Source organism: Nostoc sp. JL31, assembly GCF_017114965.1.
In the GTDB taxonomy this organism is placed as follows: domain Bacteria; phylum Cyanobacteriota; class Cyanobacteriia; order Cyanobacteriales; family Nostocaceae; genus Nostoc; species Nostoc punctiforme_A.
This window is the reverse complement of the sequence record NZ_JABXKO010000014.1, coordinates 1-55991: the sequence shown is the minus strand read 5'-3', so window position 1 is coordinate 55991 and position 55991 is coordinate 1. Positions and strand designations below refer to the sequence as shown.

Sequence of the window (55991 nt, the reverse complement as noted above, 5' to 3'; positions counted from 1 at the left end):
GGCACCAAATCTGCCTTCCTTGTATATGGGTATGTACCATCTACCAGATGAAAAGTCTGTTCTAGTGCCACACTATGAGGTGCAATTGCTGTACTAAATATTCTTCTATCAGCAGGGGTTAGCTCACTGACAACCATGTAGTATTTCCAGTTTTGCTGTAATACATAAGCAATAGCTTTAATCATAGCTGCTTCAAATAAAGGCTGATAACGCCTATCTGGACGATTTGAAGTTTTGAGAGAAACTGCTGCTTTAACTTCTTCTATATGTAGTTTTCCCTTCAAAAAATTATAGAGTACTAAACTATCTGGATTTATTGCCTGTTGCTGTAAAAGTGAGTTTATTCTGGGCATAATTACCTTATTTTCAATAACAACTATAATGTAGTCTGGACTGAGGCATAAAAATTTTGTCTTTAAATGGTTGAATTTTTGATAAAGAATTATTTATATTAGCAAAATTATCTTTGGTAAATAAGTTTAAAAAATTTGAATATGCTTCATCGATTCCTTCTAATTGTAATTTTGAATTAGGCATAGAAAAAGCCGCAATACACATACCAGTTTCTTTATTAAGATCAAAGATAATTTCAGACAATAAGCTAGTTGCTATTAACTCGTTCCATCCTCCTATCGCCTTGTTGAGAGCGCCGACTTGGGGATTCTGTGAGTACTTTTCTCTAAAAGCTTTAATTGTTTCGTTTTTGATCCAGTCTAAAATCTCACTAACCGATAAGTTTTGAGCTAATTTAGTCACTATCTCAGAAGATAAATTTCTGTAGATAGCTCTGCTGTTGATGCGAAATTTGCCATTTGATATTTCTGTAAACCATACCGTGTCATTAAGCATTTTCTTGTTTTTCGGATAATTAAGGGAAAATTTTTTGGCAAATAAATATTCTTGCCAAGAAGATTTTACCTTCCTAACCTTATTACTACTTAATGTCAACTTAAATACTTGTAGTAATTGCGGGATATCTGTAAAGCTGATATTCAAGACAACTCAGCAGATTGTTTTCAGGATAAACTCGTAATAAATGTGGTTTAATATATATATAAGAAATGTTTTAATTTTTTATAAAGTTTAATAATCAATCACTGGCAGAAGACACGATGGCAGCAGACTATCCAGACATTGATATTGCGCCATTCATCGATCACTCCCTGTTAATGCCAACGGCTACTCCAGAGCAGGTTGAGCAATGGTGTGAAGAAGCATATAGATTCAACTTTGCGGCGGTTTGTCTGTTCCCCGCGAATGTTAAGCAAGCAGTAGAACTCCTCCACGGTAAAAACCCCAAAGTCTGTACGGTGATTGGTTTTCCTTCTGGTGCAACGACTTCAGCCGTGAAATTGTACGAAGCTCAAGAAGCGGCGGATAGTGGGGCCACTGAGTTGGATGTAGTCATGAACTTGGGGTGGTTGAAAGCTGGCAAAACTGAAGAAGTCCACCGGGAAATTGCCGAAATTTGTGAAGAGACTGGGCAAACGGTCAAGGTGATTTTGGAAACTAACCTGTTGACAGATGCAGAGAAAAAAATAGCTGCTGAAATCGCTATGGAGGCGGGAGCAGCATTCTTAAAAACCAGTACTGGTTGGAATGGTGGTGCCACAGTGGCAGATGTACGACTTTTGCAGGAATTGGCAAAAGAAAGGGTGGGAATTAAGGCTTCAGGTGGTATCCACACTATCAATCAAGCCCTAGACTTAATCGTAGCGGGTGCTACTAGATTAGGCACATCTCGCGGTATGGATTTGATCCGTCAGCGCGATAACCTGGGAAAGGGTGAATAGTCATTTGTCCTACCCTGCGGGAAGCCGCAGAAGCGTCTATGTCATTTGTCCTACCCTGCGGGAAGCCGCAGAAGTGTCTATGTCATTTGTCCTATTCTAATGACCCTTGACCAATGACTAATGACTAAATAACTACTAATGACTAGTGACTAATGAGTAGAACCTACAAAGCAACTGGTATTAATCTTAAAACCCAGGCGCTAGGAGAATCGGATAAAATAGTGACGATTTTGACACGAGAATTCGGTCTAATTCGAGCCGTGGCTCCAGGGTCACGTAAGCACAACTCCAGCCTGGGCGGTAGGAGTGGAATGTTCGTTGTGAATGAACTATTGATTGCCAAAGGGCGATCGCTTGATAAAATTACTCAAGCACAGACATTAAAAACTTATCCTGGTTTAGCTAAAGATTTGGGAAAACTGGCTGCCAGTCAATATTTAGCAGAAATAGTTCTGTGTGAAGCTTTGAGCGAACAACCCCAAGAAGAACTTTATGATTTGTTCAATGAACATCTCCATCGCTTAGAGGCGGTGTCTAGTGCAAATCCATCTGGTGTTTTAGCTCATCTGGCTCATGGTGTATTTCACCTTTTAGCCTTAGCAGGGCTGACGCCACAAGTGCAAATCTGTTGTCTATCTCAACGTTCCCTGAAGCCAGACTTCACAGACCCCAACTGGCAGGTAGGATTTAGCATCCCTGCGGGTGGAACGGTTTCCTTAGAAGCTAGGGAACGTTTACGAAAACAGGAAAAGGAGATGAGGGCAGAGGCGCAGAGGAGCAGAGGAGCAGAGGAGCAGGGGGAGATTAATGACCAATTCCCTGTGCCCCATGCCCCATTCCCAATAGCGCCAGTTGCTTCAACGGATAGCGCAGCGTTAGCGAGTACTCGCTCGTCGGGAACCTCCGCAACGCACTGGCTCCCCAATGCCCAAACAGTTGTTGTGCATCGGCAAGAAATACCTGTGATTTCTTGCCGTCTAAGTGCTATGGAACTGACTTTGCTTCAACATCTGTCACAACCAGAGATAATGCAAATTGATGGTGCTAGAGATCATGACTGGTTATCTGTTGAGCAGATTTTGCGCCAGTATGCTCAGTATCAATTAGGTCGCCCTATTCGCTCTGCTACCTTGATCGACTCTTATTTTGCTGCCAACCATGATGCAACCGTCTGATTTGGATAAAAAAATCCTGCCTTTGTCACCTAGCCTCGCCAAAAAACAGAATAGGGTATCAGATCCTATAGTCAGGAATCACTTGAGTGCTGTTCCCAAGTGTACACCTAGTCAAATAAATGGCCAAGAAATGTCCCCAAAAGACGTTTCTCAAAACGATCAAAGTTGGACAGAGGAGATCCCAAAAACTGATCTTCCAAGCCAATCAGAAACACAATCAGAGGATAAATTAACCACTACTGAGGTAGATAGCAATGGCGCTTGCAATGGGCATAATTTGCCAGTAGCCACTATTCCAGAAAAAGAATTACCAAAATTAGATGGGTCTGGTTCAGGTGGAGAAGCTATTGCAGGGAATGTAAAACAGCTAGGATTTTTACCTGTATTAAAAAATCCTAATTTCTTGGCTCTTTGGGGCGGTCAAGTTTTCTCTCAACTAGCAGATAAAGTTTATTTGGTCTTGATGATTGCCTTGATTAATACTCAGTTTCAAGGAAGTAATCAGAGTATTAGTGGTTGGGTATCAGTCTTGATGATGGCTTTTACTATTCCAGCCGTATTGTTTGGTTCCGTTGCTGGTGTGTTTGTCGATCGCTGGTCGAAAAAGGCTGTACTGGTAGCAACGAATATTTGGCGCGGCATCCTAGTTTTGTCAATTCCCTTCCTGCTGTGGTTGACTCATGATTGGAAACCCATAGGATTGCTGCCAGTGGGTTTTGTAATCATCTTGGGTGTGACTTTTTTGGTTTCGACTTTGACACAGTTTTTTGCTCCGGCAGAACAGGCGGCAATTCCCTTAGTAGTCGAAGAACAGCATTTACTCTCGGCCAATTCGCTGTACACAACAACGATGATGGCATCGGTGATTGTTGGGTTTGCCGTTGGAGAACCCTTGTTAGCGATCGCAGATGGACTTTGGTCGCAAATTGGTGGTAGCGGTAGTTTAGGCAAAGAACTTTTAGTAGGTGGTAGTTATGCGATCGCTGGACTAGTTTTGTTCCTTCTGGCAACTAAGGAAAAACACCACCATCCCGATACAGAATTCCCTCACGTATTTTCTGACTTACGAGACGGTTTTGCCTATCTCAAAGCAAATCATCGCGTCCGCAATGCTTTGCTTCAGCTAATTATCTTGTTTTCTGTCTTTGCAGCATTAACTGTTCTAGCCGTTCGGATGGCAGAAATAATTCCCAACATGAAAGCTTCCCAGTTCGGCTTTTTACTAGCAGCTGGTGGTGTTGGCATCGCTGGTGGGGCAACAATTCTCGGTCAATTTGGTCAACGCTTCTCCTATACTCAGCTAAGTCTGTGTGGTTGTATGGGTATGGCAGCATCCCTAATTGGTCTATCAGTATTTACAACTCAACTGTGGCTAGTCTTGTTACTGGTGGCGCTATTAGGTATCTTTGGGGCGCTAGTGGGAATTCCTATGCAAACAGCAATCCAAACAGAAACACCTCCAGAAATGCGTGGTAAAGTTTTTGGCTTGCAGAACAATGTAATTAATATTGCCCTCTCCTTACCTTTAGCATTAGCTGGTGTCGCAGAAACCTTTCTGGGATTACAGGTAGTTTTTTTAGGATTAGCTGCGATCGTCTTTTCAGGAGGTATATTAACCTGGTATAACTCGCACAAGTAGTTATCAGCTAACAGGAGTTATTATTCATTACCTTGAGGTAATTAATATTTACTTAAAGCTTTTGCGTTCATGGTAAACTGTGGTCAGTGAAAATTTATCACATACTTGCCGGATATGAATCTGACATTAGTCGGAATAAGTTGTTGAAATATCAGAAATTAACAACTTATAACTAAAATAAATAAAGCCATCAATCCACTGGTTTAATCAGCTGACAATAAGCTTTTTAAACTAGTAGAAAGTCTTGGAAATTTTTAATAAATAAAAAACCCAGCAAGTATAGCTAGATAAAAGGAAAATCACCAAGGACACCAAGTAATAGATTAAACCCGCTTTTCTTACAGCTAAATAAAGAATGCGTATAGCCTGGATTGGAAAAAAATCACCCTTTTGCGGCAATGTTACCTACAGTCGAGAAATTACAAATGCCTTGCTAGATAGGGGACATCAAGTTAGCTTTCTTCACTTCGCCCAGGAAGAGTCTGAACCTGATAATTGGCCAAATCTTCGAGAGGTTTCTCTACCTTTCATTTACAAGTCGCAGGTTTACACAATTCCCACTTTTAAAGCCACCAAAGTTTTAACCGATTCACTGCGGGAAATCAAACCAGATGTAGTCCATGCTTCCTTGACTTTATCTCCTCTAGACTTTTTTCTACCGGAAATCTGTGAGGAACTGAGGTTGCCCCTAGTTGCCACTTTTCACACACCGTTTGCTGGCAAGGGGGCAAAGCTGGTATCGGGAACACAACTTTTGGCTTATCAGCTCTACGCGCCTTTTTTAGTTAACTACGATCGCGTGATTGTATTTTCCCAAATTCAGCGAGAATTATTGGCAGGGATGGGTGTAAGGGAAGAAAATATTGCCGTAATTCCCAACGGTGTTGATACAGTTAAGTATTCTCCAGGATTTTCTCAAGTCAAAACAGAATTTAAAGCCGAACGCTTGTTTGTCTATCAGGGTCGAATAGCACCAGAGAAAAATGTCGAAGCCCTCCTCCGGGCTTGGAAGCAGTCGGCAATGGGGCCAGGTACTAAGTTGCTAATTGTTGGCGATGGCCCTTTGAAGTCTTCCTTAGAGCCGTTTTATGGTTCAGAATATGGCATTATCTGGTTGGGATTTGTCGCTGATGAAGACCGACGCATCGAAATTTTGCGCGGCGCAGATGTATTCGTCTTGCCTTCATTGGTAGAGGGTTTGTCCTTATCTCTGTTAGAAGGAATGTCATGTGGGTTGGCTTGTTTAGCAACAGATGTGGGTGCAGATGGAGAAGTATTGGAAAAGGGCGCAGGTGTAGTTATTAGTACCAAAACAGCGCGATCGCAATTAAAAACCCTCTTACCAGTGTTGCAAGACCATCCAGAGTTAACAACCCTACTAGGGCAAAAAGCTAGACAGCGTGTATTAGACCGCTATACCCTTAGTAAAAATATTAGTCTGTTGGAAGAACTTTATAAAGGAGTTTTAGCACAGCGACCTCTACCACTAAGTCGTAGAGCGTAAGGAAAGGGAATAAAGTGCGATCGCACTGTAAATCTTAAGATGGCAATAAGTGCGATCGGGTAAAATACAAATACCTAACTAACAATTCTCTTACCAGTTTTACAAGGCTATCTAGAGTTAACGAAATGAAGTATCACGCAAGTCAGATAAAGGTGAGAAATATCCCTGACTTAGAGCAGCTAGAAGATGGTAAGTGCTGTCGAACATACGTTTATTGCTTCACAAATCCATTGCCTGAACAAAACGTTATTGACCAAATTGCAAATAGTTTAGAGAAGAGATTCACCTTTTCCAAGGAAGTATATGAGATTCCTGAAGATGTTGAAATTTGTGCATTTATTTGCATAGAGCGTTTACAAGATAACGAAGCCAGAGTTCGTGTTTTGACAAATCAACCAGAAGAAGTTTGCGTTTACATCTTTGGGACACATACTCTGCCACGCAAAATTGAGGAAAGGTTTGGAATTGTACAGTCGATTCAGGGGGAACAGCGAGAGACTTGGATTGACTGACTGACGGTAGGGTAGAACTTTTGGTTGGTTACTCTTTTAGGAGTCGCTGGATCTCTTCTGACTTAACTTATCAGTGCTGTGTATGTTTTTTCTGGGCAATTATCGGCAAAAATTAATAAATTAGTTAACATGAAATAATAAATAATAGTAAATTAAAGCTAAAAAATCAAAAAATGACTGCAATCATCGATATAAAAACATTATATGAATCCAATTACCTGCAATGGTTAGAGGAGACTATTAAATGTCTCAAAAATCGACAATTAGCAGACGTTGACTATGAAAACTTAATAGAAGAATTGGAAGATTTGGCTAAAAATGAAAAAAGGCGAATAAGAAGTTTATTAGAACAGATTATTAGACATTTATTACTTTATCAATATTGGGATTTAGAAAAGCCAAGAAATGCTAATCATTGGGCAGCAGAAATTATTAGTTTTCGTAATCAAATAAATGAAGATTTAAGCACCAGTATACGCAAACATTTAGAGGATAATTTCAGCAGAATTTATAGCAATGCCTTAGATTATGTTAAGGCTAAAACAAAGCTAACCAACTTACCTGAATCATGTCCTTATACCTTAGAGCAAATTTTGGATAAAAATTGGTTGCCTTAATCTTAAATTTTGATTTTTTACACAAACAAAATATATTTATATTTTAACTCAGCAACACCATAAAATTAAGTCGCTGAATTATCCACTAAAGACCATCCTAAAGTAGTTGGCTGTTCATAAACCCGCTTTAGAGTATTTACATCTCTGGGAGAAATAGGCGGCGGGTTACGAACTTGAGAAAAATATAGCGCATCAGTTTGTAGCGGACTATGACCCCAAATTCCCAACGCATGACCGAATTCGTGGCGGGCTGCTGCAATGAGATACTCACCTGTTTGACTGGGACTTAACAAGATGGTGAAACGGTGGGATAAAACTTTGTTGCTGGTGTATAACTCGTAAGTAGTTTGTGCCGATCGCGCACGGGGTATATTACTACCAGGGGAAATTTGTAGAGGTGGCGCTTTTCGCGCGATCGTAATATCAGCAATTTCTGGCTGTTCGACTACTGTTAAAGGTAAATAAGTACTCCACTCCTGTACACCCTGCAAGACTCCATTAACCCATGCTTTAGCTTGTTCTTTGCTGATGGCTTTTGGTGGTTCTACGTAAACTCGAATAGGAAATTGTGACCAGACTAAATAACCAACTTGGGTTGTTGTAATTTGGGAAAAGTAGTCACCACTGTTAGTGTTATCTTGCCACTGTGCGAGTGTGGTTGGTAAGGGATGGGGTTTTAGGGGAGATGATGGAGGGAGAGAGATTATTAAGTCTGAATATACAGATTTTGGTATTCTTATAAACCCATCACTCGACTGAAGATTAGTAAAAATGATTAATAGCCCTGTGCCAATAAAAAAGGCAAGAGCTGTAATTAACCGTCGTGAAATTAAATTTATTAAGGTGTTAAGTATGGGATATTGGCTTCTTCTCCCCATTTACCTATCCTTATTTAGGCAGCCAACCAGCACTTAAAACTACTGTTAAACCAAGAAAAACTACTGTCAATGCCCAGGTAATTCGGTTTAAGGTGTTTTCTGCACTTTTGGTGCTGCTAAATAATTGGGCTTGTCCGCCAATAGCACCAACGCCATCACCTTTAGGGCTATGCAGTAAAACTAAGATAATCAAACCAGTGGCGGAAAATGCCCAAATGCCCTGCACGATATTACTAACTGTCATGGTAGGAATCTCATTTATAAAAAGTTTCAAAAAACAGAATTCAGAATTCAGAAGTTAGGAGTTTACTAAAACTCCTAACTCAGCAATCTTTTACAGCCCTACTTGCACGGGAGTGCGAGTACGTTGTAGCTCATATTCTGCTGTTTTCAGCAGCGATCGCCCGGTCATTTCTGGTGGCTGAGGCAGCTGTAAAATCTCTAGAATTGTGGGGGCAATGTCGGATAGCTTACCATCGCTTCGCAGTTCGACATTTGTACCATATCCAGGGATTTTGACTTTCTCGCCTTCTACCAAAATTAAGGGGACTGGGTTAGTAGTATGAGCTGTCCAGGGATTACCCCCTTCATCTAGCATATACTCAGCGTTGCCGTGATCGGCAGTAATAATTGTAGTACCACCGGCTTTGATAACGCTTTCTAGTAGGCGTCCCAAACAGCGATCAACTGTTTCAATTGCTGTAATGGTAGCGTCGATTTGACCAGTATGCCCTACCATGTCTGGGTTAGCATAGTTAATCACAACTAGGGAATATATACCCTTTTGAATCGCTGCGATCGCAACATCTGTAACTGCTACTGCTGACATCGCTGGGGCATGATCGTAAGTCGCTACCATTGGGCTGCTTACCAGTTCCCGATCTTCTCCGGCAAAAGGTTCCTCCAGACCCCCATTAAAGAAATAGGTGACGTGGGCGTATTTTTCTGTTTCGGCGGTGCGGAACTGATTCAGACTGTGATTAGCTATTACTTCTCCCAGAATGTTACTGAGGTTCTGAGGCTCAAAGGCTACAGCCACAGGTAAGTCTGAATCATACTGCGTAAAGGTGACAAAGGACAGGGGTGTGATTTGCTGCCTTGCAAAACCGTTAAATGTGGGACTGACCAAAGCTTGAGTCAGTTGTCTGGAGCGATCGGGGCGGAAGTTGAAAAATATCACCCCATCCCCTGGTTCTATTGCGCCGGGAGCAATTCGGATGGGGTTGACAAATTCATCTTTTACCCCTTCGGCGTAAGATGCTTGCAAGACTTCTACAGCCGTGCAATCGCTACCCACACCATCTTGGGTCATCACGTCATAGGCGCGTTTAACCCGATCCCAGCGGTGATCGCGATCCATCGCGTAGTAGCGACCGCTGAGAGTGACTATGCGCCCAATTCCTGCGCGGTCTATATAATCTTGTAGCAGGGCGATCGCTTTTACCCCTTCTGTTGGGGCGGTGTCACGACCATCAGTGATAGCGTGGATACAAACTTCTGGAATTTGCTGGTCTTTGGCTAAGTCAAGTAGTCCGAATAGATGGGTGATATGCGAATGTACCCCTCCCTCAGAACAAAGCCCTACTAGATGCAGCTTGCTATTCCGAGAGCGAACTTCCTGGCAAATTTTGACGAGTGCTGGATTTAAGGCAATAGAACCGTCTTCGACCGCATCAGAGATGCGTACAAGTTCTTGCGGTACCACTCGTCCAGCACCAATGTTCAAATGACCAACTTCCGAGTTGCCCATTTGACCCTCTGGCAACCCTACGGCTTTTCCTGATGTGTGGATGAGGGTATGCGGGTAAGCGGCCCATAAACTGTCCACGATGGGAGTTTTAGCAGCAGTAATGGCGTTTCCTCGCGTTTCTTCGCAGTAGCCCCATCCGTCTAAAATGACTAGCACCACAGGAGCAACAGGTGCTTTGGTCATAGTAAAATTGCCCTTTACTTTTTGTAATACCCGAATGATACCACTGCTAATCCACGCCGCAAGTGAATTTTTGCTTATTAACTTCTTTTACGAAGGACTTGCAGTTTTTTGAAATAGTTTTTAACTTTTAGTAGTTTTTCTGTAATTTTTTTGAATGCTAATAAGGAGTGATTACTTAGTAGTAGAGTTTTAGCACTACTACTAAGGTGTTATCCAATCCTTTATTTCCTTTTTGTGGAAGCTTTTGCAGCTTTCTTAGCCGCTTTTTGGGCTTCTATTGCAGCTAACTTTGCTTGTTCTTTTTCTTCGGCAATTTTCTGGAGATAGTAATGATAGTCTCCTAAGTAGACGCGGAATTCACCATCACGAATTTCGACGATTTTGTTAGCTACTTGAGAAATAAAGTAGCGGTCATGAGAGACTACAATTGCCGTACCATCATAATTTTTGAGCGCTTCTTCCAGCATTTCCTTCGCTGGAATATCTAGGTGGTTTGTCGGCTCATCTAGAATTAGTAAGTTTGCGGGACGTAGGAGCATTTTTGCCAACGCCAAACGAGCTTTTTCTCCTCCACTTAATGCGCCAACTGCCTTAAATACGGTATCACCTGTAAATAAGAAGCGTCCCAAAAGCGTGCGGACTTCTTGATTATCCCAGTCTGGAACTTCATCATGGATAGTTTCCATGACAGTTTTATTCAAGTCCAAGGCTTCAGCTTGGTTTTGCTCAAAGTAACCGGGAATAACATTATGATCGCCTAATTGAACACTACCTTCTGTGGGTGGTTCCATCCCCATAATTACACGCAGAAGGGTGGATTTTCCAGCACCGTTGGGGCCAAGAAAAGCAATGCGATCGCCCCTTTCAATTAATAGATTTGCTGCCAAAAACAAGATTTTATCACCATAAAGATGAGTTAAATCTTTAATGTCCACGACTTCGCGTCCACTGCGGGGTGCAGGGGGAAAACGGAAATGTAGAGTTCTTACCCCTGCAATGGGTGCTTCAATGCGCTCGATTTTGTCGAGTTGCTTTTCCCGGCTTTTTGCCTGGGTACTGCGGGTAGCACTGGCGCGGAATCTATCAACAAAGGTTTGCTGTTTCTCTAATTCTTTCTGTTGGCGTTCGTAAGCACTAAGTTGTGCTGATTGACTTTCGGCTTTTTGTTCTAAATATGCCGAGTAGTTACCAAGGTAGGTACTGGAAACGCCACGTTCTGTTTCCACAATTTGGGTGCAGAGGCGGTCAAGGAACTCCCGGTCATGGGAGACTATTACCATCGGCGTAATCAGCCCTCTGAGGTAATTTTCCAACCACTCAATGGTTTCTAAATCTAGGTGGTTAGTCGGTTCATCCAGCAGCAACAAGTCGGGTTTTTGCAGCAGAATTTTTCCTAAACTCATCCGCATTTGCCAACCACCACTGAAAGCACTGACGAGGCGATCGCCATCTTCTAGCCCAAACCCCATCTCTGGTAAAATTTTCCCGATGCGTGCATCTAAGTTGTAGCCATCCAAGGCTTCAAATTTGCGCTGCAACCGATCCAACTTGTCGATCAGTCGATCCAATTCCTCTGGGCTAGCCGTTTCCATCTCTTGTGGTATGTGCGCCAGAGATAACTGTACTTCGTTGGCTTCTTTGAAGACAGTCCAAAATTCTTCTCTAACGGTGCGGGTGGGGTCTACTTCAAACTCTTGGTTGAGGTAAGCTATGTGTAAGCTATTAGGACGGATAATTTCGCCTGCGGTGGGTTCAATTTCCCCGGAGATGATTTTGAGTTGGGTAGATTTTCCAGCACCGTTGACACCGACTAAGCCAATGCGATCGCCTGGTTTAACTTCCCAGTTGATATCTTTGAGAACTTCGCCTGTGGGATAAATTTTACTTATATGTTCTAGTCGCAGCATTAAGTTTCTCTCAGGTAGGGAGTGGGTGGTTGAGGACGAAGTACTAACACCGCCTCTAATATTAACAAAAATTAACTATAAATTCGTCGTGAGAAAGTCTGGAAGCCGCAAACCAAATTTGGCTTGAGCCACGGATAAAATTTACCACATCTATCTTAAGGCTGGCTTTGTGCTACTTGTCTGACTTCTTCGACACTGAAACTAAATGCCTCTGCCACTTGTTCCACAGTCACCCCCAATTTTAATAAGGTGGGTATTAATTGTAATTTGGCTCTACGCTCCCCTATTTGGATGCCATCATGATAGAGTTTCGCGTTTTGAGCTTGGTTTATAGTTAAACCTAATCCCTCCGCAACTTGCTCAATAGTTAACGCTAAGTCTAATAGACGAGGTACTGATTGCCGTAAACCTTCCAAACGCCCTTCTTCAAATGCTTCTTGATAAACTTTTGTATCTTTGAAACTCATAGTTCCTATGTTGTAGTCCACCAATTCCTCTACTCCTTGATCAGAAGAATCCTACTGCGCGGCTTGTCTGACTTGTTCGACACTCAAATCTAGCGCCTGTGCTACTTGTTCTACAGTCAACCCGGCTGCCAACATTGCTGGTACTGCTCTGAGTTTACCTTGCTCAATGCCTTGAACCTTACCTTGTTCAATGCCTTGCTCGATGCCTTGAACCTTACCTTGTTCAACACCTTCCTGAAAGGCTTCCTGATAAAATCTGGTTTGCTTTAACTCGCTTAAACCAAACATTTCCTCCATCTCCTTCCTACTCATTGTGGGAAACTTGTAAGCCAAAATAGTCTCTATAAATTGTAATAATTGCTGCTGTTTTGGTGGTGAATTTATCTCGGACTTGCTTCTGTCTATCAACTCCCTTGCTTGTGCGATCGCTATATCATCGGTTGCAATTACTAATTTAGCAGTTGCAATGCCAATTGGAAGCAATGCACCTTCACCTAATTCATCCAAATAAATGCGTCTGACACGCCCACTTGTGAAAAACTCACGGTAATGTTTAATATCTCCTGTATCTACATTCCTGTTTGGGTATAAAACCACAGCACCCCAGTCATTTGATGGTTGATTCTGACGGAGGTATAAACATATTTCTGCAATTAGCCGTGAATAAATTTCACCATCCGTTTGAAATTGCACTTCAACAAAGTAAATCTGGTTCTCGCTTACTTGTGTAGGCAAAAACACACCATCGATTCTGAAGGCTGTTTGTTTGATTTCAACTGATGAAAATTGATAAAGGCTAGCTTCTTCTGGAGAATTACCAATAATTTCAAAGAAGATATCAGGAAATTCTTGAAACAGCCGATAAAAGATGATGTCTGTTTTCACAACTTTATATCATTTGAAAATTTTGATTTGCTGTTCATGTGTTACTTAATTCTTCAGAACCATCTCGCACTTTCAGCAATTGCTCTTTTGCCATCCCTAATATACGTGAAAGAGGCGCTAACAAACTATCATCAAATGCTTGTCCAGCATAAATATTATTCAGTTCGGTAGGGGATAATTTAAAAGTGTCGCAGAATTTAGCAAATTCCTGGTTACTCAAGTCAAGCTCTTTTTGCCGATCGCTAAGTAAAACTGCGATCGCTCTAGTTCCATGCTTCGGACGCTCACTAGTTTTTACATATTTTTCCATTAAATAATTGACTTTTCTAGTATCGCCGCCGATTTTTTTAATTAAATCAGTACAAGCCATTTTCAGCGCTTTTTTTAAAACTTCTTCTTCATTTAAAATTTTAATAATTTCATTGGCATATTCTGGTTTAAAAAAACCTACCAAATTGCCTTGATGATAAACTGGTATATAAGGATTATTCGTTTCAAGTTGCCAATCTAAAGGCTCATTGCGTAGCGACATAGCTGCACCCCTAAATATTTTAAGATTGCACTGTTTTAAAACCATTTATTCCTTAACTGCCAGTAAAATACCCTAGCCCTGGTGATTAGAAATCGCAGCTATACAGACAAAACCCACCTCCGTGGGTTTCAACTTGTTGGAGTCCACGTAGATGGACTTAGTTTGTGTAGCCGTTATGTATTTTTACCAGAACCTCTAACTCAGCCAAAATTAGCGATCGCCTTGCTCATCACCAAATGGCTAAAGTCTTACCAGAGAAGGGGTTGGTAGTGTTATGAGGCTGTTGTTAGATATTTAACCATAATGGGCATACTGTAAATATCAAGTAAGTAAGCATCGAAACAGGATAAACAGTATGTTGACGATAACATGGCAAGAAAAGATTGCATCCTTGAAACAAAATTTGAACAAGGAAATAAATAAAAATTCACGTAATTCTGATATTAATGTTCGTAATCATATTTACATAAATAACCTGAAATCAAAGTTAGAGCGATTAGATGAAATAGAAAAAATTCTTAGTATAGATAAATATAAGATTGCTTTTATAGGTACTATTGGTCAAGGAAAAACAACGGCTATATGCCACCTTTTTAACTTAATAGGCGACTTCAGTGTTTCCAAAACTATTGCTAATAAGCCTCGGAATGTAATCGAAACCAAAGAGTTACTATCAACTGGAGCAGGTAAAACTACTATATGTGAAGTAATTATCAAAGCTGCGGAAAAAACTTATATAGAGATAGAGCCTTATACAGTTGATGAAATGGAAAATATTATTTTTGAATTCTGCGACTATATTGCAGACAAAGATAATGCTAACCCAGATAAGAAGATAATTATTTCTCAAGAAATTGAAAGGGCTATTAGAAATGTTACAGAAATGAAGTTACGCTATCCAACAATTAATAATGAGGTAACAAAAGTTGATCTAGCTAAGGAAGAATTTGATAAGTTAGGATTAGATGAGTTTAAAAAACTTGCCTTGAATAATTCACAGCTTGAATCTAGAAATAATAATAAGATTGAATTTGATAATCAAAAAAACGAGCAAGTATGGATAAAAAATACCTTTGCTGCCATTAATAATGTTGAGTTAAAAGAGTTTGCTATTCCAAGAAAAATATATCTTTATGTGAGCTATGATGTTTTATCAGGCTCAAACTTGTCTCAGTTCGACTCAGTTGTAGATACTAAAGGACTTGATGAAAATCCAATTCGTAAAGACTTGCAGAAATATATTGAGAATCAGGATACCATCTGTCTCTTTGTAACTCCCTTTAATGCTGCTCCTGAAGCTAATATTAGTAAATTAATAGGCTATCATCTTACATCTAAATCAAAAGATTTTCATCATAGATTTGTAACTTTGGTATTACCTCATAAAAATGAACCGGAACAAGTTCATGGATGTGATGGCGATTATGATACAGGAATTCAAATCAGAAAAGAAGAGATTCAAGCTACATTCAGGCATTTGAACCTAGATTTTTTCCTGGAAAATATTTTGTTCTATGATGCTTTGAGATACTATCGTAATGATATCGTAAAACTAAATACTGATATTTATAGTGAAGAAGATGTACAGGCAGATAAAGATAATTTTCTCAATGCTTTAGCCAGTAATGAAGATGAAATGTTGAAGAAGTTTACAAAAGAAGCAAAACAAGAATTAGAAAATATCCTTAATGAGCTTACATCTGCTAATGAATCTTTAAAAACATTTATCCCTGAATTAGTCATACAATTTAACTCCTTTTATGACAATTTTATAAGTGAAGTAGGTGTAGAAATTCAATATGAAGCTATAAGAAAATTATCACCTCAAAGCGAAGATTCTGATTTCTGGATAGCTTTAATTAATGAAAAAGGCAGGGAAAGACCTCAAGGTGAAAAATATGGAGATAATGTATGTCAGACATTGAAGCACGAACTTGAAACTGAGCAAAGCCTAAATACATTTTTAGAGATTAAAGCAGGACAGTATTGGGCAGAATTAGTTACTAAAATATTAAGCTTTTTCGGAGAAAAATAGACAAAAAGCAATTTTAAATTGCATGAGAAATAATAAGGGATGCAATATTATTGCATCCCTAGAACCAGTTTATAAACCAACCTGACTATCTATGACTAGCTTAAGTGAAGAAATATCTAGAAAACTAAATATATATAAGAGAAACTATGCAGAATATACAAAGTGTTTGATTAAAGGCAGGGAAATTGTTCTAGATGGACGACCAGAAGAAAAAGTTAGGCAATTGTTTATCTACTTTTTGGTAAATGAAAGTGGATTATTTCCAAGCAGAATTGATATTAAAGTTGAATCTGATTATCATGATATAGAATTATATAAAACTGTACAAAATGAATATTTTAAACCATATTCTCCTTCTCTAATGATTGTGGAAGTGAAGCGAGAAGAAGAAAACTTGCGGAATCATGAGAAGCAGATTCAAAGATACCTAAAAAAATCTTGTTCAGAAATTGGTATTTTATATAATTATCATGAAATTATTGCATATACCAAAAAAGACGCAGTATTTACGAGTAATAAGCTCAATAGTATTGAAGATATACCACCTTTAATCTTGCAAAGTTCTAATAAATTAGATAAAAATCTACTAGAATTTGAAAAAGCTGTAAATGGAAGTTTTGATAGCTTTATTTATCTTGTTAATCAATATGGAAAATATAAACTTAACAGAATAGTTTTCAGACTTAAAGGTGAGCAGTTACCCATAGTAGGATCTTTCTTCAAATTTCAAGACAACAAGCTGTACTACAATATATATGTTCAAGATATTCAAAAACAGCAAAGCTGCGATTTCCAAGATTTTGAAAAAATAGTTTCTATTACTTATTGACAAATATAATGTGTCTATTAATAACAAATGAACCTAAGAAAAATGGTAGAAATTATCCTTCCCAGTCTTGACGAGTATCGCACAGAAAATTGTCTGCGATCGCATCATCAAATAAATACGGGCAATGCTCTGGAAAAGTTCGTAATGGTAAGTTAGTTTCTCGTAGTGCCAAATCTACTCCCGCTTCAAAGCCATCTAACAAGGCTTCTTCTATTCGAGACTTTAAGCTAGGATTCTGTCGCAAATGTCTGTAGATGGCGCGACGCTGTTCTCGAATTGTTAAAAACCAACTGCGAGAACGTTGTTCGGGTTGATACTCCCACTTCAAGAGATGACCAAGTAATACACTCAGACGACTCACGAGTTCCCGATACTCCTGTCTCCCTAAAGCTTGAATTTCCTCTTGCAGGTGTTGCCAGTCTAGTTCCATAACTAGCCTCTGCTCTAACGCTTTAGCCTGCTGCTGTGTCCAGCCATAGAAATCTTGGTCATACAAAAAAGGTTTGTCCATAGAGTTGAACCTTGACAGCAAGAAACCACGAGCTAGTTAAAAAAACTTAATTACGAATTACGAATTACGAATTATTTTAATATTCAACTAGCCTTCGCTTCATCCCCGGATGCTTCAGCCACAGCCGCCAATCTATCTGCCGCAGCTTGGACAATTTGAGCCACTTGTGCCAAAGGCATGTGCTGGATTTGTCTAAGAATCAGACTCAAATCTGAGGTTTCTGGAATTGGCTTGCCATCAATGCAGCTGATTAACTCTTCCATTGTGTAGCCTGCTTTCGATGCGATTCGAGCCAAATTTTCTGTATCTGGAACCTTCACACCTTTTTCCCACATCTGAACGGCAGTAGCAGATACTCCCAAAAGCTTACCAAAGGCTCGCTGACTCATTGAACCGCGAGCTAGTTTAATGATTTCAATCAGTTTTTGTTTGCTTTCGATCTTCACTGCTTATATAGCTAGCCAACTTTATTTACAAGTCTACTTTCAATATTACAAGTTTACTTTTATATTGACAGCCTTGTGTTTTAGTACTAAACTATATCTCTGGTTGTAAATCGGCAACTACAGGCATCAAGCTAGTAGAATAACCCATCTATCTTTAATCAACCCAAAAAACTTAGTTTGCTACGGCGGTTGCGCTAGTAGCTAGACTTTGCTGCGAAGAAATAATATCGAAGGTGCATCATGTTTCGCAAGCCACGCAAAATTAATCAATATCGCCGCAAAGGTAAAAACTTTATAGCCACTAATAAAATTAAACCAGAACAGTGGAACATTTCTGACGCAGAAACCAAAGAAGCTTTAAAAGTTAAAGGCTACAATGTTAAGCAAATCAAAAAAATCCACCTTCTGAAACATCAAGTGTGTATTTCCTACTGGGATGTAAAAGGCAATATATGCAGCAGCTTTTTTAGCTACCGGATTTTTGCACGTTGGCAAAAAGAAATAGAAAAGTTAATTTATGCCTGTCAAACCCTGAAGGAATGGGCGAAGCTAAATTACGTTATGAAGTACGAATTTGCTTATTACCATTATCCCAGTGAAATAGAAGATATACTCCACGCAATATTAGAAAACCACCTGTCTGTGTTAAAAGCAACAGTACAACAAGTGGTTTTACAAGTTTAGAATGAGCAACAAAACCCTCATGTAGAGACGCGATTTATCGCGTCTTCAAATACCAATAACCTTAACCCAAGCGTATTGGGATATTTAACAAAAAAATTAGTTAGCGGCAGAAGTCGCTAACTCCGCCAGACGTTCTTGCTGGTCTAGAGATATACAAGACTGGATCAGTGTCTCTAAATCACCATCCAAAACAGGGGTAAGAGAATAATTCTGACCTAACCGATGATCGGTAGCGCGGTTATCTTTATAATTATAGGTGCGAATTTTTTCCGATCGCGATCCAGTACCAACCTGCGATCGCCGCATGGAAGTAACAGCTGCTTGTTGTTCGCCTAACTTGATGTCATACAACTTCGCCCGCAGAATTTGCATCGCCCGTTCTTTGTTTTGCAACTGGCTGCGTTCTTCTGTACAGAAAATGCGTATTCCCGTCGGTTTGTGCATCAAGTCAACGGCTGTTTCCACCTTGTTGACGTTTTGTCCACCAGCACCACCAGAACGGGCTGTAGTCATTTCAATATCTTTCGGGTCAATATGAATTTCCACATCATCGACCTCTGGCATAATCGCCACCGTAGCTGTGGAAGTATGAACCCGTCCTCCAGATTCAGTTGCCGGCACGCGCTGCACACGATGCACTCCAGCTTCAAACTTTAACTGGCTGTAAACGTCATTACCTTTAATTTCGAGAATGACCTCTTTCCAGCCACCCATTTCTCCGCGAGATTCGCTCACTAGAGAAACTTTCCAACCTTGAGTCTGGGCATAGCGGGTGTACATCTGCATCAAATCGCCAGCCCAAATACTTGCTTCATCGCCACCAGTACCAGCGCGAATTTCCAACATGATATTCTTTTCATCATTGGGGTCGCGTGGTAGCAGCAAGACTTTCAAGCGAGACTCTAAATGTTCTATTTTTTCTTCAAGTTCTTTTACTTCCAGTGATGCCATTTCTTGCAACTCTGGGTCACTTGCAGATTCTTTGTAAACCTGACGCGCTCCGATCAAGTCTTCTTGGGCTGTTTTCCAAATTTCATAAGTATCAACAACCTCTTCCAAAGAAGAACGAGACTTAGCAATTTCTTGATATTCATCAGGGTTGCTAGCGGTATCGGGGTCGCCAAGACGACGTGTTAATTCATTAAAAGTTTGTTCAACGGATTTTAGTTTGTCCAGTAAGTATGATTCAGCCATGACGAGTGCGATCGCTCCTTAAAAAATAACAAATTGGCTCGAGCATATAAATGAAAATCGACCCAGCTGATGCAGGGCCGTCGTTAACAGCAGAGCCAACTCGCTACTTTTTGTCTTGTTCGTCGCCAGATGTTTGAGTGCTGCTCATACCGTACTTGCGGAGGAAGCGCTCTACTCGACCCTCAGTGTCAATAATCTTCTGAGTGCCTGTGTAAAAAGGGTGATTTCCAGACCAAACATCTACGTGCAATTCTGGCTTGGTAGAGCCAATGGTCATAACAACTTGACCGTTGCAGTAAACTTTAGCATCTGGATACCACTTGGGGTGAATATCAGCTTTAGCCATTGTTCTTTTTGTGATGAATCTATATCAATTATAACTTTTAGCTCTTCAGCGTTTGTAGAATTTTAGATTTTAGACTTTCCATTACTCTCTTCGGGCTATAAAATTACCTATTGTTTCCTCTGTTTCCTCCTTGGCGTTCTTGGCGTCCTTGGCGGTTCGTTAAAAAAATTAGATATTCTTTCGGCTTTATTCAGAGTAATTTTAAATCCAAAATCCAAAATCCAAAATCCAAAATCCCCTAACGCTTAGAGTACTGAGGTGCTTTCCGAGCTTTATGTAAACCATATTTCTTCCGCTCTTTTGCTCTCGGATCACGAGTCAAATAACCTTCGGTTTTCAAAGGTGGGCGGTTGTCTGGGTCGAGTTGGCACAAAGCACGAGCAACTCCCAAACGAACAGAATCAGCCTGTCCGGTCAAGCCGCCGCCTTCTGCTTTCACCAAAATGTCATATTCGTTTTCTAATCCCAGAGTTTCCAGGGGCGCTTTAATCACTCCCAGATAGTTGGGGTTAAATTGGAAATACAAGTTTCCATCTTTACCGTTTACAGTCAGTTGACCGCTACCTGGAACCAAGCGTACTCTTGCTACTGCGTTCTTACGACGGCCCGTACCCCAGTATACGGCGCGACCGCTATTAGCATCTGCTACTACCATTAATTTTCTTCTCCAGGAATTGTATTAACTTTTAGTTCTTTAGGTTTTTGAGCATCATGGGGATGCGTAGGACCAGCGTAAACTTTCAGCTTAGTGAACAACTGCTTACCGAGGCTATTTTTAGGTAGCATACCTTTAACAGCTTGTTCTAAAATCCGCTCTGGTATGCGGTCTTGCAGTTTAGCGAAAGTTTCGGTTTTCATACCACCGGGACGACCAGAATGGCGGCGGTAAAGCTTTTGAGTACGCTTTTTGCCTGTGACTGCTACTTTCTCGGCATTGATGACGATTACGAAGTCACCTGTATCTAGATGAGGTGTATATTCGGGTTTCTTTTTGCCTCTCAATACCTGAGCGATTTCGCTGGCGAGGCGACCGAGACGTTTATCGGTGGCATCTACTATGTACCACTCACGCTCAAGGGTTGCTTGAGAAGGAAGGTATGTTTTAACTGTTGTCATTTGTCATTTGTCCTTTGTCATTTTTAATTTGTCATTAGTCATTTGTCTTTTGTCATTTGTCAGTTGTCCTTTGTTATTCACTAATGACCTTTGTAGAGACGCGATTAATCGCGTCTCTACTGACCAATGACTAATGACTCTTGACTAGTGACGAACTTTGGCAAGGTGTCGTACCAAATCTCTTTTGGAAAGGGAAAATCGGGATAGCCGACTCGCAACAAGCACAAGCCTTGAGGCGGTGCAGCGTATTTGACTTCTTCCCGGCGTTCTTCTTTCCAGAGTTCGGTGAAGCTAGAAAGTGTTCGTTGTCCAGAACCTACTTCTACCAGCATCCCTACCAACAGCCGTACCATGCCATACAAAAATCCATCTGCCTGTATTTCAATATGGATAAATGGCCCACTGCGACGACACTCTACTGCTTGCACCTCTACCCAGGAATGCGATCGCTTTGAGCCTGCACGGTGAAAAGCAGCTAAGTGATGCTTTCCCAAGAGAGGTTTCAAGGCAGCTTGGATTAAAGATTCATCCAGGGGTGCATAATAATAATGCCAACTGAAGGGTCTTACAAACAAGTTAAGCCGATCTTCAGTATATATTGTGTAGCGATACCGTCGATAGGCTGCACTAAAGCGAGCGTGCCAACGGTTATCGACACTAGCTGAAGCCCTGATTAATATATCTGGCGGCAGGTAGCTGTTGAGGATTGTTGCCCACTTGTGAGGCGGAATGAAACCTGTTGCTTCAAAATGGGCTACTTGAGCAGCAGCGTGAACTCCAGAATCGGTTCGCCCAGCACCGTGTAATGTTACATGATGCCCAAGAATAGTAGCGATCACAATTTCGATCTCTTCTTGAACTGTCCGGTGTTGTTTTTGCCTTTGCCAGCCATGAAAATGAGTGCCCAGGTATTGGATTACCAAGGCTACTCGATGAGTTTGTGTAGGCTGGTGGCTTTCTAACATACAGATTTTGTCCTTTGTCTTTTGTCATTTGTCCTTTGTCACTTGTCCTCTGTTATTCACTAATGACCAATGACTAATGACTAATGACTAATGACGAATGACCAATGACTTAAACCAATTCAATTATTGCCATTTTTGCATTATCACCCCGACGCGGTACGGTACGCAGGATGCGGGTATAACCGCCCTGGCGATCGCCATATCGAGTTGGAGCTTGCTCAAATAGAGCGTGAACCAGTTGTTTGTCGAAGATATAGCCAAGGGCTTCCCGACGTGCTGACAAGGAGCCATTTTTGGCTAGGGTAATCATTTTTTCCACTTCACTTCGGAGAACTTTCGCTCTAATTAAAGTGGTGGTGATCTTACCATGACGGATCAGCTCGGTGGCGAGCGATCGCAGTAAAGCACGGCGTTGATCGGCTGGTTTACTGAGTTTTTTGACGCGACAACGGTGACGCATAATTATGCACTATGAATTATGAAGGTTTTTCTTAAGGGTGTTTAGAGCCTCTTTCCATTGGCAGTGTAATGCCCAAGCGTCGTTGCAAAGCTTCCACGACTTCTTCTGCTGACTTCTGCCCAAAGTTCTTAATTTCTAAGAGGTCTTCTTGGGTATAATCCAACAAATCTGCCACAGAGTTAACTTGTGCCCGTTTGAGACAGTTGTATGCCCGCACAGAAAGTTGCAACTCTTCGATGGGGATCTGGGCAGTTGGATCGTCTGGAATATCGGAACCTGTATCTGTTGGTTCTAGGGAGATGTCTTTCAACGGGTTGAATAAATCTACCAAGATCGCAGCGGCCGAAGATAGTGCTTCTTGAGGGGAAATACTGCCATTTGTCCAAACTTCCAACAGTAGTCGGTCTTTTGGAATCAAGCCTTCTCCACGAGATTCTTCAACACTGTAGTTGACTTTTCGCACCGGCATAAATATTGAGTCGATTTGCAGAAAATCCAACGATGTGGCTTCCTCACGTCCTCGCTCTACAGTGCGATAGCCTTTGCCTTTCTCGATCCGAAATTCCATTTCCAGTTTTCCACCCTCAGCAATGGTGGCTACATACTGGGTCGGATCGATGACTTCTACTTCACTGGGCAAATCAAAATGCGCCGCAGTGATTGTTGTTGGGCCGGTAACGAGTAATCTCCCAATCTGAGGCTGCGAAGAATAGTTTTTGAGGATAACTTCCTTCATTTTCATGAGGATTTCCAGCACATCTTCCCGCACGCCCGGAACTGTAGCAAACTCGTGTGAAACGCCCGCAATCCGCACTGCTGTAACTGCTGTACCTTCTAAATTAGACAGTAAAACCCGCCGCAGTGCGTTGCCAACAGTTGTTCCTTGACCGCGTTCTAGAGGTTCCAAAACAAATTTACTGTAATGGTTCCGACTTTCTTCGGTATTCGACTCTACACATTCAATTTGAAACTGCGCCACGGATGAGCCTCCCTTTTTCTAAGGTGCTGCTAGCAGACAAATCAATTGCCTCCAGAATTGAATTTATGTCCTGTAGATTATAGGTCTATCAAACTATTAAGTATAAAATTACGGTATAGTTTGACACTTCTATTGAGCTTGCAGGCGCTAATAATATTTTGGGTAGCCCGAAGCTTAACAGCTTTCCCGGTGGGAAAATCTGACACGCTTCTGGTCGCCCAAGCTTTAACTCAATGACAGTTTGCACGTTAGACGTTCAAGCGGTCATTGCTGGCTGTCACTTTTTGCCCTCACTGCCCAAGTTTTAGTATTTAAACTCGACGGCGCTTGGGTGGACGACAACCATTGTGAGGAATGGGGGTAATATCCCGAATCAGTGTAATTTCCAGTCCTGCTCCTTGAAGTGCCCGGATAGCGGTTTCTCTACCTGCTCCTGGGCCACTGACCATTACTTCAATTTGGCGCATTCCTTGATCGATAGCTCGACGGGCTGCACTTTCAGCAGCGGTTTGCGCTGCAAAGGGAGTTCCCTTTTTTGCTCCCTTAAAACCGCTAGAACCAGCGCTGGCCCAGGAGATGACATCTCCGTTTTGATCGGTAATGGTGACAATGCTATTGTTGAAAGTAGACTGGATGTAGGCCATCCCACTGGGTACATTCCGTTTCTGCTTCTTGCTCCCGGATTTTTTAGTTGGTTGTCTCGCCATACTTGTTTAGTTGATTTAAGGTAAAACTTGCTCGGATTAACAAGCGTTGCAAAATTATTTCCCTGGAGCCTTCTTCTTCCCAGCCACTGTCTGCCTTCTGCCTCGACGGGTTCTGGCATTGGTGCGAGTTCTTTGTCCTCTAACTGGTAAGCCCATGCGATGACGACGGCCTCTGTAGGTACCAATGTCAACTAAGCGCTTGATGTTCAAAGACTCCAAGCGCCGCAAGTCGCCTTCAACTTGATAGTTGCTTTCTATTTCCCCTCGTAGGGCTGTTACATCGGCATCACTTAAGTCCTTAACACGGATGTCTGGATTCACACCAGTTGCCGCTATAATTTCTTGAGCGCGTGATAACCCAATTCCGTAGATATAAGTCAGACCGATCTCGACGCGCTTATCGCGTGGAAGGTCTACTCCGGCAATACGTGCCACAATGAACTCTCCCTATTGTTGTCGCAATTACTGTTGGTTGGAAAAACGTGATTGATCGCGTCTTTTCGTTTTAATGATGATATGCGTGTTACAACTAGCTCTGTTGGTAAGAGCGTTATCCTTGACGTTGTTTATGCTTGGGGTTCACGCAAATCACCATGACGCGACCACGACGTTTGATCACGTTACATTTTTCACAAATTTTCTTGACTGAGGCTCTAACTTTCATGCCTTTTATTTTTTGACTCCAAATATAAAATTATAGCATTTCTAGGGAAATTAATCCAGTTAAATGACTAATAAACAGTCAAAAAAATGGTTTTATGGTAAGATTCTCTACATATAGTTACTAGTTACTTCTTGCGTAGTCGATAGGTAATTCTGCCTTTGGTCAAGTCGTAGGGGGTTAACTCCACCTTGACGCGATCGCCGGGCAAAATCTTGATATAATTTCGGCGAATCTTGCCGGAAATGTGTGCTAGCACGTTAAAGCCATTGTCCAAGTCAACGCGAAACATCGCATTGGGCAAGGACTCTGTAACCGTGCCTTCCATTTCAATCAAATCTTGCTTAGACAATTTGTTTTTTCCTCAACTCAACAATTTCGTGTTCAGTTGCAGCGCTTCATCTGCAAAGAAACACATTTTAAGAAATATATCAACAGTTTATTAATATATCTTAGCTAAAATTGATCTTTTTCTTGGGAGGGGAAGTGGGGAATAGGGAATTCTATACTCTCTATTCCCCTTCTTTTCACGAAGCGATTACCTTTTGTAGCTCACTAGTGACATCTTCTTGGGACTGATTGCCATTGACTGTTAGGAGTTTTTTGCGATCGCCGTAATAATCAATTAAAGGTGCAGTTTCAGCCCGGTACACTTCTAAACGACGACGAATCACCTCTTCGGTATCATCTTTTCGTCCTCTAGCTAGCAAACGTGCGATGACAATTTCATTTGGTGCATCTAAATTGACTACCCTTTCGCCACCTTGATGTATTGCTTCCAGTAACTTCTCCAGAAAAGCTGCTTGGGTCACTTTTCGGGGAAATCCATCTAGAATCCAACCATTTTTGGCATCTGGTCGATCGAGGCGCTCCTGTACCAAGTCCTCCACTAGCTGGTCGGGTACTAACTCGCCGCTATCAACATAACTTTGAGCTTTGATTCCTAAAGGAGTCTGCTCTTTCATGGCTTGTCTTAATATTTCACCAGTAGAAATATGGGGAATATTCAAGTGTTCAGCCAAGGTTTGAGCTTGTGTTCCTTTACCCGCTCCAGGTGGCCCCAAGAAGATTAATCGCGTCACTATTATTTCACCATTCCTTCATAGCGCTGAGAGATGACATAAGTTTGGACTTGTTTGGCTGTCTCAATTGCCACACCAACTAAAATTAACAACGAGGTAGCACCTATTCCCCGGAAAGTTTTCACATTTAAAGCGCTTTCTACGGCAGTGGGGATAATAGCAACGAAGCCCAAAAAGATCGCACCCAAAAAAGTTAGTCGGTTGGACACGCGTTCGATATACTCGCTAGTTGCCTTGCCGGGACGAATTCCAGGAATACTAGAACCCATTTTCTTCAAGTTCTGCGCTACATCTACCGGGTTGAGAATCAACGAAGAATAGAAGTAGCTGAAGAAAACAATGGAAACCATGTAGACCAAGGCATAGACCCAGGAGCTAGAACCGCTTGGACTCAAATAAGTGTTAACTATATTCGCCAAATCGGCATTTTTAGTAAAATTGGCGATCAGCAGTGGCAAGCTGAGGATGGCAGCAGCAAAAATAATTGGCATTACGCCGCCTTGATTTAGCCGCAGTGGCAGATAACTACGCTGCTCTGCCAAAACTCTTCTACCTACTTGGCGACGAGCTGAAATAATTGGGATGCGGCGCATTCCTTCTTGAACAATCACAATACCAACAATTGTTGCGAGGAAAACTAAGATCAACACGATCACCCGACCCACTGCTTCCCTACCGCCGACTTGCACCAAGTCGATGGTATCACCCAAAGCTTTTGGTAATGACGCAACAATGTTGACAAAAATCAACAATGATGCTCCGTTCCCAATACCCCGTTCTGTAATTAGTTCTGATGCCCACATGACGAACATCGAACCAGCAGTCAGAGCGATCGCAGTTTCAGCTACGAAGATTGGCCCTGGCTTTAAGGCGAATTGCTGGAGGAATAATGCCGAAAAAGCTGTACTTTGAAGAATTGCCCAAACTACAGTTACATATCGGGTAATTTGCGATATTTTTCGCCGACCGGCTTCCCCTTCATTTTTCTGTAAATTTTCTAAAGATGGAATCGCCGCAGTGAGCAATTGGATGATAATAGACGCATTAATGAAGGGCAGAATTCCTAAAGCAAAAACTCCTAAAGTCGAAAGTCCTCGCCCAGAAAATATATCCAATAAGCCAAATATGGAATTACTGCCCGATATGGCTTCAGCAAATCTCGGTCTATCAATCCCTGGCACGGGTAAGAAAATACCCAGGCGAACCAAAATTAAAATACCGACGGTGACAAGCAGCCTACCTCTAAGGCCAGCTGCCTGTGCCATCTGCATAAAAGTTTCTTGAGCCGTTGGGGCTTTATCTCGACTGATCATAGAGTGCTACCTTTATAGTGAACCAAGCACTGGCAGCGAGTTGGCTTACATTTAAGTGCGCTGTTCCGGCTCACTCATAAGACTTCACAACTACCACCAGCTGCCTCAATTTTGCTACGAGCTGAACCTGTAAAAGCTGCCGCTTGTACTTTGAGCGGAATGCTCAATTCCCCGTTACCTAAAACTTTCAATGGCCCTTTGACAGCAGTCAGGATACCTGCGGCTTTCAATGAGGTCAAAGTTACTTCCGTATTCGCGGGAAGGGAGGCTAGCTTCTCTACATTAATCGTAGTGTAAATCTTCTGATTAATAATCGGAAAGCCCTTCAGCTTAGGTAAGCGGCGGTACAATGGCTGTTGACCACCTTCAAAACCTGGTCGGGTACCACTACCAGAACGAGATTTTTGACCCCGCATACCTAGACCAGCACTAGCGCCTTGACCGGCAGAAATACCTCTAGCTACACGCTTCTTGCGTTTCTTTGAGCCTTTTTGCGGCTTAACATCATGGAGTCTCATAAGTTATCAAGTTCTCATTTTTCGTTTGTCATTTGTGAGCCAGTGCGGTCTTGGGGGTCTCCCCCATGAGTAACTGGCGAACCCGTAGGGGCGTTTGTCATTTGTCATTTGTCCTTTGTTATTCACTAATGACTAATGACCAATGACTAATGACTAAATTAGATGTAGAGATTTTGAATAGGAATACCGCGATCTTCGGCGACTTCAGAAAGGGTACGCAGTGTAGATAAGGCATTAACTGCGGCTCTAGCATTATTGAGTGGATTGTTGGAGCCTAGTTGCTTGGCTAAAACGTTACGAACTCCTGCCAATTCCAACACAGTTCGCACAGCACCACCCGCAATTACCCCAGTACCAGGTGAGGCTGGGCGCATCATCACTTTCGCACCGCCACCGACGCCATCAATGGGATGGGGGATGGAGTTGGATTTGGTGATTGGGATATCAATAAGGTGTTTTTTGCCGTCGGCTACACCTTTTTTAACGGCACCTATTACATCTGAAGCTTTGCCTACTCCGACTCCAACCTGACCGCGTTCGTTACCAACGACAACGATCGCTCGGAAGCTGAGTTTTTTACCACCTTTGACCACTTTACTTACGCGGCGGATTTGGATAACCCGCTCTTGCCAAGTGGTTTCTTCTTTTTTGGCACGCTTTGTTCTACTTTTACGCTCTGTTGCCATAATTTATGCTCTGGTGAACGTCAGTTGTCAGTTGTCATTTGTCATTTGTCCTTTGTCATTTGTCCAATAACTAATGACTAATGACTAATGACTTTAGAAATCTAAACCAGCTTCGCGTGCTGCATCAGCTAGTGCTTTGACACGACCATGATATAAGTTACCACCGCGATCAAAGACTACTTTGGTGATGCCTTTTTCTAGCGATCGCACTGCGATCAACTTACCGACTTGTACTGATGCATCGCGGTTTGCACATGACGCTAAACTAGATTTCAACTCTGGTTCTACGGTCGATGCAGCCACGATAGTTTGATGCTGAGTATCATCGATTAGCTGGGCATAAATATGCTCATTAGAACGGAATACCGCTAAACGCGGACGTTCTGGGGAGCCAACAACTTTGCCACGAACGCGTCGATGACGACGGTTTTTTGATTCTCTACGAGTAAGTTTCATTTCTACTTCTTACCACCCTTACCAGTCTTACCAGCTTTCCGTCTGACCACTTCACCGGCATAGCGAATGCCTTTACCTTTGTAAGGTTCTGGTGGACGAACGGCACGAATTTTGGCGGCTGTGTTACCGACGATTTCTTTGTCATAGCCGCTAACAATGACGTTAGTGGTACCTTCTACGGCAAACTGAATTCCATCTGGTGGTTCAATTTGCACTTGATGGCTATAACCCATATTTAAAACTAGGTTACGACCTTGAAGTTGTGCCCTGTAACCAACACCTTGAATTTCCAAACGGCGCTGAAAACCTTGGGAAACTCCCTCGACCATGTTGGCAACTAAAGTGCGGCTCAAGCCGTGCAATTGCTTCGATGTCCGAGTTTCATCCCGACGATTTACGTGTAATATTTCCCCCTCTTGAGAGAGTGAGACATTATCTCTGAGAGTGCGAGAAAGTTCTCCTTTCGGGCCTTTCACCACAATATTTGTACCATCGATCGCCACTTGAACTTTGGCGGGAATAGTAATTGGACGTTTACCAATACGAGACATGACTTTTTGTCCTTTGTTATTTGTCCTTTGCCTTTTGTCCTTTGTCTTTCACTAATGACAAATGACTAATGACCAATGACTACCAAACGTAACAAAGTACTTCGCCACCCAAGTTCTGACGTCGCGCTTCGCGGTCAGTCATAATGCCACTGGATGTAGAAATAATGGCAATGCCAATGCCGCCTAGTACCCTTGGTAATTCTTTTCGATTTGAATAAACACGTAAGCCAGGCTTACTGACCCGCTTTAAGGCGGTGATCAGAGGCTGACGGTTTTTTCCCTTGTATTTTAGGGAAATCACCAGATTGCGTTTTACCCCTTCTTCTGCTTCTTCGATTTCAGCAATAAAGCCTTCCTCCCGTAGCACTTTGGCAATGCTTCGGGTCAATTTTGTCGCTGGCACTTGTGTAGTTTGATGCCGCGCCAGGTTGGCATTGCGGATGCGCGTCAGCATATCTGCAATTGTGTCGTTAGCCGCCATCGTTCCCTCTATAGATGAACTTACTGATCGCGAAAGGGCATTCCTAATTCTTTAAGTAAGGCGCGTCCCTCTTCGTCGTTTTTTGCTGTGGTGATGATGGAAATATCCATCCCACGCACTTGATCGATGCTGTCGTATTCGACTTCTGGAAAAATTAGCTGTTCTCTCACGCCCAGAGTATAGTTACCGCGTCCGTCAAAGCTTTTAGGGCTAACACCGCGAAAATCTCGAATTCTGGGTAGTGACAGGCTAACTAACCGATCGAAAAAGGCATACATCCGTTCGGCTCTGAGAGTAACCATGATCCCCACAGGCATCCCTTGACGAATCTTAAAGCCAGCGATCGCCTTTTTCGCCCGTGTCACCACTGGTTTTTGACCTGTTACCAGGGCAATTTCGTTAATGGATGCCTCTAGAGACTTCGCATTTTGAGCTGCTTCACCCAAACCCCGGTTAATCGTAACCTTTACCAACTTCGGTACTTGATGAACGTTGGTATATTGAAACTGATTAATCAGTTTGGGGACGATTGTCTCTTGATATAAGGTTTTGAGTCTTGTTGTCGGCATAGTTTTTTGTCCTGATATCCCTGGGCTTGGTCAGGGAACTTTTATTGTCCTTTGTCTTTTGTTATTTGTCTTTTTACTAATAACTAATGACTAATGACTAATGACTATTTATCTAGAATTTCGCCAGTTTTCTTGAGTTTTCTGACCTTTTTGCCTTCTGAGGTAAAGGTGTAACCAACACGACTGGCAACGTTTTGCTTGGTGGAATAAAGCATCACGTTGGAGCTATGAATTGGGAATTCTTGGGTAATAATTCGCCCTGATTCCCCTTCTTGTTGAGGTTTGACGTGCTTGGTTTTAATGTTGACACCCTTGACGATGACTTTACTCAGTTGGGGAAGTGCCTGGATAATTTCACCAACTTTTCCTTTGTCTTTGCCAGCAATCACTTGTACGGTGTCGCCAGTTTTGACGTGCATTTTGTGGAATACTTTGGGCGTACCCTGTTTGGTTGCCATTAAAGCACCTCCGGAGCCAGAGAAACAATTTTAGTAAAGTTTTTATCGCGCAGTTCCCGTGCAACTGGGCCAAAAACCCGTGTGCCTCTAGGATTACCATCTTTGTTGATGATTACAGCGGCGTTATCATCAAAGCGAATACTCATGCCGCTGTCACGATTTACAGCTTTCCGAGTCCTGACAATTACTGCTTCCACGACATCAGACTTTTTTACAGCCATGTTGGGTGTAGCATCTTTGACAACTGCGATAATTTTATCGCCAATAAAACCATAACGGCGGTTGCCTCCGCCTAAGATGCGGATGCACATCAGTTTGCGGGCGCCGCTATTGTCTGCGACATTCAGGTAAGTCTGGGGTTGAATCACAATTATTCTCCCTTGTAATGTTGTTAGTTGCTAACAACGATGAGGTTTAAGTAGGCTTGACGTTCAGGACTTCTGTGATTTTCCAGCGCTTGGTTTTACTCAGGGGTCTAGTTTCCTGAATGCGAACGCGATCGCCTACTTTACACTGATTTTCTTCGTCGTGAACTTTATATCGTTGGGTGTTAACCACAATCTTGCCGTACTTGGGGTGAGGAGCGCGGTTTTCTATGGCGACTACCACAGTTTTTTGCATTTTATCGCTCACTACCAAGCCAACTCGTTCTTTAACTGCCATAATCTCCTACTTTGCTTCTTTAGCCGATTGACTTGCTGCCCGTTTGCGTTCTGTTTCTAGCGTCAGCAATTGGGCTAGGCGGTGGCGCAATTGTCGAAACTGGTGGGGCTTTTCTAGTTGTCTGGTGGCTTTTTGCAAGCGCAACTGAAATAGTTGTCTTTTGATCGCGACAATTTCATCAGAGAGCTTCTCGTCGCTTAATTCTCTAGCTTCTGAAATCTTGGGAAGAGGCATAAGCTACTCCTGCTCCTGTGGTTGAGAGCGCACAATAAACTTAGTTTTGATGGGCAGTTTAAATGAAGCCAAACGCATCGCTTCACGAGCGATTTCTTCAGAAACTCCACCAATTTCAAACAAAATTCGTCCTGGCTTGACTACAGCTACCCAAAACTCTGGATTACCTTTACCGGAACCCATCCGGGTTTCAGCAGGACGCATGGTTACAGGTTTATCAGGGAAAATCCGAATCCAGATTTGTCCACCCCGACGAATATAACGAGTCATTGCCCGACGGGAAGCCTCGATTTGACGCGAGGTAATCCAAGCAGGTTCTTGTGCTTGGAGTGCAAAATCACCGAAGTTGAGGGTACTACCACGGGTGGCTAGTCCTTCCATCCGTCCCCGCTGTTGTTTGCGGAATTTAGTTCTTCTAGGGCTTAACATGGTTTGTCATTTGTCATTTGTCATTTGCCATCTGCCATCTGCCATTTACTAATGACTAATGACGATTTATCCTTCATTTGAGCGGTCTTCAAATTGCTGGCGACGACGTTGTTGTTGACGGCGACGGGGTTCCCGATCGCGATCGCGGGGGTCACGTTCGCGATCGCGGCTTGCTGGTGGTAGTGGATCTGGTTCCTGTCCAGGAATAATTTCTCCTTTAAACACCCATACTTTGATACCCAAAATGCCGTAAACAGTTTTTGCGGTGCAATAAGAGTAGTCAATGTCAGCCCGTAAGGTATGTAAAGGTACTCTACCTTCACGAGTCCACTCTGTCCGGGCAATTTCTGCACCGTTGAGCCGACCGCTAACTTGGATTTTAATACCTTGGACACCCGCCCGTTGAGCGCGTTGAATAGATTGCCGCACTACCCGCCGAAAGGAAACCCGACGTTCCAATTGTTGAGCAATGTATTCGGCAATTAGGTAGGCATCAGCATCAACCCGTTGAACTTCAACTACGTTAATCCGAATTTGGCGATTACTACCCAACAATCCTTGGAGTCCGGTACGTAATGATTCAATACCTTGTCCACCACGACCCACTACTACCCCAGGTCTAGCTGTGCGCACTTCCAAGTCGATTTGGTCGGCTTTCCGCTCAATCCGTACTTCGGAAATTCCGGCGTTGTTTTGAGCCTGTCTACCCAGCTTTTGTTCTATATATTGACGGAGTTTGTAGTCTTCTTGTAGAAGTTCTGGATAACGATCAGGAACAGCAAACCAACGGGATTGATGTTCATGTGTAATACCCAGGCGAAAACCAACTGGATGAATCTTCTGTCCCACGAATGCTTCCTCTAAAATTTCTTACTTTACGCAATTTATTCGTGTAAACGTGCTTATTTTTCTGGGGCGGCTGCAACAGCCACAGTAATATGACACGTCGGCTTGCGAATTTGGTAAGCTCGACCTTGCGCTCTTGGTTGGAACCGCTTCAACGGCGGCCCTTGATCGGCATAAGCCTGAGTAATCACTAGTTGAGTCCGATCTAATCCAGCGTTGTGTTCGGCATTGGCAGCAGCGCTTCTGAGAACCTTCAATATGGGTTCAGTGGCGCGATAGGGCATGAATTCCAGGATGATTAACGCTTCTCGGTAAGATCGCCCGCGGATTTGATCGAGTACCCGACGCACCTTGTAAGCCGAGATGCGGATAAAACGAGCGATCGCTTTTACTTCAGTAGTATTAGTAGCCATAATTTTCTCCAATTTTGTCCTTCGTCTTTCGTCTTTTATCCTTTGTCTTTTGTCGAAAGCTAATAACTAATGACCAATGACAAATTACAAATGACCAATGACTAATAACTACCTACCTGCTTTTTTGTCGCTTTTTCCATGACCTCTGTAGGTGCGTGTCGGGGCAAATTCACCCAACTTATGTCCTACCATCTGTTCATTTACAAAAACGGGAACGTGTTGGCGTCCGTTGTGAACAGCTATGGTATGTCCTACCATCAGAGGCAAAATTGTCGAAGCTCTTGACCAAGTTTTAATAACTTCTTTTCTGTTGTTGTCGTTGAGCTTTTCAATTTTCTTTAGGAGATGATCCGCAACGAAAGGACCTTTTTTTAGAGAACGACCCATAGTTCAATTTTGGATTTAGGATTTAGGAATTAGGAGTGAGGAGTCAGGAGTGAGGAGTTAATAAGTTAGGTTCAACTCATAACTCATAACTCATAACTTCTAACTCTTTAAGATTCACGACCACCGCGACCGCGTTTAGAAGACTTACGACGACGACGCACAATCAACTTGCTGCTAAGTTTCTTGCGATTGCGTGTCTTCGCACCCAATGTGGGTTTACCCCAAGGTGTAACAGGCCCCGATCTACCGATAGGCGCTCTACCTTCACCACCACCATGTGGGTGATCCACTGGGTTCATGACGCTACCCCTAACCTTAGGACGGCGACCTTTCCAGCGATTTCGTCCGGCTTTACCTGCACTCAGGTTTCTGGCATCGGTGTTGCCTACTTGCCCAATAGTGGCGTAGCACTCGCGTCGAATCAAGCGGACTTCTCCTGAAGGCAACTTGAGAGTTACGTAATTACCTTCTTTTGCCACAACTTGGGCGCTAGCACCTGCTGCACGTACAATTTGACCACCTTTACCAGGAGTGAATTCTACGTTGTGAACACTAGTACCTAAAGGAATCTTCCAGAGTGGTAAGGCATTACCATCTTCAAAAGGTGCTTCCGGCCCAGAAATAATTATTGTTCCAACTTTCAACCCGTTAGGGTGAAGTATGTACCGTTTTTCGCCGTCTTGGTAATACAAAAGGGCAATTCTGGCGTTACGGTTAGGATCGTATTCAATTGCTGCGACTTTGGCAGGAATATTATGTTTATCCCTTTTAAAATCTATGATCCTATAAAGCTGTTTATGTCCGCCACCCCGGCGACGACTAGTAATCCGCCCGTGATTATTCCGACCTTTAGCGCGATGCTTCGAGGTTGTTAAGGATTTTTCTGGCTCGGTTCTGGTAATCTCCGCAAAGTCAGAGATTGTAACTTGGCGAGTGCTGGGGGTATAAGGGCGATAAGAACGGGTACCCATATTTTTAAGTGCTGAGTGCTGTTAGCGATAGCGGGGGTTTAGCCCGTGCTGAGTGTTGAGTGTTGAGTTCAGTAACTCTTAACTCCTAACTCACAACTTGTTTAGACTTCTGGGAATAGAACTTGTCTAATCTTGTCTTCATCCCCAGGTGCGACGGTGACAATGGCTCGCTTATATTGGGGTTTATAACCAATAAATTTACCAACGCGCCGCTTTTTGCGCGGTGGTAAGATGGTGTTTACTTTTACAACCTTGACCTGAAACAAGTCTTCGATCGCAGCCTTGATTTCTGGCTTAGATGCCTTTGGAATTACTTCAAAGGTGTACTTATTTTGCTCCATCAAGATGGTCGCTTTTTCGGTGACGATTGGGCGACGTACTAAGTCAGCAAGGTCGCGGGGGTCAAAGCTAGGCACTGTAGACCTCCTGAATTTTTTCTAGGGCTGATGCCGTAACTACAATTTTGTCAGCGTGCAGTAAATCAAAAACATTTAGCTGGTCGGCTGCAATTAGTTTTAAATTTTCAATGTTGCGGGCTGATAAATAAACGTTATCTGTATCCGCAATTTCAGACAAAATTAACAGTGCCTTGCTTTCTGGTACTATTCCCCAACGGGCAAGGGCTGCCACTAAGTCTTTAGTTTTGGGGCGAGATAGCTCGGTGCTAAATTCTTCTACTACGATCAAGTCGTCAATACGACCGACAAATGCTGTCCGCAGTGCTAAACGTCGCTCTTTGCGGTTCAACTTCAGGTCGAAGTCTCTAGGCTTTGGCCCAAAGATCACACCACCACCACGCCACAATGGTGAACGAATAGACCCTGCACGAGCGCGACCAGTACCTTTTTGCCGCCAAGGTTTACGGCCACCACCTCTGACTTCAGCACGAGTTTTTGTGCTGGCATTCCCTTGACGAGCATTGGTCAATTGCCGTACTAAGGCGCGGTGCACAATATGAGACGCTGTTCCTTCTTTAGCAACGCGCAACTCGAAGGTCGTCTCACCGACCTGTTCTCCTTGCCAATTTTTAACTACGCTTTCAACCATCTTTGTTATCTGTCCTTTGTCCTTTGTCATTTGTCATTGGTCTTTTGTCATTTGTCCTTAGCCAATGACTTTTGACTAATGACTTTTGACTAATGACTTTTGACTATCCCACTATTTTTGCAGGTACAACACTTACTAGAGCGCCTGGTTTACCAGGAATAGCTCCCTTAATTAGCAATAAGTTGCGTTCTGGATCAACTCGCACTATGGTCAGTTTGCGGATTGTAATACGTTTTCCACCCAAACGGCCTGCCATCCGCTTACCTGGATAGACACGACCTGGTGTTGTACCAGCACCAATAGAACCGGGTGCTCTGTGGTTTTTGGAACCGTGTGACATTGGCCCGCGACCAAAGTTGTTGCGCTTTTGGTTTCCCGCAAAGCCGCGACCGATGCTTGTACCAACGACATCGACAATTTGACCAGCGCTAAAAATATCTGCTTTAATCTCTTGACCTAAAGCATAATCACTAGAGCTATCGGTGTGATATTCATTTAAGTGACGCAATGCTGGGGCAGATGATTTAGCCAAATGACCCAGTAGTGGTCTGTTTAGTGCCTTGGGTTTTACTTCGCCATAACCAACTTGAATGGCAAAGTAACCGTCGGTTTCTTTCGTTTTAACTTGTGTAACGGTGCATGGACCTGCTTGAATGACAGTTACAGGAATAGATACTCCTGCTTCGTCAAATATTTGAGTCATGCCCAGCTTGGTGCCGAGAATACCTACAGACACAGTAACTGGTTCTCCTTTCTACTTGCTGACCTTGGAATTGGACTTTAGAGGACACGCTTTGTACGCATCAGTTTAGGCTGGGTTAGCCTGCGAAATTTGGAATGGTTTCAATAAACCGCTCCAAATGCTTTCGGACACAACAAACCGTGTCCTTACTGCTTGGTGAATCTGTTTAGCTTCACTCATTAGATCACCAGAACAGCCACAAGTCTCTTCCCGTTGGGAAGGAGTAACTTCTGGAATCAATGCAAGGCGCTACAGCTTTAAGCTGTGTGCAGCAATGCTTTCGTCCAAGCAATTGCTCTGGCACTTTCTGGAGGCAGCGCTGTCGGCGGGTTTTCCGATTTTTACACGCCCGAAGGGCGGCTTCCCGGAGATTGGCTACTGCCGTGTTGCAGTTGGACTTAAGCGGTTATTACCGCCCAGTATCCGTTAACTGAGACTGACGTAATGCCATGAAACCAACATTGCTGCTCAGTTTTACTTCCTTAAACACCTTAAACTATTGTTTAAGCTTTTGCCTGCTTTTTTGGAGGCACAGGAGTAAACGTACCTTGGAGCTTAGGATTAACTTTAGTTATTCTTCCATAAGCTCTAATATTGACCTGAAAGCTTTCTTAGTTTATCAGTCTACGATCGCTCTGAGCTAGATTATCCAATTTGGATTAAGTCATTAGCTTTTGATGCTAACACTACCCCAGAATGACAGTAAAAAGTCAACCTAATTTGCGTTTTTGGTCACAATCTAATAGTATAAATTATTTATTTATGTTTGTCCAGTAATTTATAGAGCTATTTTTAGGGAGTGGGGAAGAAGTAAGGGAGTAGGGCGCAGGGGGCAAGGGGGAGAAATCAATTCAAAAATCAAAAATCAAAAACTCTGCCTCCTGCCTTCTGCATCCTCTTTCCCCCTTGCTCCCTGCCCCTCTGCCTCTTCTCAATACCCAAAAAAATGCTTTTAATCTATCAGTTCAGGGTAAATAATAGAGATATCTAAGTGGGATAAGACGAAAATCTATGGCACTAATTACCACTGGCAACGGTTTAATCCGCGATCTGGAAAAGTTTGGCGCTCTTGGAGTGTATGTACCTTTGGAAGGGGGTTATGAAGGTCGATATCAGCGCCGACTACGGGCAGCTGGCTATACTACCCTCCACATTACTGCTAAAGGACTGGGTGATGTAGCTGCGTATCTCACAAGAGTTCATGGAGTCAGACCTCCTCATCTTGGTAAAAAAAGTACTGGTAGTGGTGCAGCAGTAGGTCATGTGTACTATTTACCGCCAATTCTCAATTCTCATCTAGAACAGCTACCACCAAAATCAAAGGGGCTGGTCTTGTGGATTATTGAAGGGCATATTCTTTCTAATGAGGAACTTGAGTATTTAACGAATTTGCCTCAGCTAGAACCACGAGTAAAAGTAGTTATTGAGAGGGGTGGCGATCGCTCTTTCCGTTGGACTTCTCTAGAAAAAACTCTGTTAGCTAGTTAGTCCTTTGTCATTAGTCATTAGTCATTTGCTCATAACTAATGACTAATGACTCAGTTCTATCAGCATTTCAATAATGCTGAAGCGAAAACCACAAGATGCAAATAACCGCCGTGAAGCCTCGTTAGCAATTGCTGTATCTAGACGAATTTGCTTGACGCCCATCTGATGAAAGCGCTCAACACTCAGCATCACCATCTGCCGCGCAATCCCCTTTTTGCGATATTCTGGCTCAACCCAGATATCATGAATAAAAGCAAATTCCTGTAGCCGATAAATTGGTATTTCTCGCTCAATTGTTGCTACAAGAAATCCTGCAATTTGCCCTTCGTTTTCGGATACTAGAAATATACTACGATCGCTATTTGCCAAACGCGTCAACCATTGCTCATAACGCTGTTCTGGATGCGGGAGAAAACCATACTTAGCAGAATCCCAAGACTCATGCAAAGCACAAATTTTAGCAACCATTGGTAAAACTGCGGGTACGTCAGTGATTGTGGCGGGACGGATCAGCATAAGCTTTCAAGCAGAAAAAGCACAAACAAGAAAGAATGCCTTGCAGTGAGGTATTAGTTTTTATTCACTTACTCGTTGATGGCACAGACCAAGCTGAAAATAAAATAGAAAATTCAGATTTCAAGTTGATCCGAAAGGATGTGATTGAGAGATTTAAGAAGATTATAGACCAGACATCAGCTAGTTAACGATGCAACGCCGCTTTACTTTAAAGCGAATAAGAAACCTCACCCTGGTTCTGCTACGCAAAACCTGTCCCTCTCCTTACTAAGGAGAGGGATGTCCGTCAGGACAGGGTGAGGTTTTTGTTTTGGGTAATTCGATAAACTGTGTATACTGTTTTACGTTAATCCCGATCAGGGATTTAAATGAATTTTTTCGTAAATCCACGCAATCGGGTTAACACTGGCTTTGCCCAATTTCCACCAAGCAAATCGTGCAGCAGAATATAAAAACAAGGGATGATAAATAGTGTCAGCATTGTTGCGATCGCCATCCCAAAGAAAACTACAATCCCTAAAGGCTGCAAAAACTCAGAACCTTCGCCAATACCCAATGCCAAAGGAAAGAGTCCCAAGATAGTGGTGACTGTGGTCATGATAATTGGGCGCAAGCGTTGAGGAGCAGCTTTCATGATGGCAACTTGGCGAGTACAACCAACTTCATCCCGAATTTGGTTTGCTAGTTCCACCATGAGAATCCCTGCGTTCACCACAATTCCCACCAGCAGCACGACACCAACAATTACAGTTGCACCAATTGCAGTTTGGGTAATATAAAGTCCAAAAATTCCCCCAGCTAATGCCAGTGGTACGGTGAACATGATTACCAATGGGTCAATTAGCGAATTGTATTGTACCGCCATAACGACAAAGATTAAGAACGTCGCCAACGCCCCCAAAGTTTTTAAAGCATCCTGAAGTTGCTGATTAGTTTCTTGGGCAGAACTAGGCACAATGGATACACCATCAGGTAAGTCTACATCCTTGAGTACCTCATTGACTTCTGCGATCGCTTCACCAAGACTTGCTCCCTCGCTGAGATTTCCTGCGACAATAAAAGCTTGGCGCTGATTAATCCGTTGCACCTCACCAGGCGCTTGACCTTCTTGAATGTTCGCCACATCTGAAAGGCGGATTAGTTGATTGTTTTCTGTAAATAGCGGTAATTGCTCTAGCTGAGAAGGACGCTGAATCGCTTCTTTATTTAGCTGCACCCGCACATCAACTAAACGATTACCGCGTTGAATTTGCGTGGGAACTGAACCTTCAATTGCTGTTTGAACTGTTGCACCAATTTGCCCGGCGCTCAACCCTAATGCCGAAACCCTTTCCCAGTCGGGGCGAATTTGGATTTCGGGTTGTCGAGGGTCGGCATCTGGCCGGAATGTCGCTAATTTTGCCCTTTCTTGTAATGCTTGCAGCACTTGTGCGCCTGCTTGCGTTAAGTTTTCTTCATTCTCACCTTGCAGAATCACGTCAACTTCTGACCCTTGCACTGGAGAATTACTCAAAATTAAACCCCGCACCTGACCAGGATTGAGGCGCAGCAGAATTCCTGCTAAGTTGAGTTTGTTAAATTCCTGAGTTACTTTTTTGACGAAAGCTTCGACATCTGTGCCTGGTTTAAGATTGATTGTACTACTGGCACGTAAAGGATTTTCTGTAGTACTGCTGCCAAATAAATTACCACCCACAGTTGTGAAAGCAGACTCTGTTTCTGGTTGTTTTAGCAAAATGTCATCGACAATTTGCATAACTTTTTCAGAAGTTGCTAAAGGTGTACCGGGCGGAAACTGCGCTCTCAAGTTAGCTTGACCAGTACTGATGCGGGGTAAAATTTCTTGGGGAATTTGACCAAACATGAAGAAGCTACTGCCGCCTAAAATTACCAAAGCAGCTGTTACTACGAAAAACCGATAGCGTAAAACCTTGGTTAAGAAGTTTCCGTATCCCCGCGTCGCATCTTCAAATCGGTGATTAAACTGTCTAAGCAGCCAAAATTCACTAATCCGACTAGACCAGCGAATTCCCAAAAGTCGAGAAGACAGCATCGGTACTATTGTGATGGCAACGACAAGGGATGCTGCAACTGCGAAGCTAATTGTCAGAATCAGTTCATTAAATAGCAGTGCAATAAAGCCGCCAATTAAGAGAAATGGCACTACAGAAACTAAGTTGGCACCTGTAGCAGCAATTAAAGCAGATTCTACTTCTTGGGAAGCTGCGATCGCACTGTCAATAAAGAATTTGGAATTTCTCCCTTTCTCCCCTTCTCCTCTGCTCCCCTGCTCCCCTGCCTCCATCTCTCTCTGATTGGGAGTCATCCCTGTTTTTTCGGAAATATTCTCCAAGATCACAACCGATGTATCAATTGCTTGACCGACTCCTAATGTCAGACCTGCCAAACTGAATACATTCAAGGTTAAACCAAATATTCTCATCAAAGCGATCGCTGCCAGAGTACACAGCGGAATCGTCAAACTGATAATAAATGTTTGCCTGAACGATCCCAAAAATAACAACACTGCTGCTGCTGCTAACAATGCCCCGGAAATCCCAGAAAAGATGACATCATTTAAAGAATTGCGGATGAAGACAGATTCATCTGTGGTGGGACTCAAAGTCATGTCTGCTGGAATTAAACCCGATTGCCGTAATTGTTCAATTCGCCGCTTGACAGCATCTACAACTGTGATTGTGTTGGCTTCAGGCTGCTTTTGAATTGAAAATTTCACCGCAGGCTGACGGTTGAGGTAAACAAATACTCGTTGTTCTTCTGTATCGTCAATTACCTCTGCAAAGTCTCGCAAATAAACGCGGCGGGAAAGTGTAGGTGTAGTAGTGGGAGTGGTAGTAGTATTACTACTATTAGTGGTATTAGCACTAGTAGGAGAAGAAACTTCCAAGGAAAGGTTTTCAATTTCCTTGGCATTTTGGAAACGTCCGACAGTCCGAGTTAATGGCTCGGAATTTTGCCCCAGAATCCGACCACCAGAAGTATCTTGGTTACGGGCTGTTAATTCATTTAAGACATCATTTAACCCGACACCCAAAGCTTGCAATCGGTTTAAGTCAACAAGTACCCGTACTTCTTCCTCTGCACCACCAGATACATCAACAGAAGCGACTCCCGGCACTACACTGAGTTCACGGTTTAACTCTTCATCAGCAAATACGCGTAAATCTTTCCCTGGCAAGGAAGCAGATGTCAGCGCCAATTCATAAACTGGCAATTGGGAAGGATCGACTTTAAATAAGCGCGGCTCCTCTATCGTATCTGGCAGTTGTCCTCGACCTCGGTTAAAAGCAGCAGTAGCATCATTTAGGGCTTGGTCAATATCGCCCCCTGGTTGGAAATATAAATCGAGGCTAACCTGTCCCTCACGGGTGCGGGAAAAAACCTGTACTACATTCTCGGTTGCTGCTAAAGCTTCTTCTAAAGGTCTGGTGATTTCATCTACTGCTACTTCTGGTGAAATACCAGGGGCTTCTAGCCGAACCCCTATTCGGGGATAGGTAATTGATGGTAGAAGATCGACTTGGATCGTTGTGAGAAAAAATACCCCAATGACAATTACTGCCACGGTGAGCATGAGTGTGCCAATGTGTTGGCGGATAGCGATCGCACTAAGGCTAAATCCGCCATTGCCATTATTATTGTTTGCCTGTTGCATGATACTAAGTGATAAGTGCTGACTACTGAGTACTTTTTTCTTTGGTATGGTGGTTATTGCTCACCCTACTATTGCTTTTCTGAAAGAATTGAAAGACTTACAGTGTCACCTTCTTTTAACGGCTTACCACTCCGAACAACGTAGCGCTCTCCTGCTTGCAAACCGGATAAAATTTCCACTCTGCCATCAGCCCTTTTTCCTAAAGTAACTGCACGTGTCGCTACTTTTGTCTTGCCTTCTATGTCTTTCACCACAAATAGCGTCCCCGATGGGTTTTCTTGTTCTTTTTCTGCTCCCTTTGCTGCCCCTGCTTGTTTTTGAATAGCTGTTTGCGGCACTACTACGCGCTGTTGAGTCTGGGTTTCAAAGTTGACTCGCGCCAGCAGTCCACTACCAATTTTCCCTTGAGTGTTGGGAATCACTACTTCTACAGGTATTAAGCGAGCTGTGGCATCGGCAGCAGGGGAAATGCGCGTAACTCTACCAATTAATGTTTCGGTGGGAAAGGCATCTAAGCGGACTTTTACAGACTGTCCAACCTGAATTTGTGCCAGTTCTAATTCGGAAACTTGGACGACAACTTTGACACGGTTAAAGTCGCCAATTTTTAAGACTTCACTACCTGCTTGCAGAAGGTTGCCTGGTTCTGTCACTTTTTCTGTGACTATGCCAGCGATGGGAGATACCAGCCGAGCGTAAGACCTGCGCTCTTTGGTTTGGGCAACCAATGCCTGTTGGGCAAGTACTCTACCTTGGGCGGCGGCGACGGCTTGCTGTTGTGTCCGAACCTGTTCTTGGGCTGCCCGGAGTGCCTGGGCGGCTGTTTTTGCCTGGGTACGTGCTTGCTGGGCAGTTTGTTCAGCGATCGCTCCAGCTTTGAATAGATTTTGTTGCCGTTCTGAGTCTGCCTGAGCTTGTACTACTTCTAGGCGCGCTCGTTCAACGTCTGCACGGGCATTGCTTACTTGATTGGTTGCCCTAGCTACTTCTGATTTGAGGGCTGCTAGTTCTGCTTCTGCTTGCTTTAATTCTGTCGAAAGTATGGCATCGTCCAATCGCCCGACGTTTTGCCCAAGCTTTACTGCATCGCCTACATCTAGATTCAAGGCCAACAACCGGGCTTCTACTTGCGATCGCACTGATACAATTCGGAAGGGTGTTGTATTACCTGTATACTCTGGTTGTGTTTGCAGCGTATCAGTTCGAGCGATCGCCGCATCTACAGCCGTTGCACCACCACCTTGTCCACTACCAGGACTCTGAGATTGGGCATCAGCCGGTTCTTCTTTGGGTAGCGCTCCACAATTCGCTATCAGCAGTCCTATGCCCAGCAAACAGGGAATCAATAATATGGATGGAAAAGGGGAAGACACCTTTGTGTCAACGCTACTCTTTGTATCTGCAACAGCCACATCAGTCTTAACAACTGGGGTATTAATTACCTGGTTAGCGGCTGCCAAAGGTGAGATTTTCGCCTGCTCGTGCGGCTTATTTCTGTCCAAAATCATTTATTTTTCTCGTATTTGGGGAGCTTTTTGGGTTAAACAGCCGTGCATTACCAAGTAATTTTGAGACATTATAAATAGTGAAAAGCGGCGAGAGTCAATTGGTTATCTTCTTGCAGAATTTTGTATCAAAAATTACTTTCTATTCAAAAAAATTTCTCACCACTTTAAGTCATTACATTGAGTTAGCAGCTTTTTAGCTTCCAATGCAATTCTTAACCCAGTATAAATATTTTTAAATTTCTTGCAATCTGCCCTTAGTAGAAGACTTGCGTGTACTGAAGATACGGGACTTTCACACCCCTACTTCTAAAATGGGCAGTATTAAGTAGCTATACTTATGGCTAAAATAAACAAATTTAATATAGCAAAATACTTAGTAATTTTTACGCTCAATCAAATATATTAAGAATAGTAAACATAAGTTGCTTTTTATAAAGCTGTATATATGGTCAAGCGTAGGCGTAGCCCGTCGTAGACATCGCATAAACAGCAAAGAAGAGGGGGATATATATTTAGGCCAGGAAAGTAGCAAGTGACATCATTATTAAAAATTGCCCAAACTGCTGATGAAGCCCAGATTTCCGAATTTTTCCAGGAGTCGGTGGGTAAGTGGCGATCTCAACGGCGCTACTACACCCTACCCAAGGGAGAAACCAAGGAGATGGAGAGTATAGTTACAATCAATTTTCTCAAGCAGGGCTGTGATGAATTGCAAAACTTAGCTCAGATGCACGATTTGCCTGATACAGGTAGTTTGATCTGTGGTGCAGCAGTTATATGGGAAAGTATGGATGTGCTGAAGGCAAAGAAAGAGTCGCAAGGTTCAACAATATTTGGAGCTTTAGGAAATATCTTGTATCGCGATCGCGGTTTTGCCATATCCAAACCAGTCACCGCTCAGTATTATTTCTCTAACCCTAAAACAATGTGTTTGCGAACTGAGTACAACGGTTCGGTCTTTGAAGAAGAGTTAAAGCTAATTGGTAGCAAATACCGCACTAGACAAACCATTATCTCCCGTGCTGGTGAGCAGTTGATGATTGGTCAATATTTAGAAAAGAGAGTCGATTAATTGATCTCGTGGGTGCGGTTCACTAGAGCCTCACCCGTTTTTAGACCAGCCAGCATCTAGCTATTAACCACTTATATAACTTTTTATAACAGTTTTTCAAACTTTTACCCAGAAATTTGCTTCCTATGTCATCATGGGAAGTGAAATGAGAATTAATTCGGCGACAGTGTTTGTTTTTAGTATTGACAGGCTTTTTCCTTTTGGTATTACAGACTTCTCTCCGAAATCTAAATCTCTACAAACTTATGATTTTGGAGACATTTGATGTCAATTTACGTTGGTAACCTCTCCTATGATGTTACACAAGATGCGCTAAGTGCAGTATTTGCAGAATATGGTGCTGTAAAGCGTGTTCAACTACCCACTGACCGTGAAACAGGTCGTTTACGCGGCTTTGCTTTCGTGGAAATGAGTTCAGAAGATGAAGAAGCAAAAGCCATTGAAGCTCTTGATGGTGCTGAGTGGCTTGGTCGTGACCTCAAGGTAAATAAAGCCAAGCCCAAAGAAGACAGAAGTGGTGGTTCCTTTGGGAACCGTGGTGGTGGTGGCGGCGGCTACAACCGCAGCAACAACCGCTACTAAGCTTAATTGAATTTAGTAAAAGGCTCAGGCAGAAATGCTTGAGCCTTTTTTATGCAAAACTTTGACTCTAAATAATCTCAAGCAATTACTTATCATACCGTACTGATGATTCTCTAACCAGAGTGCCTTGATGAAAGATCATTTTCCATCAATCATTGTTCAATTTCCAGATGGAACTTCGCATTGAATGAGCAGGCTGTTCGCCAGATATATTACTAAAACAACCCTTGTTGCTAAAACTAACGTTTTGAATTCTGTTATCGATCTTTGAGTCAGGGGTTCGATGGATTCACTCTGCAAGCTTTTGATAATTTGCTGTTTATCGAAAACACCCCCCGCCTCATAGACGACGAACCTTTGGCAACTTGACGCCTGAACATTAACAGGTAGCCTGGAAACCACTGTCTCCTCAATCTTAAAAAATATCCGGGTAATGCATAGGAGCAAGTTGAGAGAGGGAAACATTGAAAAACCTCCCTGCTGACTTTCAGTAAAGGTTACGAAAGTTAAATAGACTTTTTATGCCGGATACTATGACCATCTGAATCGCCTTGCCAGCAAGCATTCAAAAGCATAAACAGTATTATTACGCAAATAAAATCAGCTCATATATATGTAAAAATACATACTGGCTTCATGTATTTTGACCGTTGTTTCACTGTGTCTTTACCCAAACATTGAGTACTAAAACTTATATTTGAGAAGTCTAGAAACACTCATACATCGTTGAACGTGAAAAACATTAGCAAACTAGCTGTAGTAACTTTTGGATCTGTGGCTCTGTCCTTGGGTATTGTCGGAAATGCACAAGAAGCTCACGCTTCAGGTCTAATTAACGGTGGTTTTGAGCAGACTTTAGTCCCTAGTAACCAGACATGGGCATCGATAGATGAGTCTCTTATTCCTGGGTGGGAGACTACAGCTACAGATAATAAAATTGAAATTCAAACTCCTAGACTGTTTCATGCTGGAGCATTAGGCACAGATCAATATGCTGAACTCAATGCTAATCAGGTATCTAGCTTATATCAAGATGTAGATACTACAGCTGGTTCAACTATGTTTTGGCGATTTTTCCATGAAGGTCGTGAAGGTGTAGATACGATGCGTTTATCTATTATCGACCTTACTACTAACAATACTCTCTTCAGCCAACTATATAGCACTGATAACACAGGTTGGGTAGAATATCAGGGCAAAACTGTTGCCACTAGTGGTAAAATACGCTGGCAGTTTGACTCAGTATCTGCTGCTGGTGGTAATCCCTCAATAGGAAACTTTTTGGATGAAGTTTACTTTGCAGAAAAACCACCAGAAGGTTTCCAAACAGTTCCTGAACCTGCTTCTTTACTTGGTCTTTTAGCAATGGGTGCATTCGGTATGGTTTCCATCCAGAAGCGTAAACAGTTAAATATTGGGAATTAACGACGGTTTGTAACAAGGTTTTTGGGTTCTACTGGCTTTCTTTATGCTCATTCATCCAAGTGAAAGGTCTACAAAAAGTTCCTTTTATAGCACTTGAACACTATTTGACATAAAGGGAGCGGTAGAACCATTTTTTTTAGTTTTATAATATCAAATTTTAATTTTGATTTTTAGGCGAGCGCGCCATCATGAACAAGTTAAAAAAAAACCGCTGATTGGTAGGGATTCCAGCGGGGTTAAATAATACAGTTTTTTTCAGAGAAACCAACACTAAACTTAATTACAGAGCTACTAGAAACTTTTACTACTAATAGTAACTATTTATAAGTGTTTATGAGCTAGTTTTTTAGCATGATGTCTGTGATGTTTAATGTGATGAACTTTAGCAGATTTTACGCTAGTATGATGGATAGTTTTAGCTTGAGCTTGAGATACAAAAGCGGTTACAGGTGCAGCAAAAATTAGAGCCAAAAGTAAAGCTTTAGCGAACTTATTCACTTAAAAATCCTCATCAGGTAATCAACAATTTAACTATCCAATAGGCGTATGTCATAAGTTTGTAATTGATATGAATCTTTCATGTCTATTTTTACATTCGTCAATTCTAGTATTTACGTGTTATTACGTAGAATGCTAAGAAAAACAATACTTACTGGCATTTCACCCTTAAATGTAACATTTTGGACATCATCCATAACTGTAATTTGGCTATGATACCTGGGTTAATTTTGATTAGGAAATGCTGAGAGCCATCAATTCTTCTGCTATGTCAAAGTTAGCTGTGACATTTTGCACGTCATCCAAGCCTTCTAAAGTATCAATTAACTTGAATAGCGATCGCGCCTGATCGGGATCGGTAACTTCTACACTATTACTAGGAATCCAGCGCAATTCGGCATCAGTTACCTTAAAGCCTTGATTTTTGAGTGTCTGACTAAGGGTTTCTAAATTTCCAATATCAGTAAATACCTCAGCTATCTTATCTTCAGTCATCTCATAAGACTGGGCACCACCTTCGAGGGATGCTTCTAAAAGCTGTTCTTCGTCAACTACACCCTCCACTACACAAACACCTTTTTGTTCAAACATCCAGCTAACGCAACCTACTTCGCCAAGATTGCCACCATTTTTACTAAAGGCTACACGCAAGTCAGCAGCAGTGCGATTACGATTATCTGTGAGGGCTTCGATTAAAATCGCTACACCACCAGGTCCATAACCTTCGTAACGAATCGCTTCAAAGGTGGCATTATCGCCGCCAGAAGTGCCTGCACCTTTAGCGATCGCTCGTTCAATATTATCATTGGGAATGCTCGCAGCCTTTGCCTTGTCAACTGCTGTACGAAGTTGAAAATTCAGCGCCGGATCTGGCACGCCGCTTCTAGCCGCAACGATAATCGCCCTGGATAACTGAGTGAAGGTTTTTCCCCTTTTTGCATCTACTACCGCTTTTTGGCGCTTAATATTTGCCCATTTACTATGTCCTGCCATAATTTGAGATGATCGTAACTCTATTTAAGATTAGGATATACCTAGCTTTTGTCTCAATGCAAAGGTGCATTTGGTAAAAGTTCGCTAACAGAACCACTCAAAGCAACCCAGCAGCACTGAGATTTGATTTTCAAGGGAGATGGAGAATGGTGTAGTTCAATTACTTATGGCATCCCGTTTAGATCGCAAAAGGTTCCAGTTCCGTGTTATGCCACTCTTGTTCAACCCGTTCAGTAATCAACGGTCTGATGATAAACTTGGGCGGGATACCATCCAGAACATCAATCCGCACACATGAATAAGGCAGTCGGTTCTGGAAATTGTAGTTATGACGACCCACAAATAGCGTTGAATCCGCAACTTTCCGAGTGGGTTTACCTGCAATCTCAGCAAAAGTTTCCATTAATTCACTCCCTTCTCGCCGTTGATAGCGGGGACGATGACCGCTCCCACCAGAGATAATACAGTTAATGTGCGAGTCTGCAAATCCGGTGTCAGTTGTGCAAAGATGCTCTAAACAGTGAGCGTGACCGTTTAAAATCAAATCGACTATGGGACGTTCTTTAATTAGAGTACCAAGAGTTTCTGCCACTTGTTCAAACACCCAGCGCAAGCGGTGACGAACCGCCAAGGTTTGTGCCTGATTCCATTTGGTGGCCTCTGTGACGTAAGGAGGATGATGGAAAAAGATTACACGTCCGCGCACTTCAGAGGTGTTCCAAGATTCGATTAGTCTGCTTCGCAACCATTCAAGTTGTTCAAAGTCGATCGCAGGCATTTGATGAGATGCTAGTTGTTTTTCAATGTCGATTTTGATTTCGTCTATTTGGTCTAATTTGGCACTAAGGTCATCAAGTTGTTCTGCTTCGGTGGGTTTATCTGGGTTGAGGCGATCATATATTTTCAAAATCTGCAATTCTTCTTGATCGATCTCATGGCGACGTTTTTGCAATTCCCGACGGTAAATTTCCCCTTCTTTCGTTGCAGGTAAAGGTGAGGGTGTATTAAAGGTATTAGAATCCAGTGCAAAAAAGTCAATCCCGCCGTAACGAAAGGTGTAATAGCGATTGGGTAAACGGGTAAACTGTCCAGGTTCATAACGTAAACAGCGCCCGGTGTCAGTCTTAGCAGTGTAGTGTCGATCTAAATGACGTTCTAACTCTTGTGGAGACATCGCCTGGGTGTAGTCCATAAATGCTCGTGCATAAGCATTACCTTGATACGATCCATGCCAGCCAATCTCGATATCTTTGTAGCGGAACAGGCGACGCAGTGACGATGTTGTGCCAGTCAATAAACGGTACATCAACGGCACATCGTAGTAATCATGATTACCAAGTACTGGCAAGAACGGCAGATTAAACACCATGCGGTCATAAGGAATGCCTTTCGGGTTGTCACCACCGACAAGAAATTCCCGGTAAGGCTCAATAAAGTTTGTTGAATAATATTCTTGGGAACCCACCACATAGATGACATCGCCAGTGTGCAACACAAAGCTGCAATCGTCGCGGTGAGTCAGCATCAGTTCGGCAACTTTTCGTTGGGGGTGGTGTCGAGAATGAGATTTAGTGCCGGAATCGCCGATAACCATAAAGGAAAATTCTGGATTATCTTGCCTGCGATCGTCAATAACTAGACTGGTTTGGTCAATTCCCCGTTGCACAAAACTTGGATGCATCCACCGCACCCGTTCCTTCATTTTTTGAATTTTCACAGGAATCGGTGGATCGGAAATCAATTTCATGGCTGATAACTCTTGAATGCCTAACGCACACGCCGATTGTAACGAAATATTTAATTGTCATTAGTCATTTGTCATTAGTCATTTGTGAATAACCAATGCCCCATGCCCAATGCCCAATGCCAAATACCCAATCCTTACGGCAAATTTTCTCGCAGTAATGCTCGAAAGCCTGCTTGTTGAAAATGCTCATCGGCAGTCAGTGCTTCAGTGATTCCGCTATATTGCATAACAATAAAAGATATGCAATCGACAAATCCCCATTCTTTCTCTGTTCGTTCGCGATATAGCTCGAAAGCACGTTCGTAAAGTTCCTGGGAAAGGGGGACAATTTCTACTTTGGAGTCTGCTACTAGAGAATTTAATAATATGATTGCCGCCTGACGATAAGGTTGTTGGGATAAGGCATTGCCAATTTCCAACATCACCGCCTGTGTTGTCACCAAACGAGTTTCTGCTGCTTGTAACATTTTAGCCAGATGTAAGGCTCGGTCATGCAAGCGATCGCCCGGTGCAGATAAGGCAATGGCAAATGATGTATCCAGAAAGACTTCAGAATGCATGAAAAGTTTATTTACTGTACAAATATTTATCTATATTGGCAGACCAGTCAGGCGGCCCTTCGAGGTTGAGCGATCGCGCTGTTTGCAAAAATGATACCGTTTCATGTTCGCTTGGCGGTAAAATTTCAATGCTGATTCGCACGCGGGTATTGATTGGCAGTGCGATCGGTTCAGATGGATAGAACACTTTGCCATTAAACATAGCGGTGATTTTTTCTACCATTTTCCTCAAAAATTGCTTCTAGTAGAGCACGGCGTAAATAAACATACCATTTCAAATGGCGCAAGAAGCTCGGAATACAATTCTTTTGAATTTTGATACCAATTTGAAAAATGATTGCGACAGATGGAAAACTGAAACACTTATCCAATGGATGTTTCACAATCCAAAATCTAAAATCTAAAATCCAAAATTGTATGACTTTTGACTTCCGCCTTGCGGCACTAGTCTATCCTAAGCTGGTTGTAGCGATACGGGTAGGGTAGACGACCCTACAAGTAGTGAAGATACGTATACTTCTTTTACAAATTATCTCGATTTTTCAAAAATTGCCTAAACCACCAACTGAATCACACCCCACTGTCCATTTGTCAACCAAGAAGAGTCAGATTTTGCTACTTTCTCAATAACTTCTGGTTTTAAACCAACTGCTACTTCTGACTTGAGGGTGCGTAAAGCTACCATTGGCATAGGTAGGTAGCAGACTATATCTGCAATGTTGGTGGTAAGATCCCAGTGGCGATCGCCTAATAATCGGCGATAATTGGCATCTCCTTTGACTATAACCAAACTCGCATTGGCTAACTCATTTTTGAGGTAGTTGGGTATTTCCCAAAAGGCTAAAGGCGATGTCCAAAAGTAATCTTCAGATAGTACTAAACGCCCTGATGCAATATTTTCTTGGAGTCTTTGGGTAAAAGATATAAGTTGTTGATTTCCAGTAGCGGCTAAAAAACTTATTGTGTAATGTACATCCTTAATCATGGCATCAGAAACAAAAGTTGGATGTGGCTTTAAGTGTAGGTAAACCCGATCAGCCAATCCGCTACTTAACAAAAAATCTACTAAACATAAATCACAAACAAGTTCAAAACCAGCATTGTCTACAACAAAATCAATCCGTCCCCCTTGAGAGTTGGTTAACAATTCCGTGACTTGGGAGGCATCATTTACTAAGATGTGAGCTAGTTGGGTTTGAATATCAAAACGACTGCGATCGCTCTCGGATGCTGACCATAAACTCAAGTCAACTCGATTTCCCCACAAAGCAAAATATAACAGTGCGATTAAAGCTGTTTGATTTGATTCTCCCTTCAGTTGGGAATTATTTAACCAATTGTTAGCCCGATCGCACAGTAGAATAATCGAATCTAGGGATGCTTCTAAACTTTGAGACTTTTGTAACTCAAATGGATCGACATCTTGCCAGACACCAGGGCGAAAATAATTGGTAATTTCTAGAATCAACCGAAAAAAATAAGTTTCGACAAAAAACCAAGGAACATCTAGCCAACGCTGACCTTTGTATAATTCTAAATATGTATTCCAGGCTGAAAAATCTACAGCACTCTTATTTAAAAGAGGTTGCACATATCCTGCTGGCAATTCTGTAGCTAGATTTTCTAAGCTGGTATTAATTTCAGACGAGAAATTATTTTCAGCGATAACTTTGCGAGCGATCGCAGGCATTCGTTGAGTAACTGTATACTCAGTAAAAGAACCAACTTCTGACCCCAAAAGAGATGGTGGTATCGGTAATTTGGGTATGTGGGATATATTCACCACAAACTTTGATTCTCCTCATATTTTCAGTTATTCTAACGCTGTGTGCGACTTTCTTTCAAACCTAATAAACTCAAAAGCCGGATAACTCGACCAATGGCTGCAAACAAAATCGCTGGAGTGGTTCCAATACGCTTTGGTTAAGGTTTTGTGATGAAAATTCTAGATCGCAGAGACGCGATAAATCGCCGTCAAGACGAAAGACTGATTATTGTAGAGACGGCGATTTATCGCGTCTAAAGTTATAGAAAGATGCGGAAATTGATTCCAGCATTCCTAAATTGTCTATTGTGAATCATTAATGTCGCCAAATGATCTCATCTGTAACTCGACTGCGTTGACGTAACCTTGATCGTTCAAAACTTCCGCTGGTAACTTATTAGCCCTGATAGCAGCTTGAACCACATCTTTCGCAGTCAAGTACCCGGTTTGGTATTTGAATAACAAAGTGCCCCCACTGGGAATACCCTGCTCTTTTAAATAACCTTGATAAGCTAGAAAGGCAATATTAAAGGGTTGCAGATATTTAGTATCTGTAGGATTTTTACGTAAAGTATTAGAGTTGACATCTGTATTTATTTGTCCACCACCATTGTTAGTATTAACTGTTTGAGCGCCAGCAATTCCAGGCATAAAAGCCATAGAAGCAATGATAAGTGCAGAATTGAGCAAAGTTGTGAATTTCATCATTTTATCCTTGGTAAAGATTAATTAGTATTTTCAATTAATAGAGTCTTCTTTTCTAGGAATTTCAAGCTCTTATAATTAGAGAGCATGTTTGTTAATTTATTACTCACAAAGTTGAGTTAGACAATTACCTAAAATTTTGAACACTAAGCTTTTAAGAGAATTGCTACAGGGTAAAATGGAGTGTTTTGGAAACAAAGCTGTAATGGATAAAATGATATAAACTACATCTCAGAAGCCCAGAAGTAACTTAGCTCATTCAAAATTACCAAAACCCATCATATAATAGGCAATAAAAGCAGTATCAAAGGGTTTGAGATAATTGGGATCTGTGGAATAGCTAGGAGAAGTTTCAGAGTTGACGGCTATGTTTATTGATGGGGAATTGTGATTCTTGGCTTGATGAAAGCAAGTGATTTTAGGCATAGAGTTAATCCAAGCAATAATATGTGCAGAATTTAGCGAATTTGTGAATTTCATCGAGTTATCCTCAATTAGAACAAAATGCAATTGCAATCAGTATTCTTTAGTAATAGAGTTCACCGTTTTATTAATCTCAACCTTTTAGGATCAGTTCATCTGATGGATTGATTTGTTAATTACCCAAACGGCTTAGTCAAATTCACCCAAATTGGAGAAATTGAACATTGAGAGAAGGTTTAGTCAGAGCTTCAAAGATGCAAATATATGCTAAATAAAATCCTTAGCTGACAAGCATTTCTAGAAAGTGCTTTAGCGTAGTTCACCGCAGGCATCGCTTACATATTTAGATATTTTTTGCTCAAGGCTATCAACCGAAATCCAACTTTATTTTGGCTAATTAACTTTCCATACCAATATGTTAGAAAATCTTTCTGATGGAAGCAAATGCTTTTAATTTTCAAATTGATAAGTAAAAGTGATTGTAATTAATATCTAGAGGTAAATCCTGTAACTCATTGCCTCTTCGTGACTTCTGAACTATTTTGGCAGCGTCACGGGTTCCATAAATTCACTACAAATAAGCTGATAGTGTAAAAATGTTATATATATAGTTTATTTACAAAGTCATTTATGCCGAAAGCAATTTGGAATGGAGTTGTTTTAGCCGAGAGTGATAATACTGTAGTTGTCGAGGGAAACCATTATTTCCCTGTTGACACCATTAACAAGCAGTACTTTACTGAAAGTAACACCCACACTACTTGTGCTTGGAAAGGTGTTGCCAGTTACTACAGTATCGAAGTTGAGGGTCAAACCAATAAAGATGCTGCTTGGTATTATCCCAGCGCCAAGGAGAAGGCTAAGAATATTGAAGGTTATGTGGCTTTCTGGAAGGGTGTAAAAGTCGAGGCTTAAGAAAGGTTCCTGGAATTATTTTAGTTTCAGGTAATTGATATTATGTCCGACTAATTGTCCATAAAATAATTAGCCCGCACAGACGGGCTAATTATTTAAACTATTTCATTTACAAATTTATTTTAATAAGTAATTATACCTTCGCCTTGCGAAATACTACTTGCTTTCTCTTCACCAGCCAAGCCAGACTACCAACAAGTATAGTACCAGCGATCGCACTTGGTTCGGGCACTGGTTTCGATATAATAGCACCAGGGTTCAATATCAAAGTACCAGAGTTGATAGTTATGTTGCCTGCTGATCCTGAATTAATATTACCAGCAGCGATGCCTACGGCGAGCTTTGCTAACGCACTTGGTTCAGGTACTCTTCTCAGAATCAGGTTAGGGCTTGTAATACTTATGTTGCCTCCTCTTCCTGAATTATGGCTACCACTGTTAATTTGCCCAGAATTGCCGCTGGTGCTAATGGGAATCGTTACCTGGCTACCAGTTACAACAACGCTATCGTCGGCTGTAACAGTTAAACTACCTGCTGCTCCTGAATTCTTGCTACCACCCTTAATATAGAGCCTACCAGTAGAGATAGTTAAATTGCCGCTAGAGGCAGTTAAATTGCCGCCGATGGTGATGCTATCGAGAGCCGTTACATTACTATCATCGATTCCCGTTAGTCCACCATTGATGGCCAAATCCTGACTGTTGATAGTGCTATTGATAAGTGTTAGGTTGCCATCTATATTCACATTGTCGCCGCTGATGGTGCTATTGGTAAACGTTAGATTACTAGAATTGTAAGCGTTGATATTACCAGCGATCGCAAGCCCAGAAAATGTAACATTCGCGGCGTTAATGTCTAACACGGGTAAGTGATTATTGCTACTGATAGTAACTAAGTTAGCACCTGGGCCATTAATAGTGAGATTTTTTGCGATGGCAAGTACCCCACTCGTCAGGGTGATTGTACTAGGATTACTGCCCAATAAGAACTCTAGCACGTCATTGTTACTTGCAATGTTGATCGTGTCTCGCAATGAGCCAACACCACTATCATTGAGATTGTTAACCACCAAGTTAGCAGCTTGTGCTGATTCCACTTGCATTATCACCCAACCCAGAGCAACGACTGTGGAAATAGCTTCAGCAATAGCCTTTTTTTTATTGTTTTTTTTCACCTAAAACTCCTCGGATTAATTTTTTAAAATTCAAAAAATCTGGGATATTAGCCTTACATTTTTTAACTGAATACTAATCATCTTTAGGAATTAATTATTGTTGGTTTTAGCCATGCAAAAACCTGCGTAACTGTTAAATTAAGTTGCAAAGTTTTAGTTGTAGCCGGGAATATTTGCCTTGTGGCATTGGTTTCTGGTAGATACGGCCATCGATAAATTCACTAGCAGGCTTGGTTTTTGGCAGTTTGAGAAACTCTGCTAAGGAGATTAGACTTATCCGAAAATCTAAAATGCTTAATATACAATGGTTATAGCGATTTTAA

At 42.2% G+C, this 55991-nt stretch carries 69 protein-coding genes (1 of these 69 running past the window's edge); 15 read left to right on the top strand and 54 right to left on the bottom strand.

Annotated elements, in window-relative coordinates; translation table 11 throughout:
- Positions 1–353 carry the 5' portion of a Cfr10I/Bse634I family restriction endonuclease gene (locus HWQ43_RS01425; RefSeq protein WP_292729191.1) on the bottom strand. It extends 31 nt beyond the left edge of the window, so only the first 353 of its 384 coding nucleotides appear in the window; the start codon lies at positions 351–353; its stop codon lies beyond the left edge, outside the window.
- A gap of 13 nt (positions 354–366) precedes the next feature.
- Positions 367–996 (bottom strand): Cfr10I/Bse634I family restriction endonuclease, encoded by a 630-nt coding sequence (locus HWQ43_RS01420; protein ID WP_292729189.1) that lies wholly within the window; start codon positions 994–996, stop codon positions 367–369.
- A 116-nt stretch (positions 997–1112) separates the two neighbouring features.
- Here HWQ43_RS01420 and deoC point away from each other — a divergent pair, with 116 nt between their 5' ends.
- The 6 genes from deoC (at position 1113) to HWQ43_RS01390 (ending at position 7240) form a co-directional block, all read left to right on the top strand.
- Positions 1113–1793 carry a deoxyribose-phosphate aldolase gene (gene deoC, locus HWQ43_RS01415; protein WP_292729187.1) on the top strand — a complete coding sequence of 227 codons (681 nt, stop codon included), beginning with the start codon at positions 1113–1115 and terminating at the stop codon, positions 1791–1793.
- A 152-nt stretch (positions 1794–1945) separates the two neighbouring features.
- Positions 1946–2968 carry a DNA repair protein RecO gene (gene recO, locus HWQ43_RS01410; protein ID WP_292729184.1) on the top strand — a complete coding sequence of 341 codons (1023 nt, stop codon included), beginning with the start codon at positions 1946–1948 and terminating at the stop codon, positions 2966–2968.
- Positions 2955–4607 (top strand): MFS transporter, encoded by a 1653-nt coding sequence (locus HWQ43_RS01405; RefSeq protein ID WP_292729644.1) that lies wholly within the window; start codon positions 2955–2957, stop codon positions 4605–4607. The genes recO and HWQ43_RS01405 overlap by 14 nt, the downstream gene beginning before the upstream one ends.
- A gap of 355 nt (positions 4608–4962) precedes the next feature.
- Complete coding sequence (locus HWQ43_RS01400) at positions 4963–6111, top strand: glycosyltransferase family 4 protein (RefSeq protein ID WP_292729182.1); 1149 nt, start codon at positions 4963–4965, stop codon at positions 6109–6111.
- A 125-nt stretch (positions 6112–6236) separates the two neighbouring features.
- Positions 6237–6623, top strand: coding sequence for a hypothetical protein (locus HWQ43_RS01395; RefSeq protein WP_292729180.1), 387 nt, complete (start codon positions 6237–6239; stop codon positions 6621–6623).
- A 173-nt stretch (positions 6624–6796) separates the two neighbouring features.
- On the top strand, positions 6797–7240 hold the full coding sequence (locus HWQ43_RS01390; protein ID WP_292729177.1) for a DUF29 domain-containing protein: 444 nt from the start codon (positions 6797–6799) through the stop codon (positions 7238–7240).
- A 65-nt stretch (positions 7241–7305) separates the two neighbouring features.
- Here the strand turns inward: HWQ43_RS01390 and HWQ43_RS01385 are convergent, their stop codons facing one another.
- From HWQ43_RS01385 to HWQ43_RS01355, 7 genes are all read right to left on the bottom strand, one after another.
- Positions 7306–8118, bottom strand: a complete 813-nt coding sequence (locus HWQ43_RS01385; protein WP_292729174.1) for a peptidase — start codon at positions 8116–8118, stop codon at positions 7306–7308.
- 10 nt (positions 8119–8128) lie between these two features.
- Positions 8129–8362 carry a preprotein translocase subunit SecG gene (gene secG / locus HWQ43_RS01380; RefSeq protein WP_099101249.1) on the bottom strand — a complete coding sequence of 78 codons (234 nt, stop codon included), beginning with the start codon at positions 8360–8362 and terminating at the stop codon, positions 8129–8131.
- A gap of 90 nt (positions 8363–8452) precedes the next feature.
- Positions 8453–10051, bottom strand: a complete 1599-nt coding sequence (gpmI, locus tag HWQ43_RS01375) for a 2,3-bisphosphoglycerate-independent phosphoglycerate mutase (RefSeq protein ID WP_292729169.1) — start codon at positions 10049–10051, stop codon at positions 8453–8455.
- Between the two features lie 221 nt (positions 10052–10272).
- Positions 10273–11958: an ABC-F family ATP-binding cassette domain-containing protein gene (locus HWQ43_RS01370; RefSeq protein WP_292729167.1), complete on the bottom strand. Its 1686-nt coding sequence runs from the start codon at positions 11956–11958 to the stop codon at positions 10273–10275.
- Between the two features lie 155 nt (positions 11959–12113).
- Positions 12114–12425, bottom strand: coding sequence for a hypothetical protein (locus HWQ43_RS01365; RefSeq protein ID WP_292729164.1), 312 nt, complete (start codon positions 12423–12425; stop codon positions 12114–12116).
- 51 nt (positions 12426–12476) lie between these two features.
- Positions 12477–13310 carry an Rpn family recombination-promoting nuclease/putative transposase gene (locus tag HWQ43_RS01360; protein ID WP_292729163.1) on the bottom strand — a complete coding sequence of 278 codons (834 nt, stop codon included), beginning with the start codon at positions 13308–13310 and terminating at the stop codon, positions 12477–12479.
- Between the two features lie 34 nt (positions 13311–13344).
- Positions 13345–13842: a hypothetical protein gene (locus HWQ43_RS01355; protein ID WP_292729161.1), complete on the bottom strand. Its 498-nt coding sequence runs from the start codon at positions 13840–13842 to the stop codon at positions 13345–13347.
- Positions 13843–13923: 81 nt separating this feature from the next.
- On the opposite strand from HWQ43_RS01355, the gene HWQ43_RS01350 reads away from it, so the two are divergent.
- The 3 genes from HWQ43_RS01350 (at position 13924) to HWQ43_RS01340 (ending at position 16706) form a co-directional block, all read left to right on the top strand.
- Positions 13924–14112, top strand: coding sequence for a hypothetical protein (locus HWQ43_RS01350; protein WP_292729159.1), 189 nt, complete (start codon positions 13924–13926; stop codon positions 14110–14112).
- Positions 14113–14197: 85 nt separating this feature from the next.
- Positions 14198–15877: a hypothetical protein gene (locus HWQ43_RS01345; RefSeq protein ID WP_292729157.1), complete on the top strand. Its 1680-nt coding sequence runs from the start codon at positions 14198–14200 to the stop codon at positions 15875–15877.
- A gap of 91 nt (positions 15878–15968) precedes the next feature.
- Positions 15969–16706, top strand: coding sequence for a type I restriction enzyme HsdR N-terminal domain-containing protein (locus tag HWQ43_RS01340; protein WP_292729153.1), 738 nt, complete (start codon positions 15969–15971; stop codon positions 16704–16706).
- Positions 16707–16758: 52 nt separating this feature from the next.
- Here HWQ43_RS01340 and HWQ43_RS01335 read toward each other — a convergent pair whose 3' ends face one another.
- Together HWQ43_RS01335 and HWQ43_RS01330 are read right to left on the bottom strand one after the other, a co-directional pair.
- Positions 16759–17217 (bottom strand): DUF29 domain-containing protein, encoded by a 459-nt coding sequence (locus HWQ43_RS01335; protein ID WP_292729151.1) that lies wholly within the window; start codon positions 17215–17217, stop codon positions 16759–16761.
- An 83-nt stretch (positions 17218–17300) separates the two neighbouring features.
- Entirely contained in the window at positions 17301–17663 is a 363-nt protein-coding gene (locus HWQ43_RS01330; RefSeq protein WP_012410694.1) for a helix-turn-helix transcriptional regulator, read from the bottom strand.
- A 240-nt stretch (positions 17664–17903) separates the two neighbouring features.
- Between HWQ43_RS01330 and HWQ43_RS01325 the strand changes: the two genes are divergently transcribed.
- Positions 17904–18347, top strand: coding sequence for a hypothetical protein (locus tag HWQ43_RS01325; RefSeq protein WP_292729146.1), 444 nt, complete (start codon positions 17904–17906; stop codon positions 18345–18347).
- 96 nt (positions 18348–18443) lie between these two features.
- Here the strand turns inward: HWQ43_RS01325 and prfA are convergent, their stop codons facing one another.
- From prfA to rplC, 31 genes are all read right to left on the bottom strand, one after another.
- Positions 18444–19541 (bottom strand): peptide chain release factor 1, encoded by a 1098-nt coding sequence (prfA, locus tag HWQ43_RS01320; RefSeq protein ID WP_185583541.1) that lies wholly within the window; start codon positions 19539–19541, stop codon positions 18444–18446.
- A 103-nt stretch (positions 19542–19644) separates the two neighbouring features.
- Entirely contained in the window at positions 19645–19887 is a 243-nt protein-coding gene (gene rpmE / locus HWQ43_RS01315) for a 50S ribosomal protein L31 (protein WP_069070756.1), read from the bottom strand.
- A 238-nt stretch (positions 19888–20125) separates the two neighbouring features.
- Complete coding sequence (gene rpsI / locus HWQ43_RS01310) at positions 20126–20542, bottom strand: 30S ribosomal protein S9 (protein WP_229554269.1); 417 nt, start codon at positions 20540–20542, stop codon at positions 20126–20128.
- Positions 20542–21003: a 50S ribosomal protein L13 gene (gene rplM / locus HWQ43_RS01305; protein WP_114081992.1), complete on the bottom strand. Its 462-nt coding sequence runs from the start codon at positions 21001–21003 to the stop codon at positions 20542–20544. Before rplM ends, rpsI begins: the two co-directional genes overlap by 1 nt.
- Positions 21004–21119: 116 nt before the next feature.
- A complete protein-coding gene (gene truA / locus HWQ43_RS01300; protein WP_292729135.1) occupies positions 21120–21968 on the bottom strand; it encodes a tRNA pseudouridine(38-40) synthase TruA in 849 nt (282 codons plus the stop codon).
- Positions 21969–22077: 109 nt separating this feature from the next.
- Entirely contained in the window at positions 22078–22428 is a 351-nt protein-coding gene (rplQ, locus tag HWQ43_RS01295) for a 50S ribosomal protein L17 (protein ID WP_094349105.1), read from the bottom strand.
- A gap of 31 nt (positions 22429–22459) precedes the next feature.
- Entirely contained in the window at positions 22460–23407 is a 948-nt protein-coding gene (locus tag HWQ43_RS01290; protein ID WP_118167590.1) for a DNA-directed RNA polymerase subunit alpha, read from the bottom strand.
- Between the two features lie 311 nt (positions 23408–23718).
- Positions 23719–24114: a 30S ribosomal protein S11 gene (gene rpsK / locus HWQ43_RS01285; protein WP_012410703.1), complete on the bottom strand. Its 396-nt coding sequence runs from the start codon at positions 24112–24114 to the stop codon at positions 23719–23721.
- A gap of 54 nt (positions 24115–24168) precedes the next feature.
- Complete coding sequence (gene rpsM, locus HWQ43_RS01280; protein ID WP_094349103.1) at positions 24169–24549, bottom strand: 30S ribosomal protein S13; 381 nt, start codon at positions 24547–24549, stop codon at positions 24169–24171.
- Positions 24550–24664: 115 nt separating this feature from the next.
- Positions 24665–24778 carry a 50S ribosomal protein L36 gene (gene rpmJ, locus HWQ43_RS01275; protein ID WP_015129703.1) on the bottom strand — a complete coding sequence of 38 codons (114 nt, stop codon included), beginning with the start codon at positions 24776–24778 and terminating at the stop codon, positions 24665–24667.
- A gap of 124 nt (positions 24779–24902) precedes the next feature.
- Positions 24903–25127, bottom strand: a complete 225-nt coding sequence (infA, locus tag HWQ43_RS01270) for a translation initiation factor IF-1 (RefSeq protein WP_006276978.1) — start codon at positions 25125–25127, stop codon at positions 24903–24905.
- A 175-nt stretch (positions 25128–25302) separates the two neighbouring features.
- Positions 25303–25857, bottom strand: a complete 555-nt coding sequence (locus HWQ43_RS01265; RefSeq protein ID WP_292729129.1) for an adenylate kinase — start codon at positions 25855–25857, stop codon at positions 25303–25305.
- Between the two features lie 2 nt (positions 25858–25859).
- Entirely contained in the window at positions 25860–27170 is a 1311-nt protein-coding gene (secY, locus tag HWQ43_RS01260) for a preprotein translocase subunit SecY (protein ID WP_292729126.1), read from the bottom strand.
- A gap of 74 nt (positions 27171–27244) precedes the next feature.
- Positions 27245–27688: a 50S ribosomal protein L15 gene (rplO, locus tag HWQ43_RS01255; RefSeq protein WP_292729123.1), complete on the bottom strand. Its 444-nt coding sequence runs from the start codon at positions 27686–27688 to the stop codon at positions 27245–27247.
- A gap of 158 nt (positions 27689–27846) precedes the next feature.
- On the bottom strand, positions 27847–28374 hold the full coding sequence (gene rpsE, locus HWQ43_RS01250) for a 30S ribosomal protein S5 (RefSeq protein WP_094349099.1): 528 nt from the start codon (positions 28372–28374) through the stop codon (positions 27847–27849).
- Between the two features lie 93 nt (positions 28375–28467).
- The gene (rplR, locus tag HWQ43_RS01245) at positions 28468–28830 is read right to left on the bottom strand and encodes a 50S ribosomal protein L18 (protein ID WP_292729120.1); all 363 of its coding nucleotides are present in this window, start codon (positions 28828–28830) and stop codon (positions 28468–28470) included.
- Positions 28831–28832: 2 nt separating this feature from the next.
- Entirely contained in the window at positions 28833–29381 is a 549-nt protein-coding gene (gene rplF, locus HWQ43_RS01240) for a 50S ribosomal protein L6 (RefSeq protein ID WP_163927942.1), read from the bottom strand.
- Positions 29382–29460: 79 nt separating this feature from the next.
- Positions 29461–29862, bottom strand: coding sequence for a 30S ribosomal protein S8 (gene rpsH / locus HWQ43_RS01235; protein WP_094349096.1), 402 nt, complete (start codon positions 29860–29862; stop codon positions 29461–29463).
- 20 nt (positions 29863–29882) lie between these two features.
- On the bottom strand, positions 29883–30431 hold the full coding sequence (gene rplE / locus HWQ43_RS01230) for a 50S ribosomal protein L5 (RefSeq protein WP_094349095.1): 549 nt from the start codon (positions 30429–30431) through the stop codon (positions 29883–29885).
- Positions 30432–30535: 104 nt separating this feature from the next.
- Complete coding sequence (rplX, locus tag HWQ43_RS01225) at positions 30536–30889, bottom strand: 50S ribosomal protein L24 (protein WP_292729115.1); 354 nt, start codon at positions 30887–30889, stop codon at positions 30536–30538.
- On the bottom strand, positions 30889–31257 hold the full coding sequence (gene rplN, locus HWQ43_RS01220) for a 50S ribosomal protein L14 (RefSeq protein WP_099101129.1): 369 nt from the start codon (positions 31255–31257) through the stop codon (positions 30889–30891). Before rplN ends, rplX begins: the two co-directional genes overlap by 1 nt.
- Before the next feature lie 46 nt (positions 31258–31303).
- Positions 31304–31552 (bottom strand): 30S ribosomal protein S17, encoded by a 249-nt coding sequence (rpsQ, locus tag HWQ43_RS01215; RefSeq protein WP_094349093.1) that lies wholly within the window; start codon positions 31550–31552, stop codon positions 31304–31306.
- Positions 31553–31558: 6 nt separating this feature from the next.
- Positions 31559–31786 (bottom strand): 50S ribosomal protein L29, encoded by a 228-nt coding sequence (gene rpmC, locus HWQ43_RS01210; RefSeq protein WP_289799262.1) that lies wholly within the window; start codon positions 31784–31786, stop codon positions 31559–31561.
- 3 nt (positions 31787–31789) lie between these two features.
- Positions 31790–32215, bottom strand: coding sequence for a 50S ribosomal protein L16 (rplP, locus tag HWQ43_RS01205; protein ID WP_012410718.1), 426 nt, complete (start codon positions 32213–32215; stop codon positions 31790–31792).
- A 66-nt stretch (positions 32216–32281) separates the two neighbouring features.
- Positions 32282–33064, bottom strand: a complete 783-nt coding sequence (gene rpsC, locus HWQ43_RS01200) for a 30S ribosomal protein S3 (protein WP_094342453.1) — start codon at positions 33062–33064, stop codon at positions 32282–32284.
- Positions 33065–33117: 53 nt separating this feature from the next.
- The gene (rplV, locus tag HWQ43_RS01195; protein WP_069070777.1) at positions 33118–33474 is read right to left on the bottom strand and encodes a 50S ribosomal protein L22; all 357 of its coding nucleotides are present in this window, start codon (positions 33472–33474) and stop codon (positions 33118–33120) included.
- Between the two features lie 108 nt (positions 33475–33582).
- Positions 33583–33861, bottom strand: coding sequence for a 30S ribosomal protein S19 (gene rpsS, locus HWQ43_RS01190; RefSeq protein ID WP_012410721.1), 279 nt, complete (start codon positions 33859–33861; stop codon positions 33583–33585).
- A 107-nt stretch (positions 33862–33968) separates the two neighbouring features.
- Positions 33969–34832 carry a 50S ribosomal protein L2 gene (gene rplB / locus HWQ43_RS01185; protein WP_292729109.1) on the bottom strand — a complete coding sequence of 288 codons (864 nt, stop codon included), beginning with the start codon at positions 34830–34832 and terminating at the stop codon, positions 33969–33971.
- A 101-nt stretch (positions 34833–34933) separates the two neighbouring features.
- The gene (locus HWQ43_RS01180; protein WP_094349089.1) at positions 34934–35248 is read right to left on the bottom strand and encodes a 50S ribosomal protein L23; all 315 of its coding nucleotides are present in this window, start codon (positions 35246–35248) and stop codon (positions 34934–34936) included.
- The gene (gene rplD, locus HWQ43_RS01175) at positions 35241–35879 is read right to left on the bottom strand and encodes a 50S ribosomal protein L4 (RefSeq protein ID WP_094349088.1); all 639 of its coding nucleotides are present in this window, start codon (positions 35877–35879) and stop codon (positions 35241–35243) included. Before rplD ends, HWQ43_RS01180 begins: the two co-directional genes overlap by 8 nt.
- A 103-nt stretch (positions 35880–35982) precedes the next feature.
- Positions 35983–36615, bottom strand: a complete 633-nt coding sequence (rplC, locus tag HWQ43_RS01170) for a 50S ribosomal protein L3 (protein ID WP_289799260.1) — start codon at positions 36613–36615, stop codon at positions 35983–35985.
- A 1017-nt stretch (positions 36616–37632) separates the two neighbouring features.
- Here rplC and HWQ43_RS01165 point away from each other — a divergent pair.
- Positions 37633–38109, top strand: a complete 477-nt coding sequence (locus HWQ43_RS01165) for an NAD(P)H-quinone oxidoreductase subunit N (RefSeq protein WP_292729105.1) — start codon at positions 37633–37635, stop codon at positions 38107–38109.
- 42 nt (positions 38110–38151) lie between these two features.
- Here HWQ43_RS01165 and HWQ43_RS01160 read toward each other — a convergent pair whose 3' ends face one another.
- The 3 genes from HWQ43_RS01160 to HWQ43_RS01150 form a co-directional block, all read right to left on the bottom strand.
- Positions 38152–38625 carry a GNAT family N-acetyltransferase gene (locus tag HWQ43_RS01160; RefSeq protein WP_292729102.1) on the bottom strand — a complete coding sequence of 158 codons (474 nt, stop codon included), beginning with the start codon at positions 38623–38625 and terminating at the stop codon, positions 38152–38154.
- 364 nt (positions 38626–38989) lie between these two features.
- The gene (locus HWQ43_RS01155; protein ID WP_292729099.1) at positions 38990–42301 is read right to left on the bottom strand and encodes an efflux RND transporter permease subunit; all 3312 of its coding nucleotides are present in this window, start codon (positions 42299–42301) and stop codon (positions 38990–38992) included.
- Positions 42302–42369: 68 nt separating this feature from the next.
- Positions 42370–43809, bottom strand: a complete 1440-nt coding sequence (locus tag HWQ43_RS01150; protein ID WP_292729096.1) for an efflux RND transporter periplasmic adaptor subunit — start codon at positions 43807–43809, stop codon at positions 42370–42372.
- Positions 43810–44341: 532 nt separating this feature from the next.
- On the opposite strand from HWQ43_RS01150, the gene HWQ43_RS01145 reads away from it, so the two are divergent.
- The 3 genes from HWQ43_RS01145 (at position 44342) to HWQ43_RS01135 (ending at position 46888) form a co-directional block, all read left to right on the top strand.
- A complete protein-coding gene (locus HWQ43_RS01145) occupies positions 44342–44881 on the top strand; it encodes a phycobiliprotein lyase (protein ID WP_292729094.1) in 540 nt (179 codons plus the stop codon).
- A gap of 264 nt (positions 44882–45145) precedes the next feature.
- The gene (locus HWQ43_RS01140; RefSeq protein ID WP_292729091.1) at positions 45146–45463 is read left to right on the top strand and encodes an RNA-binding protein; all 318 of its coding nucleotides are present in this window, start codon (positions 45146–45148) and stop codon (positions 45461–45463) included.
- Positions 45464–46195: 732 nt separating this feature from the next.
- Entirely contained in the window at positions 46196–46888 is a 693-nt protein-coding gene (locus tag HWQ43_RS01135; protein WP_292729088.1) for a PEP-CTERM sorting domain-containing protein, read from the top strand.
- A gap of 321 nt (positions 46889–47209) precedes the next feature.
- Here the strand turns inward: HWQ43_RS01135 and HWQ43_RS01130 are convergent, their stop codons facing one another.
- The 8 genes from HWQ43_RS01130 to HWQ43_RS01095 form a co-directional block, all read right to left on the bottom strand.
- Positions 47210–47386 (bottom strand): hypothetical protein, encoded by a 177-nt coding sequence (locus tag HWQ43_RS01130; RefSeq protein WP_292729085.1) that lies wholly within the window; start codon positions 47384–47386, stop codon positions 47210–47212.
- Positions 47387–47620: 234 nt separating this feature from the next.
- The gene (locus HWQ43_RS01125; protein ID WP_292729082.1) at positions 47621–48379 is read right to left on the bottom strand and encodes a YebC/PmpR family DNA-binding transcriptional regulator; all 759 of its coding nucleotides are present in this window, start codon (positions 48377–48379) and stop codon (positions 47621–47623) included.
- Between the two features lie 178 nt (positions 48380–48557).
- Positions 48558–50126, bottom strand: coding sequence for a metallophosphoesterase (locus tag HWQ43_RS01120; RefSeq protein WP_292729079.1), 1569 nt, complete (start codon positions 50124–50126; stop codon positions 48558–48560).
- A gap of 134 nt (positions 50127–50260) precedes the next feature.
- The gene (locus tag HWQ43_RS01115) at positions 50261–50686 is read right to left on the bottom strand and encodes a type II toxin-antitoxin system VapC family toxin (RefSeq protein ID WP_292729077.1); all 426 of its coding nucleotides are present in this window, start codon (positions 50684–50686) and stop codon (positions 50261–50263) included.
- Positions 50687–50693: 7 nt separating this feature from the next.
- Positions 50694–50909: a hypothetical protein gene (locus tag HWQ43_RS01110; protein ID WP_292729074.1), complete on the bottom strand. Its 216-nt coding sequence runs from the start codon at positions 50907–50909 to the stop codon at positions 50694–50696.
- A gap of 330 nt (positions 50910–51239) precedes the next feature.
- Positions 51240–52472, bottom strand: coding sequence for a damage-control phosphatase ARMT1 family protein (locus HWQ43_RS01105; RefSeq protein ID WP_292729072.1), 1233 nt, complete (start codon positions 52470–52472; stop codon positions 51240–51242).
- A 282-nt stretch (positions 52473–52754) separates the two neighbouring features.
- On the bottom strand, positions 52755–53159 hold the full coding sequence (locus tag HWQ43_RS01100; RefSeq protein ID WP_292729069.1) for a hypothetical protein: 405 nt from the start codon (positions 53157–53159) through the stop codon (positions 52755–52757).
- A gap of 252 nt (positions 53160–53411) precedes the next feature.
- Positions 53412–53636 carry a hypothetical protein gene (locus HWQ43_RS01095; protein WP_292729067.1) on the bottom strand — a complete coding sequence of 75 codons (225 nt, stop codon included), beginning with the start codon at positions 53634–53636 and terminating at the stop codon, positions 53412–53414.
- A gap of 573 nt (positions 53637–54209) precedes the next feature.
- On the opposite strand from HWQ43_RS01095, the gene HWQ43_RS01090 reads away from it, so the two are divergent.
- Positions 54210–54494, top strand: a complete 285-nt coding sequence (locus tag HWQ43_RS01090; protein ID WP_292729064.1) for a DUF427 domain-containing protein — start codon at positions 54210–54212, stop codon at positions 54492–54494.
- A 133-nt stretch (positions 54495–54627) separates the two neighbouring features.
- Here the strand turns inward: HWQ43_RS01090 and HWQ43_RS01085 are convergent, their stop codons facing one another.
- Positions 54628–55668 carry a PEP-CTERM sorting domain-containing protein gene (locus HWQ43_RS01085; RefSeq protein ID WP_292729061.1) on the bottom strand — a complete coding sequence of 347 codons (1041 nt, stop codon included), beginning with the start codon at positions 55666–55668 and terminating at the stop codon, positions 54628–54630.
- Positions 55669–55991 lie beyond the last annotated feature (323 nt).

Coding starts and splice junctions, on each gene's coding strand:
- deoC (WP_292729187.1), top strand. CDS start 1,113: ATGGCAGCAGACTATCCAGACATTGATATTGCGCCATTCATCGATCAC.
- recO (WP_292729184.1), top strand. CDS start 1,946: ATGAGTAGAACCTACAAAGCAACTGGTATTAATCTTAAAACCCAGGCG.
- HWQ43_RS01405 (WP_292729644.1), top strand. CDS start 2,955: ATGCAACCGTCTGATTTGGATAAAAAAATCCTGCCTTTGTCACCTAGC.
- HWQ43_RS01400 (WP_292729182.1), top strand. CDS start 4,963: ATGCGTATAGCCTGGATTGGAAAAAAATCACCCTTTTGCGGCAATGTT.
- HWQ43_RS01395 (WP_292729180.1), top strand. CDS start 6,237: ATGAAGTATCACGCAAGTCAGATAAAGGTGAGAAATATCCCTGACTTA.
- HWQ43_RS01390 (WP_292729177.1), top strand. CDS start 6,797: ATGACTGCAATCATCGATATAAAAACATTATATGAATCCAATTACCTG.
- HWQ43_RS01385 (WP_292729174.1), bottom strand. CDS start 8,118: ATGGGGAGAAGAAGCCAATATCCCATACTTAACACCTTAATAAATTTA.
- secG (WP_099101249.1), bottom strand. CDS start 8,362: ATGACAGTTAGTAATATCGTGCAGGGCATTTGGGCATTTTCCGCCACT.
- gpmI (WP_292729169.1), bottom strand. CDS start 10,051: ATGACCAAAGCACCTGTTGCTCCTGTGGTGCTAGTCATTTTAGACGGA.
- HWQ43_RS01370 (WP_292729167.1), bottom strand. CDS start 11,958: ATGCTGCGACTAGAACATATAAGTAAAATTTATCCCACAGGCGAAGTT.
- HWQ43_RS01365 (WP_292729164.1), bottom strand. CDS start 12,425: ATGAGTTTCAAAGATACAAAAGTTTATCAAGAAGCATTTGAAGAAGGG.
- HWQ43_RS01355 (WP_292729161.1), bottom strand. CDS start 13,842: ATGTCGCTACGCAATGAGCCTTTAGATTGGCAACTTGAAACGAATAAT.
- HWQ43_RS01345 (WP_292729157.1), top strand. CDS start 14,198: ATGTTGACGATAACATGGCAAGAAAAGATTGCATCCTTGAAACAAAAT.
- HWQ43_RS01340 (WP_292729153.1), top strand. CDS start 15,969: ATGACTAGCTTAAGTGAAGAAATATCTAGAAAACTAAATATATATAAG.
- HWQ43_RS01335 (WP_292729151.1), bottom strand. CDS start 17,217: ATGGACAAACCTTTTTTGTATGACCAAGATTTCTATGGCTGGACACAG.
- HWQ43_RS01325 (WP_292729146.1), top strand. CDS start 17,904: ATGTTTCGCAAGCCACGCAAAATTAATCAATATCGCCGCAAAGGTAAA.
- prfA (WP_185583541.1), bottom strand. CDS start 19,541: ATGGCTGAATCATACTTACTGGACAAACTAAAATCCGTTGAACAAACT.
- rpmE (WP_069070756.1), bottom strand. CDS start 19,887: ATGGCTAAAGCTGATATTCACCCCAAGTGGTATCCAGATGCTAAAGTT.
- rpsI (WP_229554269.1), bottom strand. CDS start 20,542: ATGGTAGTAGCAGATGCTAATAGCGGTCGCGCCGTATACTGGGGTACG.
- rplM (WP_114081992.1), bottom strand. CDS start 21,003: ATGACAACAGTTAAAACATACCTTCCTTCTCAAGCAACCCTTGAGCGT.
- truA (WP_292729135.1), bottom strand. CDS start 21,968: ATGTTAGAAAGCCACCAGCCTACACAAACTCATCGAGTAGCCTTGGTA.
- rplQ (WP_094349105.1), bottom strand. CDS start 22,428: ATGCGTCACCGTTGTCGCGTCAAAAAACTCAGTAAACCAGCCGATCAA.
- rpsK (WP_012410703.1), bottom strand. CDS start 24,114: ATGGCGAGACAACCAACTAAAAAATCCGGGAGCAAGAAGCAGAAACGG.
- rpmJ (WP_015129703.1), bottom strand. CDS start 24,778: ATGAAAGTTAGAGCCTCAGTCAAGAAAATTTGTGAAAAATGTAACGTG.
- secY (WP_292729126.1), bottom strand. CDS start 27,170: ATGATCAGTCGAGATAAAGCCCCAACGGCTCAAGAAACTTTTATGCAG.
- rplO (WP_292729123.1), bottom strand. CDS start 27,688: ATGAGACTCCATGATGTTAAGCCGCAAAAAGGCTCAAAGAAACGCAAG.
- rpsE (WP_094349099.1), bottom strand. CDS start 28,374: ATGGCAACAGAGCGTAAAAGTAGAACAAAGCGTGCCAAAAAAGAAGAA.
- rplR (WP_292729120.1), bottom strand. CDS start 28,830: ATGAAACTTACTCGTAGAGAATCAAAAAACCGTCGTCATCGACGCGTT.
- rplF (WP_163927942.1), bottom strand. CDS start 29,381: ATGTCTCGTATTGGTAAACGTCCAATTACTATTCCCGCCAAAGTTCAA.
- rpsH (WP_094349096.1), bottom strand. CDS start 29,862: ATGGCGGCTAACGACACAATTGCAGATATGCTGACGCGCATCCGCAAT.
- rplE (WP_094349095.1), bottom strand. CDS start 30,431: ATGCCGACAACAAGACTCAAAACCTTATATCAAGAGACAATCGTCCCC.
- rplX (WP_292729115.1), bottom strand. CDS start 30,889: ATGGCAACCAAACAGGGTACGCCCAAAGTATTCCACAAAATGCACGTC.
- rpsQ (WP_094349093.1), bottom strand. CDS start 31,552: ATGGCAGTTAAAGAACGAGTTGGCTTGGTAGTGAGCGATAAAATGCAA.
- rpmC (WP_289799262.1), bottom strand. CDS start 31,786: ATGCCTCTTCCCAAGATTTCAGAAGCTAGAGAATTAAGCGACGAGAAG.
- rplP (WP_012410718.1), bottom strand. CDS start 32,215: ATGTTAAGCCCTAGAAGAACTAAATTCCGCAAACAACAGCGGGGACGG.
- rplV (WP_069070777.1), bottom strand. CDS start 33,474: ATGGCTACTAATACTACTGAAGTAAAAGCGATCGCTCGTTTTATCCGC.
- rpsS (WP_012410721.1), bottom strand. CDS start 33,861: ATGGGTCGTTCTCTAAAAAAAGGTCCTTTCGTTGCGGATCATCTCCTA.
- rplB (WP_292729109.1), bottom strand. CDS start 34,832: ATGGGTACCCGTTCTTATCGCCCTTATACCCCCAGCACTCGCCAAGTT.
- rplD (WP_094349088.1), bottom strand. CDS start 35,879: ATGGTTGAAAGCGTAGTTAAAAATTGGCAAGGAGAACAGGTCGGTGAG.
- HWQ43_RS01165 (WP_292729105.1), top strand. CDS start 37,633: ATGGCACTAATTACCACTGGCAACGGTTTAATCCGCGATCTGGAAAAG.
- HWQ43_RS01160 (WP_292729102.1), bottom strand. CDS start 38,625: ATGCTGATCCGTCCCGCCACAATCACTGACGTACCCGCAGTTTTACCA.
- HWQ43_RS01155 (WP_292729099.1), bottom strand. CDS start 42,301: ATGCAACAGGCAAACAATAATAATGGCAATGGCGGATTTAGCCTTAGT.
- HWQ43_RS01150 (WP_292729096.1), bottom strand. CDS start 43,809: ATGATTTTGGACAGAAATAAGCCGCACGAGCAGGCGAAAATCTCACCT.
- HWQ43_RS01140 (WP_292729091.1), top strand. CDS start 45,146: ATGTCAATTTACGTTGGTAACCTCTCCTATGATGTTACACAAGATGCG.
- HWQ43_RS01125 (WP_292729082.1), bottom strand. CDS start 48,379: ATGGCAGGACATAGTAAATGGGCAAATATTAAGCGCCAAAAAGCGGTA.
- HWQ43_RS01120 (WP_292729079.1), bottom strand. CDS start 50,126: ATGAAATTGATTTCCGATCCACCGATTCCTGTGAAAATTCAAAAAATG.
- HWQ43_RS01115 (WP_292729077.1), bottom strand. CDS start 50,686: ATGCATTCTGAAGTCTTTCTGGATACATCATTTGCCATTGCCTTATCT.
- HWQ43_RS01110 (WP_292729074.1), bottom strand. CDS start 50,909: ATGGTAGAAAAAATCACCGCTATGTTTAATGGCAAAGTGTTCTATCCA.
- HWQ43_RS01100 (WP_292729069.1), bottom strand. CDS start 53,159: ATGATGAAATTCACAACTTTGCTCAATTCTGCACTTATCATTGCTTCT.
- HWQ43_RS01095 (WP_292729067.1), bottom strand. CDS start 53,636: ATGAAATTCACAAATTCGCTAAATTCTGCACATATTATTGCTTGGATT.
- HWQ43_RS01090 (WP_292729064.1), top strand. CDS start 54,210: ATGCCGAAAGCAATTTGGAATGGAGTTGTTTTAGCCGAGAGTGATAAT.